Source organism: Microvirga lotononidis, assembly GCF_034627025.1.
Classification (GTDB): Bacteria; Pseudomonadota; Alphaproteobacteria; order Rhizobiales; family Beijerinckiaceae; genus Microvirga; species Microvirga lotononidis.
The window spans coordinates 4,401,854-4,457,242 of record NZ_CP141048.1 but is presented as its reverse complement, the minus strand read 5'-3'; the positions used below and the strand labels follow the sequence as shown (position 1 = coordinate 4,457,242).

At 65.1% G+C, this 55,389-nt stretch carries 54 protein-coding genes (2 of these 54 only partly in view); 26 read left to right on the top strand and 28 right to left on the bottom strand.

The features are described 5' to 3' along the window. Positions 1-92 carry the 3' portion of a hypothetical protein gene (locus U0023_RS21010; RefSeq protein WP_009491054.1) on the top strand. 49 nt of this gene lie to the left of the window's left edge, so only the last 92 of its 141 coding nucleotides appear in the window; its start codon lies off the left edge, out of view; the stop codon is at positions 90-92. Positions 93-118: 26 nt separating this feature from the next. Here U0023_RS21010 and U0023_RS21005 read toward each other — a convergent pair whose 3' ends face one another. Next, positions 119-1,009, bottom strand: coding sequence for a YihY/virulence factor BrkB family protein (locus tag U0023_RS21005; protein WP_009491055.1), 891 nt, complete (start codon positions 1,007-1,009; stop codon positions 119-121). 264 nt (positions 1,010-1,273) lie between these two features. Here U0023_RS21005 and U0023_RS21000 point away from each other — a divergent pair, with 264 nt between their 5' ends. After that, entirely contained in the window at positions 1,274-2,140 is an 867-nt protein-coding gene (locus U0023_RS21000; protein ID WP_009491056.1) for a DMT family transporter, read from the top strand. Positions 2,141-2,190: 50 nt separating this feature from the next. Here the strand turns inward: U0023_RS21000 and U0023_RS20995 are convergent, their stop codons facing one another. From U0023_RS20995 to U0023_RS20980, 4 genes are all read right to left on the bottom strand, one after another. After that, on the bottom strand, positions 2,191-2,355 hold the full coding sequence (locus tag U0023_RS20995) for a hypothetical protein (RefSeq protein ID WP_009491057.1): 165 nt from the start codon (positions 2,353-2,355) through the stop codon (positions 2,191-2,193). 119 nt (positions 2,356-2,474) lie between these two features. Further along, positions 2,475-3,566, bottom strand: coding sequence for a TRAP transporter substrate-binding protein (locus U0023_RS20990; protein ID WP_009491058.1), 1,092 nt, complete (start codon positions 3,564-3,566; stop codon positions 2,475-2,477). Positions 3,567-4,358: 792 nt separating this feature from the next. Then, the gene (locus tag U0023_RS20985; RefSeq protein WP_009491059.1) at positions 4,359-4,973 is read right to left on the bottom strand and encodes a hypothetical protein; all 615 of its coding nucleotides are present in this window, start codon (positions 4,971-4,973) and stop codon (positions 4,359-4,361) included. Positions 4,974-5,094: 121 nt separating this feature from the next. Next, the gene (locus U0023_RS20980) at positions 5,095-5,817 is read right to left on the bottom strand and encodes a DUF4142 domain-containing protein (RefSeq protein ID WP_009491060.1); all 723 of its coding nucleotides are present in this window, start codon (positions 5,815-5,817) and stop codon (positions 5,095-5,097) included. 145 nt (positions 5,818-5,962) lie between these two features. On the opposite strand from U0023_RS20980, the gene U0023_RS20975 reads away from it, so the two are divergent. Then, positions 5,963-7,066, top strand: coding sequence for a S1C family serine protease (locus U0023_RS20975; protein ID WP_009491061.1), 1,104 nt, complete (start codon positions 5,963-5,965; stop codon positions 7,064-7,066). A gap of 100 nt (positions 7,067-7,166) precedes the next feature. Then, on the top strand, positions 7,167-7,607 hold the full coding sequence (gene hpf, locus U0023_RS20970) for a ribosome hibernation-promoting factor, HPF/YfiA family (protein WP_009491062.1): 441 nt from the start codon (positions 7,167-7,169) through the stop codon (positions 7,605-7,607). A 116-nt stretch (positions 7,608-7,723) separates the two neighbouring features. On the opposite strand, the gene U0023_RS20965 is transcribed toward hpf, so the two are convergent. The 14 genes from U0023_RS20965 to U0023_RS20900 all read right to left on the bottom strand — a co-directional run bounded on the left by U0023_RS20965 (position 7,724) and on the right by U0023_RS20900 (position 23,287). Then, complete coding sequence (locus U0023_RS20965; RefSeq protein WP_040638381.1) at positions 7,724-10,123, bottom strand: bifunctional diguanylate cyclase/phosphodiesterase; 2,400 nt, start codon at positions 10,121-10,123, stop codon at positions 7,724-7,726. Between the two features lie 373 nt (positions 10,124-10,496). After that, positions 10,497-11,240, bottom strand: a complete 744-nt coding sequence (locus U0023_RS20960) for an SDR family NAD(P)-dependent oxidoreductase (RefSeq protein ID WP_009491064.1) — start codon at positions 11,238-11,240, stop codon at positions 10,497-10,499. Positions 11,241-11,248: 8 nt separating this feature from the next. Next, the gene (gene purF, locus U0023_RS20955; RefSeq protein WP_009491065.1) at positions 11,249-12,736 is read right to left on the bottom strand and encodes an amidophosphoribosyltransferase; all 1,488 of its coding nucleotides are present in this window, start codon (positions 12,734-12,736) and stop codon (positions 11,249-11,251) included. Between the two features lie 215 nt (positions 12,737-12,951). Beyond that, entirely contained in the window at positions 12,952-13,554 is a 603-nt protein-coding gene (locus tag U0023_RS20950) for a CvpA family protein (RefSeq protein ID WP_009491066.1), read from the bottom strand. A 178-nt stretch (positions 13,555-13,732) separates the two neighbouring features. Further along, positions 13,733-13,987, bottom strand: a complete 255-nt coding sequence (locus U0023_RS20945) for a hypothetical protein (RefSeq protein WP_009491067.1) — start codon at positions 13,985-13,987, stop codon at positions 13,733-13,735. Between the two features lie 435 nt (positions 13,988-14,422). After that, positions 14,423-15,622, bottom strand: a complete 1,200-nt coding sequence (locus tag U0023_RS20940; RefSeq protein ID WP_009491068.1) for a cadherin domain-containing protein — start codon at positions 15,620-15,622, stop codon at positions 14,423-14,425. 157 nt (positions 15,623-15,779) lie between these two features. After that, positions 15,780-17,180, bottom strand: a complete 1,401-nt coding sequence (gene radA, locus U0023_RS20935; RefSeq protein WP_009491069.1) for a DNA repair protein RadA — start codon at positions 17,178-17,180, stop codon at positions 15,780-15,782. Next, complete coding sequence (gene alr, locus U0023_RS20930) at positions 17,180-18,346, bottom strand: alanine racemase (protein ID WP_009491070.1); 1,167 nt, start codon at positions 18,344-18,346, stop codon at positions 17,180-17,182. The genes radA and alr overlap by 1 nt, the downstream gene beginning before the upstream one ends. Beyond that, positions 18,343-19,836: a replicative DNA helicase gene (locus U0023_RS20925; protein WP_009491071.1), complete on the bottom strand. Its 1,494-nt coding sequence runs from the start codon at positions 19,834-19,836 to the stop codon at positions 18,343-18,345. Before U0023_RS20925 ends, alr begins: the two co-directional genes overlap by 4 nt. 348 nt (positions 19,837-20,184) lie before the next feature. Further along, complete coding sequence (rplI, locus tag U0023_RS20920; RefSeq protein ID WP_009491072.1) at positions 20,185-20,751, bottom strand: 50S ribosomal protein L9; 567 nt, start codon at positions 20,749-20,751, stop codon at positions 20,185-20,187. 23 nt (positions 20,752-20,774) lie between these two features. Next, complete coding sequence (locus tag U0023_RS20915; RefSeq protein ID WP_009491073.1) at positions 20,775-21,737, bottom strand: DUF2232 domain-containing protein; 963 nt, start codon at positions 21,735-21,737, stop codon at positions 20,775-20,777. A gap of 130 nt (positions 21,738-21,867) precedes the next feature. Beyond that, positions 21,868-22,125 carry a 30S ribosomal protein S18 gene (gene rpsR, locus U0023_RS20910; RefSeq protein ID WP_009491074.1) on the bottom strand — a complete coding sequence of 86 codons (258 nt, stop codon included), beginning with the start codon at positions 22,123-22,125 and terminating at the stop codon, positions 21,868-21,870. Positions 22,126-22,127: 2 nt separating this feature from the next. Next, positions 22,128-22,529 (bottom strand): 30S ribosomal protein S6, encoded by a 402-nt coding sequence (gene rpsF, locus U0023_RS20905; protein WP_009491075.1) that lies wholly within the window; start codon positions 22,527-22,529, stop codon positions 22,128-22,130. A gap of 614 nt (positions 22,530-23,143) precedes the next feature. Beyond that, positions 23,144-23,287: a hypothetical protein gene (locus U0023_RS20900; RefSeq protein WP_154661010.1), complete on the bottom strand. Its 144-nt coding sequence runs from the start codon at positions 23,285-23,287 to the stop codon at positions 23,144-23,146. A gap of 239 nt (positions 23,288-23,526) precedes the next feature. On the opposite strand from U0023_RS20900, the gene U0023_RS20895 reads away from it, so the two are divergent. The 5 genes from U0023_RS20895 to era are packed head-to-tail and all read left to right on the top strand — an operon-like array spanning position 23,527 to position 27,275. Continuing rightward, on the top strand, positions 23,527-24,285 hold the full coding sequence (locus U0023_RS20895) for a pyridoxine 5'-phosphate synthase (protein WP_009491078.1): 759 nt from the start codon (positions 23,527-23,529) through the stop codon (positions 24,283-24,285). Further along, entirely contained in the window at positions 24,282-24,680 is a 399-nt protein-coding gene (gene acpS / locus U0023_RS20890) for a holo-ACP synthase (RefSeq protein WP_009491079.1), read from the top strand. The genes U0023_RS20895 and acpS overlap by 4 nt, the downstream gene beginning before the upstream one ends. Positions 24,681-24,721: 41 nt before the next feature. Next, complete coding sequence (lepB, locus tag U0023_RS20885; RefSeq protein WP_009491080.1) at positions 24,722-25,660, top strand: signal peptidase I; 939 nt, start codon at positions 24,722-24,724, stop codon at positions 25,658-25,660. Positions 25,661-25,663: 3 nt separating this feature from the next. After that, a complete protein-coding gene (gene rnc, locus U0023_RS20880; protein WP_009491081.1) occupies positions 25,664-26,374 on the top strand; it encodes a ribonuclease III in 711 nt (236 codons plus the stop codon). Further along, on the top strand, positions 26,361-27,275 hold the full coding sequence (era, locus tag U0023_RS20875) for a GTPase Era (RefSeq protein ID WP_009491082.1): 915 nt from the start codon (positions 26,361-26,363) through the stop codon (positions 27,273-27,275). Before rnc ends, era begins: the two co-directional genes overlap by 14 nt. Here era and U0023_RS20870 read toward each other — a convergent pair. Both U0023_RS20870 and U0023_RS20865 read right to left on the bottom strand, forming a co-directional pair. Continuing rightward, positions 27,272-29,020 (bottom strand): methyl-accepting chemotaxis protein, encoded by a 1,749-nt coding sequence (locus U0023_RS20870; RefSeq protein ID WP_009491083.1) that lies wholly within the window; start codon positions 29,018-29,020, stop codon positions 27,272-27,274. The two genes, era and U0023_RS20870, sit on opposite strands and share 4 nt — an antisense overlap. 269 nt (positions 29,021-29,289) lie before the next feature. Next, positions 29,290-31,134: an OmpA family protein gene (locus U0023_RS20865; protein WP_245272906.1), complete on the bottom strand. Its 1,845-nt coding sequence runs from the start codon at positions 31,132-31,134 to the stop codon at positions 29,290-29,292. Positions 31,135-31,332: 198 nt separating this feature from the next. Between U0023_RS20865 and recO the strand changes: the two genes are divergently transcribed. Beyond that, on the top strand, positions 31,333-32,064 hold the full coding sequence (gene recO / locus U0023_RS20860) for a DNA repair protein RecO (protein ID WP_040638267.1): 732 nt from the start codon (positions 31,333-31,335) through the stop codon (positions 32,062-32,064). 67 nt (positions 32,065-32,131) lie between these two features. Then, on the top strand, positions 32,132-34,378 hold the full coding sequence (parC, locus tag U0023_RS20855) for a DNA topoisomerase IV subunit A (protein ID WP_009491087.1): 2,247 nt from the start codon (positions 32,132-32,134) through the stop codon (positions 34,376-34,378). Between the two features lie 110 nt (positions 34,379-34,488). Here parC and wrbA read toward each other — a convergent pair whose 3' ends face one another. Further along, a complete protein-coding gene (gene wrbA, locus U0023_RS20850; protein WP_009491088.1) occupies positions 34,489-35,169 on the bottom strand; it encodes an NAD(P)H:quinone oxidoreductase in 681 nt (226 codons plus the stop codon). 93 nt (positions 35,170-35,262) lie between these two features. Next, complete coding sequence (locus U0023_RS20845; RefSeq protein WP_009491089.1) at positions 35,263-36,009, bottom strand: arginyltransferase; 747 nt, start codon at positions 36,007-36,009, stop codon at positions 35,263-35,265. Positions 36,010-36,168: 159 nt separating this feature from the next. Between U0023_RS20845 and U0023_RS20840 the strand changes: the two genes are divergently transcribed. After that, positions 36,169-36,318, top strand: a complete 150-nt coding sequence (locus tag U0023_RS20840; protein WP_009491090.1) for a hypothetical protein — start codon at positions 36,169-36,171, stop codon at positions 36,316-36,318. Here U0023_RS20840 and U0023_RS20835 read toward each other — a convergent pair. The 3 genes from U0023_RS20835 to U0023_RS20825 are packed head-to-tail and all read right to left on the bottom strand — an operon-like array spanning position 36,315 to position 39,413. After that, entirely contained in the window at positions 36,315-36,797 is a 483-nt protein-coding gene (locus U0023_RS20835) for an RDD family protein (RefSeq protein ID WP_009491091.1), read from the bottom strand. The two genes, U0023_RS20840 and U0023_RS20835, sit on opposite strands and share 4 nt — an antisense overlap. Positions 36,798-36,807: 10 nt before the next feature. Further along, positions 36,808-38,079: a threonine ammonia-lyase gene (locus tag U0023_RS20830; protein WP_009491092.1), complete on the bottom strand. Its 1,272-nt coding sequence runs from the start codon at positions 38,077-38,079 to the stop codon at positions 36,808-36,810. Continuing rightward, complete coding sequence (locus tag U0023_RS20825; RefSeq protein ID WP_052600489.1) at positions 38,079-39,413, bottom strand: branched-chain amino acid ABC transporter permease; 1,335 nt, start codon at positions 39,411-39,413, stop codon at positions 38,079-38,081. The genes U0023_RS20830 and U0023_RS20825 overlap by 1 nt, the downstream gene beginning before the upstream one ends. Before the next feature lie 116 nt (positions 39,414-39,529). Here U0023_RS20825 and U0023_RS20820 point away from each other — a divergent pair, with 116 nt between their 5' ends. After that, a complete protein-coding gene (locus U0023_RS20820; RefSeq protein WP_009491094.1) occupies positions 39,530-40,246 on the top strand; it encodes a hypothetical protein in 717 nt (238 codons plus the stop codon). A 31-nt stretch (positions 40,247-40,277) separates the two neighbouring features. Here the strand turns inward: U0023_RS20820 and hemB are convergent, their stop codons facing one another. Beyond that, positions 40,278-41,321: a porphobilinogen synthase gene (hemB, locus tag U0023_RS20815; protein WP_009491095.1), complete on the bottom strand. Its 1,044-nt coding sequence runs from the start codon at positions 41,319-41,321 to the stop codon at positions 40,278-40,280. 287 nt (positions 41,322-41,608) lie between these two features. Here hemB and U0023_RS20810 point away from each other — a divergent pair, with 287 nt between their 5' ends. The 12 genes from U0023_RS20810 to U0023_RS20755 all read left to right on the top strand — a co-directional run bounded on the left by U0023_RS20810 (position 41,609) and on the right by U0023_RS20755 (position 54,377). Continuing rightward, complete coding sequence (locus U0023_RS20810; protein ID WP_009491096.1) at positions 41,609-42,661, top strand: enoyl-CoA hydratase/isomerase family protein; 1,053 nt, start codon at positions 41,609-41,611, stop codon at positions 42,659-42,661. Then, positions 42,661-43,122 (top strand): hypothetical protein, encoded by a 462-nt coding sequence (locus tag U0023_RS20805; RefSeq protein ID WP_009491097.1) that lies wholly within the window; start codon positions 42,661-42,663, stop codon positions 43,120-43,122. Before U0023_RS20810 ends, U0023_RS20805 begins: the two co-directional genes overlap by 1 nt. A gap of 259 nt (positions 43,123-43,381) precedes the next feature. Then, positions 43,382-44,650 carry a L,D-transpeptidase family protein gene (locus tag U0023_RS20800; protein WP_009491098.1) on the top strand — a complete coding sequence of 423 codons (1,269 nt, stop codon included), beginning with the start codon at positions 43,382-43,384 and terminating at the stop codon, positions 44,648-44,650. A 364-nt stretch (positions 44,651-45,014) separates the two neighbouring features. Continuing rightward, the gene (glyA, locus tag U0023_RS20795; protein ID WP_009491099.1) at positions 45,015-46,319 is read left to right on the top strand and encodes a serine hydroxymethyltransferase; all 1,305 of its coding nucleotides are present in this window, start codon (positions 45,015-45,017) and stop codon (positions 46,317-46,319) included. Positions 46,320-46,334: 15 nt separating this feature from the next. Continuing rightward, complete coding sequence (gene nrdR / locus U0023_RS20790; protein ID WP_009491100.1) at positions 46,335-46,838, top strand: transcriptional regulator NrdR; 504 nt, start codon at positions 46,335-46,337, stop codon at positions 46,836-46,838. After that, on the top strand, positions 46,835-47,983 hold the full coding sequence (ribD, locus tag U0023_RS20785) for a bifunctional diaminohydroxyphosphoribosylaminopyrimidine deaminase/5-amino-6-(5-phosphoribosylamino)uracil reductase RibD (RefSeq protein WP_009491101.1): 1,149 nt from the start codon (positions 46,835-46,837) through the stop codon (positions 47,981-47,983). The genes nrdR and ribD overlap by 4 nt, the downstream gene beginning before the upstream one ends. Then, positions 47,983-48,618, top strand: a complete 636-nt coding sequence (locus tag U0023_RS20780) for a riboflavin synthase (protein ID WP_009491102.1) — start codon at positions 47,983-47,985, stop codon at positions 48,616-48,618. The genes ribD and U0023_RS20780 overlap by 1 nt, the downstream gene beginning before the upstream one ends. A gap of 263 nt (positions 48,619-48,881) precedes the next feature. Next, positions 48,882-49,370: a 6,7-dimethyl-8-ribityllumazine synthase gene (gene ribH, locus U0023_RS20775; protein ID WP_009491103.1), complete on the top strand. Its 489-nt coding sequence runs from the start codon at positions 48,882-48,884 to the stop codon at positions 49,368-49,370. A gap of 2 nt (positions 49,371-49,372) precedes the next feature. Further along, positions 49,373-49,855: a transcription antitermination factor NusB gene (gene nusB / locus U0023_RS20770; protein WP_009491104.1), complete on the top strand. Its 483-nt coding sequence runs from the start codon at positions 49,373-49,375 to the stop codon at positions 49,853-49,855. Positions 49,856-49,883: 28 nt separating this feature from the next. Further along, complete coding sequence (thiL, locus tag U0023_RS20765) at positions 49,884-50,873, top strand: thiamine-phosphate kinase (RefSeq protein ID WP_009491105.1); 990 nt, start codon at positions 49,884-49,886, stop codon at positions 50,871-50,873. Then, positions 50,848-52,077 carry an MFS transporter gene (locus U0023_RS20760; protein ID WP_009491106.1) on the top strand — a complete coding sequence of 410 codons (1,230 nt, stop codon included), beginning with the start codon at positions 50,848-50,850 and terminating at the stop codon, positions 52,075-52,077. The genes thiL and U0023_RS20760 overlap by 26 nt, the downstream gene beginning before the upstream one ends. Positions 52,078-52,250: 173 nt before the next feature. Then, on the top strand, positions 52,251-54,377 hold the full coding sequence (locus U0023_RS20755) for a sodium-translocating pyrophosphatase (RefSeq protein ID WP_040638269.1): 2,127 nt from the start codon (positions 52,251-52,253) through the stop codon (positions 54,375-54,377). 125 nt (positions 54,378-54,502) lie between these two features. Here U0023_RS20755 and U0023_RS20750 read toward each other — a convergent pair whose 3' ends face one another. Then, entirely contained in the window at positions 54,503-54,955 is a 453-nt protein-coding gene (locus U0023_RS20750) for an outer membrane protein assembly factor BamE (protein WP_009491108.1), read from the bottom strand. Positions 54,956-55,057: 102 nt separating this feature from the next. Between U0023_RS20750 and U0023_RS20745 the strand changes: the two genes are divergently transcribed. Next, a protein-coding gene (locus U0023_RS20745) for a ubiquinol-cytochrome C chaperone family protein (protein WP_009491109.1) crosses the window boundary here: on the top strand, positions 55,058-55,389 show its 5' portion. It continues 199 nt past the right edge of the window; 332 of the gene's 531 nt are visible here — the first part of the coding sequence; it begins with the start codon at positions 55,058-55,060; the stop codon falls past the right edge of the window.

Sequence of the window (55,389 nt, the reverse complement as noted above, 5' to 3'; positions counted from 1 at the left end):
AGGATTGTTTCCTTCACTGCCCCGGCTGGTTCAATATATTCCTGGCCGGCATGGGGCTGTTCGGTTTGATCGGCTACGGAATCCTCGGTTAGCAAACACTCGATCCGGGTTTCGCGGCTCAGGGCAGCGGGATCAGGTCGTTCATGGTTTCCGGCTTCGGTTCCTTGCCCAGGCGTTTGCGCTTCGCGAGGATGAGGGTGCCGTTGAGCTCTCCACCGAAGAGGAAGATGGCGCCCAGCGTGTAGAGAAAGATCAGCGCCACCATGGCGGTGGCGAGGCCTCCATAGGTCGACGCGTAGGCTCCCGGGTAGAACTCCAGATACCAGCTGAACGTGAAGCCGCCGAGAAGCCAGAGGAGCAGCGTCACACCGACGCCCGGCAGCACGTTTCGGAAGGGGCGGCGGCCCGCCGGCACGAGCTTGTGGGCGAGCAGGAGACCCGTCACGATGACCAGGGTCGCGACGCTGATCCGCAGGAATCCGATCAGGACGGCGAGAGGTTCGAGAGCCGGCACCCAGGAGAGGACGACACGCCACATGAAGGGGCCGAGCACCACCAGGAAGGCCAGAGCCAGCAGCATCATGGCGCCGGCGATCACGAAGGCGATGGATTCGAGGCGCGTCAGCCACCAGGGGCGGGTTTCGCGGACGCCATAGGCACGATTCAGACCGACCCTGAGGCTCTCGACCCCGCTCGATGCGAAATAGAGCGCCAGCACGAGGCCCAGGGTGAGAACGTCGCTGCGCCGTCCCGTGAGGATGGTGTGCACCTCGCGGGCAATCGGCCCGGCGACCTCTTGCGGCCAAGCCTCGAGGATGATGTCCGCCACCTCGTCGGCCAGGGATCCCGTCCCGAACAGGCTGGCCAGGGCCGTGACCAGGATCAGGAATGGGAACAGGGACGTCAGGACCGAAAGGGCGATATGGCTCGCAATCGCCCAGGAATCGTGCAGCACGAAGCGGGTGGATGCGATGGCCAGGAGTTCGAGCGAGAGGCGAAGGCGATTCAACAGAAGGGTCTCCAGGCTGCTGGAGATGGAGCGCCGGAAGCCGAGGGCAAGGAAGACGCCGGCGCGTCAGGCATGAGGAACTCCGCTCCGTGTTGCGGCGACGGGCTGGAGCGGAGGGTTAGGCCTGGAATACACCCATCGGCCTTCCGCCTGATAGACGCCCATCTTGAGAATCGACGTTTGGATGAGATTGCCGCGCATCGACAAAGGCCGAGGTTCGGGCCTACAAGCTCAGCATCGATCTGCACGCATCCCATTCTTCCCATGACCCCGACCCTCTTCGCCCGCCTCGCGCCGCCGCTCTTCGTGCTCATCTGGGCGACGGGATTCATCGTGGCCCGGTTCGTGGCGCCCTATGCCGAACCGTTGACCTTCCTGTTCGTCCGCTATGTGCTGGCGATCGTCGTCCTCGGTGGCATCGTTGCCGTTGCACGGGTGCCCTGGCCCCGAAAGTGGCACGATTGGCGCAACAGCCTGATTGCCGGCGTTCTCCTGCACGGTCTCTATCTCGGCGGCGTCTTCTGGTCGGTGAAGCATGGACTACCCGCCGGAATTTCGGCGCTCGTCGCCGGTCTCCAGCCGCTGGCGACCGGGCTGCTCGCCGGACCTCTGTTGGGAGAGCAGGTCTCGGCGCGACGCTGGACCGGCATCGGCATCGGATTCATGGGCGCGGCCCTCGTGGTGGCGCCGAAGCTGGGGGCGGGCGGCGTGCCGCCTCTGGCGCTCGGCATCTGCATCCTCGGGATGCTTTCCATCACGTTCGGCACGATCTGGCAGAAGCGCACCGGCAGCAACCTCGATCTGCGGGTGAATGCGGCCATTCAATATATTGGCGCGGCTGCCGTCACCTTGCCCCTCGTGCTCCTGACGGAAGAAGGGCACATGGAGCTGACGTTGCCGCTCATCGGAGCCATGGCATGGGCCGTGCTGGGGTTGTCGATCGGGGCTATCGGCCTGCTGCTCTTCCTCATCCGCCAGGGAGCCGTGGTGGGCGTGGCGACGCTGCTCTACCTCGTGCCGCCGGTCGCGGCCCTGATGGCCTTCGCGCTCTTCGGCGAAACCCTGAGCCCAATCCAGCTCGCCGGCATGGCGCTGGCGGCCCTCGGCGTCGCGGTGGCGAGCCGGAACTGAAACGCGAAAGCCCCGGAACGGATGGTCCGGGGCTGCGCCTCACATCCACTTTACTTCGTGATTCTCACCGAAACCGGATCGCTGGCCGGAAAGGTCTCTTCCACGCCCTCGTCGAGCAGTTCGTCCTGATGCTTCTTCCCGTTCTCGGACGATTTGTCGTTCTTGCGCTCAGGCTTGTCCTTGGGCGTATCGTGCTTGCGGTTCTTGTCCGTCATGGCGTGTCTCCATTGTTCGAATGGCAGTTCTGCTGAGAGGACAACGCAACAGGCCAAGCTTCGATCCTTCTTAACGGCCTCAAACGAAAACGGCGCCTTCCGGCGCCGTTTCCAGGTCCTCAGCGAGGCTGGCCCTGCTGCTGGTTGACGAAATAGTCGAAGGGCAGCTCGGCGATGCGGAACCAGGTGAGTTCCTTGTCGCGGAAGGTGCTCCAGGAATCGTACATCTTCTTGAACTTGGGGTTGGAGGCGGCGATGTCGTTGTAGAGCTTGTAGGCTTCCTTGTAGCTCTGCTCCATCACGTCGCGCGGGAAGGGGCGCAGTTGCACGCCCTGGCCCACGAGGCGGCGGATCGCGTCGGCGTTCTGGGCGTCGTATTTGGCCACGCACATGGCATTGGCTTCCGCACAGGCCGCTTCGAGGATGGCCTTGTAGTTGGCGGGCAGCTCGTTCCACTTGTCCATGTTCACATAGAGCGAGGGCTGGGCGCCGCCTTCCCAGAAGCCCGGATAATAATAATATTGGGCGACCTTCACGAAGCCGAGCTTTTCGTCGTCGTGCGGCCCGGAGAACTCGACCGCATCGAGGGTGCCGCGTTCCAGGGCCGGGTAGATGTCGCCGGCGGCGAGCACCTGAGGCACCACGCCGAGCTTCTGCATGATCTGGCCGCCCATGCCGGCGATGCGCATCTTCAGACCTTTGAGGTCCTCGATTGACTTGATCTCCTTGCGGAACCAACCGCCCATCTGCGCTCCGGTCTGACCTGCCGGGATCGGGTAGATGTTGTAGTCCTTCATGAACGCGCGGACGAGGTCGAGGCCACCGCCGTAATACATCCAGGCATTGTGCTGGCGTACATTCATCCCCCACGGCACGGATGTCTCGAACATGAAGGTCGGATCCTTGCCGATGAAGAAGCTCGACAGAGTATAGGAGCACTCGACCGTGCCGTTCTGCGCCGCGTCGAGGCTCTGGAGGGCGCCGACGATCTCGCCGGCCGCGAAGACCTGGATCTGGAACTTGTTGTCGGTCGCCTGCGCGACGCGCTTGGAGATCATCTCGCCGGCGCCGAAGAGGGTGTCGAGGCTCTTCGGATAGGCGGAGGTCATGCGCCAGCGGATTTCCGGCTGAGCCTGTGCGAGCGCCGGGGAAGCGACGGCACCCGCTGCTGCTGCCAGGCCCGCACCCTTGAGAACTTTTCTTCTATCCATGAGCATTTCCTCGACCGATTTATGTCGTCTTTGCCGGTTTGGCTGAACATTCCATAAAGCGGGAGGAGGGCCGCTGTCACTCCGCATTCCGTTGGGGTAGGTATGCGCGGGCGAGAGCAAGCTATGCAGTGGCATCATCGATGGAACCGACCGGTGAACCCGATCCTCAATGCGCCGAGCCTCACGGACGCGGGATGGCAGGGGCGAGCCCGGCCATGACAGGGTGGCTGCAGGTGGAAATGGTTTCCTGTCAAAGAGCAGCACCTGCGGGCCCGCCGCTTGCGCTGCGAGCCTGCAGGTCAGTCGAGGGAGGGCGCGAGAAGGCGTCCGGCTCGGTGTAAGCTAAGGGAAGAACCCGACGGCTCCTCGCGCACGGTTCTTTTAGGCGTTGAGACTTGGACCAGCGCAGGGCTGCCAAGGGCCTCCTGCCGCCGGCTGCGTGACCGGCGGACAGGACCGTGCCGGATCCCACACCGTGCGACGCCTCGCGAAGCGCGCCCCTCGTCGGATCAGGCTGTGCAACGATATAGCCAAGGTTCATCCCCCTGTCAAGAACAAAGTGAGAACATAACGCTGGCCCAGCCGCACCCTCTCACGTCATCACCTCCCCGGACTTGATCCGGGGACCCGTGCCGGTGATCCCGATGCCTTGGAGCGTCGCGCTTCACACAATCGAGATGGCCGGGTCAAGCCCGGACATGGCGTGGAAGGGCGTCGTCCGGGATCAGGTCCGGGAACGGCCATCACGCGTGACGTTCCTGCGTCGTGTCGGCAGGACGGTTCAAGGACGGTTCACCGCTCTTCCGAGCCGCCCTTCGACAATCGGCGCTGCTGTTGACCGCTATGAGCCCGGGCCGAGCGCTTCGGGGGCTTCTCGTCGCCGGTGGAGGAGGTGGAATGTCCCCCGGATTGGCTGGCCGTGGGATGGCCGCGCACGAGGGTGCCCTTGGGCACATCCACCGCGTTGCCGGGCGCCGGAACCCGCGCGCGGGACGAAGCGCCGCCGCTCATGCCGCCGGGGCCCGTCGTTCCCTCCGTCTGAGCGCCACGGGGGGCCGGGCTCTTGGCGGCGGTCGTGTTCACGCCCTCGGCGATCTCCTCGTTCGACAGCTGGAAGCCGGCTCCGTCGTCTTCCTCCTCGGGAACGTCCTTGAAGGATCGAATGCCCGCCTTCGAACCGCTCGTCGGGCGGTTATCGTCCACATGATCGATGTCGAGATCGGGGTCGAGCTTCTTCGAGGCTCCCATGAGTCCGGTCGCTTTCGCGGCCGCACGTTTGGTGTTGCCGACGTCGTTGCGCTGGGTCGGGCCTGCAACGAAGCTGTCGCCGGTCTCTTCCTGGGCGACCTCGTTCAGCACCTCGTCGACGGGCGGCTCGGGAGGGCGGCCTCGCTTGTCTTGCGCCATGGGCTATTCCTCTTCTTGAGTTTCGGGCGGGCCTTTGGCGGCCCGCGTCTCCAGGAGGCAACGTCCCGTCGAGGACGGGTGTTCCGGCCTCGCCGTCATGAGCAGGCGAGACTGGATTTCGTTATCGACCGAGTTCCTTCTGCATGTCCTGCAGCAGCGCCAGATGCTCCTTGATCTGGCCGCGCGCGAGCTTGGCGAGATTGGTCATCTCGCGATTGCCCGACGCCTTCTGGAGCTGGCTCTCCTGAAGCTGCAGGAGCTCCTGATGTCCCTCGATCTGCAGCGCGACATAATCCTTGTCGAAAGCCGCGCCGGCCGGCGCCTTCGACAGACGCTCCATGGCCTGCGCGTCCTTCTGCGGCAGTTCGGGCGCCGTTGCGGCGGATTGCTGCGCGCCTTGCGTGGTGGAGGCGGTGGCATTCGGATCGGCGAAGGAATGCATGATATCGGTGAGCAGGTTCTGTTCCGCGATCTCGAAATCGGCAAACTGCTTCACACGGGGATTCTGAGCCTTGCTGTGCGCGAAGTTCGACTGCTGCAGGGAGACGGTGCTCAGCGTCAGCATCTGCTGGATGTACTGCGCGTCGGCCTGCGACTGCTGCTGGCCCATCGAAGCCGGGGCGCTCGCCTGACCCTGGCGCATGGGTGTCTGCGTATCCTGCGGCGCTCCGCCTTGCTGCGTGCGCTGCTGGCGCTGCTGTGCATTCTGGCCGAGGGCGGGATTGGCCTGCGTCTCGGCGGGTTGCGGGGTGGTGGGCTGAGTGATGGCTTGGTTCTGCTGCTGGGCGAGGGCGGGAAGGCTGATTGCGGCCATGAGGCCAGCGATCACGAGGCTGCGTGACATCAAGTTTCTCCTGCGAGCGGGTTGTGAGGGCGAACGCTCGCAGGAGGAATTTGTTCGACGGCATCGTTCCGTTCGAGCGCTCCGGCTGCGGTCGAACTTCGGACAAGCGTGTCCGTTGTGAGAGTGAGAGAGCAGGGGATGCAACATGCAGGATCGGGCAACACGAATCGTCATGCTGGTGATCGCGGCGCTGCTCGCGCTCTTCGTGCTGCAGCCCTACGTGACGGGCTATCTTTTCTCAGCCAGGGAGCCGCGTCCGGTCGCGGCGCGTGGGGATCTGTCGGATTACGAGCGATCGACGATCCGCGTTTTCGAGACTGTCGCTCCTTCGGTCGTCCAGGTGGTCGCCTTGTCCGGGCGAGGGCCGGCGGGCGGCGAGCCCGCCGCATCGGGTACGGGGTTCCTCTGGGACGCTGCGGGCCATGTGGTCACGAACCACCATGTGGTCGAGAACGGCTCGTCCTTCGTGGTCCGGCTCGCGTCCGGTGAAGTGCTTCAGGCCGATGTGGTCGGCCGGGCGCCGAACTACGATCTCGCCGTGCTGCGGGTTCAGCGTCAGGGAGGACTGCCGGCGCCGGTTTCGGTCGGAAGCTCGGCCGATCTGAAAGTCGGCCAGACCGCTTATGCCATCGGCAATCCGTTCGGGCTCGACCAGTCGCTCACCACCGGCATCATCAGTGCCCTCAAGCGACGCCTCCCGACCAGCGGCGGTCGCGAGGTCGCCGACGTGATCCAGACCGATGCGGCGATCAACCCGGGCAATTCGGGCGGTCCGCTGCTGGATTCCTCGGGCCGGCTCATCGGCGTCAACACGGCGATTTTCTCGCCCTCCGGCACCAATGCGGGCATCGGCTTCGCCATTCCCGTCGACGTGGTCAACCGCGTGGTGCCGGAGCTGATCCGCAACGGCCGCGTGCCGACTCCGGGTATCGGAATCCTGGCGGGTGATGAGACCCTCGCGGCCCAGCTCGGCGTGAACGGAGTGATCGTGGCGGATGTCGTCCCGGGCTCGCCGGCGGATCAGGCGGGCTTGCGTGGCGTCAACCTGCGCGCCGGCATCATCGGCGATGTGATCGTGGCTGTCGGCAGCAATCCCGTACGGCACCTGTCGGACCTCACGGACCAGTTGGAACGTACGGGGATCGGCAACACTGTGTCCCTGACGATCCTCCGGAACAATCAGCGGCAGACACTCAACGTGGCTGTCGTGGATGTGGGAGAACAGACGCCGCGTGCAAGAAGACCATAAAGGGAACACAACTTTGGTCGGGGCTGATTTGTTTCCTTCAGGTCGAAACTTTCATGGGTTGCCGCCGTTAGCCATCGAACCTTCACCAACGGAGGAGTGAATGAAACCTGATAGCACCGAATCCAACATCCTGGTGCAAAGCTCTGCAGTCGATCTGGGCGATGCGTTTCCCGAATATGCGAAGACCAATATCAACCAGGTCGCCGGAAAATATTTCGGCCACCTGAGCGCGGCCTCGGTCTACGTGACGCGCGAAGGCATTACCTACCGCTGCACCGTGAACATGCAGATGGGCGCGCTCAAGATGATGACTGGCGAGGCCAAGAACAAGGATCTCTACGCCGCCTTCCGGGCCGCGCTGCAGAAGACGGCCAAGCAGCTCCGGCGTTCCAAGCGCGAGCTGCGCGAGGACAAGGCGGAGCGCACGGACAAGGACATGCTCCTGCGTGAAGGAGCCGCGCCGCGCCGCACGCAAAGGCGCAGCGAAGAGGCCGCTCCGCCGGCCAACGATGAGGGTGACTACCGCGTCGCTGCTGAATAAACCGACAACCTTTCCGCGACAGCCCCGGGCGATCAGCGCCCGGAAGGTCCGGTGTAACTGTCCGCAACCCTCCTGGCCGGGAAGCATGCTTCCCGGCCGGGATGCGCCGGGATGGCTCAATCTCCGACCGCCCGCATGAGCGGCTTCGGCTGCACCATGAACTCGTCGGTAATCAACTGCATGAATTCCATGATGGGCGCCGGGCGGCCGAACAGGTAGCCCTGCGCTTCCGCGCAGCCCTCGAGGCCGAGGAAGCGCAGTTCCTCGGATGTCTCGACGCCCTCGGCGATGACGGGAAGCCCCAAGCCACGGCCGAGTCCGAGCACGGCCCGTACGATGGCGGCGGCCTGCGGGTTCGCGTGAACCGCCTGGATGAAGGAGCGATCGATCTTGATCTTGTCGAACGGGAAGGCGCGGAGATTCGAGAGTGAGGAATAGCCCGTGCCGAAATCGTCCATGGCGATGTTGACTCCGATTTCCTTCAGCCTTTGAAGGGAGAGCAGCGCACGGTTCGGATCGCGGATCAGGGCCGTCTCGGTGATCTCGATCTCGAGCCGCTTCGCGGGCAGATTCGTCTGCTCCAGGATGGCCTGGACGAATTCGACGAAGCCGTCACTGGTCAGCTGCAGCGCCGAGACATTCACCGCGACGCTCAGCGGCCGCTTCCAGCTCGCGGCCTCCCGGCAGGCTTCCCGCATCACCCACTCGCCGATCTTCAGGATCAGTCCGCTCTCTTCGGCGATCGGAATGAACAGCGCCGGCGAGACGCTGCCGCGCGTCGGGTGGTTCCAGCGCAGGAGGACCTCGAACCCGTTGACCTCGCCCGTATCGACCTGCGCCTGCGGCTGATAGGCGAGGCTCAGCTCGTTGTTGGCGATCGCACTGCGCAGGTCGTGCTCGATGCTGCGGCGTTCCCGGATCTGGGCCCCCATGGACGCTTCGAAGAACCGGTAGGTGCCCTTGCCCTCCGTCTTGGCACGATAGAGGGCCGCGTCGGCGCTGGAGAGGAGCTCCGTGCGGTCCTTCCCGTCGGAGGGATAAAGCGCGATGCCGATGCTGACCGACACGAGACCGATGGGAACGCCTTCCTCGTCCCATTTCAGGGCTTTGAGAAGCGCATCGGCCAGTTGCCCGGCCTGGGTCGGGTTGGTCACGTGAGGGGCGATGATGGCGAACTCGTCGCCGCCCAGCCGCGCCAGCATCTGCCCGTCCACGAGAGCCGAGGAGAGATGTTTCGCGATATCCTGAAGCACCCGGTCGCCGGTGGCATGGCCATAGAGATCGTTGACGTCCTTGAAGCCGTCGAGATCGAGGCACAGGAGTGCCATCTGCCGCTTGGTTCGCCGATGCAGACGGATCTCGCGGTCGAGGCGATAATCGAAGCTCGTGCGATTATCGAGTCCGGTGAGCGCATCGTGATGGGCCAGATAGCGGATCCGGGCCTCCGCGTCCCGGCGATCGCGAAGATCACGGAAGGCGACCACGTTGTGCGGGGTGCCGTTGTAGGTGATCTGCCGGGCGATCAGCTCGACGGGGAGGAGAGTGCCGTCCGCATTCCGCAGGTCGGTTTCGACCGCCTGTCCCGGCCAGCCGAACAGCGTGTCACGCTTGGCGCTGTCGGGAACCCACGCGGCGAGGGACTGGCCGGCGATCTGTTCGGACGTGAGACCGGTCAGACGTGCGAAGCTCTGGTTGACCGTCACGATGGAATCCCCGTCGCAGAGGACGAGGCCCTCGACCGCCGCGTCCGTGAGGTCGCGCATGCGCTGCATCTCCAGGGAGGCGCGGCGGCGTTCCCGGATGTCGAGGCTCAGGGCGAGGACGGCAAGCAGCAGAATCGAGAGGCTGACGAAAGCCACGCCGCTGGCGAGCCATTCGGTATGGATGGCCGAGGGCGAGAGCGCGATGCTGGGATCGGGCGTGATGCTGACGGCCCCCATGGCGGTGAAATGATGGCTGCAGATTGCGATCGTGAGCAGCAGCGCGCCGACGAGTTTGACTCCGCGTGATGAACCCTTGAGCGTGGTCGCGAGAGCCGCCGCCCCGAGGAGGCCTCCCAGCAGGATCGACGCTGCCACCAGCGCGGAATCCCATGCGATGATGCCGGCAACCTCGAAGGCCGCCATGCCGGTGTAGTGCATCACCGCGATGCCGCCGCCGACAACGGCGCCGCCGATCCAGGGGGCGAGAGCAAGACGCGACAGCAGGGCGGTGCCGACACCGATTCCCGTCAGCATCACGGCCGCGATCAGGGAGACGATCGTCAGCGTGACGTTGTAGGCGGTCGGCAGCGACGGGGAGAAGGCTAGCATCGCGATGAAATGCGTCGCCCAGATCCCGAAGCCGGTCGAGGCGGCGGCGATGGCCAGCCACGCGAATTGACCGCGGCCGTGCGTGCGGCGCGCATGATGGAGCAGATTGATCCCCGTCAGCGACGCCAGCGCACAGACCAGGGCCGCCAGGGCGACGAGCCGGAGATCGTGCTCGGAGACGATGCAGTCGTAGACGGTCAGCATGGTGAGCCTTTGCAGATCGCCCGCCGCGCCGATGTCGTCGCGCGGAAGGAGTTCTGGCCGGAAACGGAAATGGGGAAAGGTCATCCGGGCTCTTACCGGTATGGCGGGACGGCATCATGCCTTTGGATCGGCATCATCGACGTGAGCCCCAATCCGCCAAGGATTTCGGGACATTGTCCCGCCCCGTAAGATGAGGCTTCGCCCCCGCAAGTCAACGAACGAGGGACCGGACGGAAAGCCTATCGGGAAGCACAGTTAACGGCGCCCACGAGCGGCGTGGATGCGAAGATGTCGCGCTCGTGAAAAGCGAGATCACCGGCACGAGGCCGGTGATGACGTGGGGGTGTGAAGATCAGCCTTGCCCGGCCAAGTCTCAGGCCGGCATCTGCGGCTCGATGATCCGTCCGTCCTGCGTGAAGTCGTAGATCTTGCCGGTCTGGGTCCACGAAGGAAGAGCGAGCTTCACGATATGCGGCGCGAGGTCTTCGGGCGTTTTCAGGGTCAGCGGATCCTCGCCGGGCATCGCCGTACGGCGCATGGCCGTGCGGAGCGGACCGGGATTGAGCAGCATGGCCCGCACGGGAGTCGTCTCCGTCTCGGCCGCATAGGTGCGCACCAGGGCTTCGAGAGCAGCCTTCGACACGGAATAGACGCCCCAATAAGCCTTGTGCTTGTGGGCGGCTCCGGACGTGATGAAGATGGCGCGGCCGGCATCCGAGGCGCGCAGCAGCGGATCGAGTGAGCGGATGAGGCGATAATTGGCCGTCACGTTGACCGCCATCACCTCGTCCCACACGGGCTGGTCGATATGGGTGATCGGCGCAAGCTCGCCGAGCTGGCCCGCATTGCCGAGCAGGATGTCGAGCTTGCCCCAGCGCTCGTAGATCGCGGCGCCCAGGCGGTCGAGGGCGTCGAAATCCTTCAGGTTCACCGGCACGAGAGTGGCCGAGGCGCCCTTGGCGCGGATTTCGTCGTCGAGGGATTCGAGTGCGCCTTGCGTACGGGCGAGCGCGATCACGTGGGCGCCGGCTTCGGCAAGGGCGAGCGCCGCCGCGCGGCCGATGCCGCGCGAAGCGCCGGTGACGACCGCGACGCGGTTCTGGAGAGGCTTGTCCATGGGAATTCTCAGTCGGCTTCGGCCAGAACGGCGAGACGGCGCGGCGTCGCGACGGCGAGGTCCGTCAGCGGCGTCGGGTAATCTCCCGTGAAGCAATGATCAGTGAATTGCGGCTGCGCCGGGTTGCGGCCCTTCTCGCCCATCGCGCGATAGACGCCCTCGATCGACAGGAAGGCAAGGGAATCCGCCCCGATATACTGGCGCATCTGCTCCAGATCGTGGGTGGCGGCGAGGAGCTTCTCCTTCTCCGGCGTGTCGATGCCGTAGAAGTCGGGATGCGTGATCGGCGGGCTGGAGATGCGGAAATGGACTTCCTTCGCTCCGGCCTCGCGCATCATGCGCACGATCTTCACCGAGGTGGTTCCGCGCACGAGGCTGTCGTCCACGAGCACGATCCGCTTTCCGGCAATCGCCGAGCGGTTGGCCGAGTGTTTCATGCGCACGCCGAGTTCCCGCACCGACTGGGTCGGCTGGATGAAGGTGCGGCCCACGTAATGGTTGCGGATGATGCCGAGTTCGTAGGGCAGGCCGCAGGTCTGGGCGTAACCCAGGGCAGCCGGCACGCCGGAATCGGGCACCGGGATCACCACGTCGGCATTGGCCGGCGATTCCAGGGCGAGCTCGCGCCCCATGCCCTTGCGGACCTCGTAGACGCTGCGGCCATTCACGACGGAATCGGGGCGGGCGAAATAAATGTACTCGAAGATGTCCGGGCGGGCGGTCTGCTCCGGGACGAAGCGGAAGGACTCGATGCCCTCGTCCGAGATCACCACGCATTCGCCGTTCTCGATGTCGCGGACGAAACGGGCGCCGATGATGTCGAGCGCGCAGGTCTCGGAGGCGAGAATGTACCGGCCGTCGAGCTCGCCGAGCACCAGCGGGCGGATGCCCAGCGGGTCGCGGGCGCCGATCAGCTTCTTATTCGTGAGCGCCACCAGGGCATAGGCGCCCTCGAGCTTCTGGATGGCTTCCACGAAGCGGTCGATGACCCGGTCCTTGCGGCTGCGTGCCACGAGGTGGACGATCACCTCCGTGTCGGTGGTGGATTGGCAGATGGCACCGTCACGGATGAGGTTGCGGCGAAGGGTCAGGCCATTGGTCAGGTTGCCGTTATGGGCAACGGCGAAGCCGCCGCCGTCGAGTTCGGCGAAAAGGGGCTGCACGTTGCGAAGGACGGTCTCGCCGGTTGTCGAGTAGCGGGTGTGGCCGATGGCGGAGAGGCCTTCGAGGCGTTCGATGGTCGCCCGGTCGGAGAAGTTGTCGCCGACGAGGCCGAGCTTGCGCTCCGAGTGGAAGACCGATCCGTCATAGGAGACGATGCCTGCCGCCTCCTGGCCGCGATGCTGGAGGGCGTGGAGCCCAAGCGCCGTGATGGCGGCGGCATCCGGGTGTCCGTAGATGCCGAAGACACCGCATTCTTCGCGCAGGGTATCGCCGTCGAGGTCCAGGTTCACCTGCTTCGGGGTGACCTGCCACGTCTCAGACAAAGCAGACATGATCATACCTTTGGGATTCGCGCCCCCACCGGCGCCGCCCTTATGTAGTCGGCATTCGACTAAACGCCAATGGCTATTCTGCCGCTGTCGGAAACGTGAAGCGGGATCGGATGCAAATGCAGGTTTGCACATTCGTCTTCGATCCAGGTTCTCTTAAGTCCGCGCAGCGGCCTACGCCGGAAAGCGAACCTCTTCTCGTCCGTTCGTCGGGCGCCTCAGCTGCGACGCTGCGGCGGCTGCGGGGCGGGAGCCGCAGGGGCCGCCGGGCGCTGAGGATCGGGCTCCGCCGGTTCGGTCTCGGCCGGCGCTTCCTTGTTGCGCAGGCGCTGGAGCAGGGCCTCGGCATTTTCGGGCAGCATGGCGATGATGTTGTCGCGGGTGTTCTCCATAGCCGGACGAGTGCGCGAGGAGGCCGCCCATTCGGGCTCCTTGCCTTGGAGAAGCCAGCCGAGGAATGCCCAGCCGATCACGCAGATCAGGAAACCGCGCGCGGCGCCGAAGAAGAGCCCGAGCGTCCGGTCGAGGGCGCCGATGCGGGAATCGAGGATCAGATCGGAGACCTGCACCGTGATGATCGACACGATGATCAGCGTCACGACGAAGATGCCGCCGATGGCCGCCACGAGCGCCACCGTATTGCTGCTGATATACTGATGCGCGATCGGCAGGGCGGTCGGATGCAGGTACCAGGCCGCAGCGGCCGCGACGACCCAGGCCACGATGGCAAGCACCTCGCGGGTGAAGCCGCGCACTGCAGCAAGAAGAGCCGAGATCAGGACGATACCGATGACGACGAGGTCCAGAACGGAAACGGGCATGGGCCGGGCCTACGCAAAATGACAGGAATGAAGCCGCCTTCGCGGGTTTGGAGCCTGGCTCTATAGCGTTAACAAAGGCTTTCGTCACCCTTGCAGTGGGACCTGCGGCAGGAGGGCCAGGGCAAAACGGCCCGCCCAATCAAAAAACCCGGCGATTTGCCGGGCCGAAGCCACGTCGTTAGATGAGGATCAGATCACCGGCCTTGAAGTTGAAAAGGGTCTCCGTCGTCGAATCGAGAGCGGGAGACTTGAACTCCGTAATGTCGAAGCTGCCTTTCTTGGCGAGGCTCGGACTGCTGATCTCAGTGATGTCGAAGCTGCCCTTCTTGGCCAGGCTGGGAGTGCTGAACTCGGTAATGTCGAAGCTGCCCTTTTTGGTGAGACTCGGGCCGTCGAGCGCGGAAGCCGGAGCATTCGAGAGGTTCTTCGCCATCTTCATCCCCACAGGTTTGGAGCTCGCCCGACTTTATGACCGGTAGCTCGCCGACTGACACGATATACTGTTGTATCGTGACAATAATCCGTCAAGCGGTATTTCGTCCTGCCCGAACGGCATTCTGTTCTTTCATTTCGTGCCTCGTCCCATTCTCATTCCCGCAAGGATATCTGTCACATGGATGGTGGAAGAGATCGTCAGCCGGAGATGCCGCGTGGTTTTGTCCACATGAGTCGCTGAAGCCTCGGATGAGCCGTTCCTCCGGGTCCGCCCGATGTCTGGAGCGGCACCCGACCGACGACCCGAGGCACGGCGCGTCCTCCGCCAATGCAAGGAATGGACCAGCGAGGGCACCCGTCCGCCATGATCGTGCAGACATGAAAAAGCTCCGGCGAGTGCCGCCGGAGCCGCAAAAGCCGATGATGCTCGACCTCAGATGAAGAGGAAGTCGTTGAAGGAGAGGGCCGCCCCCGGCTTCAGCTTGAGGATCTCGACCGGCTTCGCGCCGCCTGATCCGTCGACATCGAGATAAACCGTGCCGTTCTTCTTGTTGTAGACGACGTAATCGTTCCCATCCTTGGAGGTGGTTCCGACCGTGAAGAACTTCTTCTCCAGCTTGCCTTCCTTGAAGACCTTGTCGAGCCCGACCGACGACTTCTTGTCCGGATGCCCCTTCTTGGAGAGGCCGAACAGATCGCTCTTCGAGGCTTTGACCTTGAACGATTTCAGAGCATCCAGATCGAAGAGGATCTTGTCCTCTCCGGATTTGAAATCTCTGATCTGGTCGAAATGACCCTTCTTGAAGGGGCTGTCGAACACGAAGGTGTCAGCGCCGTCGCCGCCGAAGAGGATGTCCTTCCCGCTTCCGCCGTTGATGGTGTCGTTGCCGCCGTTGCCCCAGATCCAGTCGTTGCCGGCGCCGCCATTGATGACGTCGGCCTCCGCGGTGCCGCGGATCTTGTCGTTGCGTGCCGAGCCGCCGACCTCGCTCACGTCCGTGACACTGATCGACAGGGTTTTCTCGAAGCTGAGGCCGCCCATATCGGTCACCTTGACCTTGACCTGAAGCGAGGAGGCCGTCTCGTAGTCGAACGTTGCGCCAGCCGCGACGACGAGCTTGTTGTCGACGATCTGGAAGCGACCGCCTGCGCTCTCGACCAGGGTAAAGGTCGGCATCACGGCAGCCGTAAGCCCAGCCAGATCGGGATCGAGCGCCGTCAGGAGGCCGACCTCCGTGCCGGCCCTTGCGGTCTCGGCAATGGTCGCGTTCGACAGGAGGATATCGGTCGGCGCTTCATTGACGTTGGTGACGTCGATGAGGAACGACTTGTTGGCAACGACCGTCCCGCCGGTGGAGTTGGTGCTGCTGGCGGAGATGGAGATCTCGAAGTGGTTCAGGTCGTCCGTCTCGAAATCGAACAGGCTTCCGCCTGTCTTGACGGCGAGCACGGAGTAGGTCTCGTTGTTTTCCGTCACCCGCTTGATCTCGAAGCGGTCGCTCAGGCTGCTCGCCAGCGTGAAGGTAAAGGTTTCATTCGGTGCGCCGCCCTGGACTCCCAGGCGGCCGATGACGGTGCCGTTTTCCGGGTTTTCGGCGACGTTCAGCGAAGAGAGGGTGGTCGTTGCAGGCATGTTGGGTCCTTCATCCAGCATTGGAAGCCCGGAGACTTCCGGACATGCCCACCAGGAACAGTTCACAATGGGCCAGAAGCAGGTCTCAAATACAGGTTAAATGCAACAAGATATCAACTAGGCCATATGGCCGAGGTGGAAAACGTCGCCGGTCCCGTCACGACGCTTTCCGGCGACGAGCCGCGATCCCGGCGACGAGGTCGGTGATGTGGCCAATGGAAGAGGACGCCAGCGGCAGCTTTTCCTTTTTGGATTTGTCCAAACGCGGTGCTGGTGCCACCGCGCCCGAGAACCCGAGCTTCGCCGCCTCCTTCAACCGCGCCTGCTCCTGGGCAACGGGCCGGATGGCGCCGGACAGGCCCATCTCGCCGAAATAGACCGTGTCCGGCGGCAGGGGATTGCCGGACAGGGACGACACCAGGGCCGCGGCGGCCGCCAGGTCGGCGGCGGGCTCCGTGATGCGCAAGCCACCGGCGACGTTGAGATAGACGTCGTGCATGCCGAGCTTCAGCCCGCCATGGGCCTCCAGCACGGCCAGCACCATGGACAGGCGGCTCTGGTCCCAGCCGACGACGGCCCGGCGCGGAGTGCCGAGGGACGTCGGAGCCACAAGGGCCTGGATCTCGACGAGAAGCGGACGCGTGCCTTCCATCCCGGCGAAGACCGCCGTTCCGGGCGTGGCCATGTCGCGTCCCGCGAGGAAAAGTTCGGACGGGTTGGAGACCTCCCGCAGCCCCTGGTCCGACATCTCGAACACGCCGATCTCGTCGGTAGGGCCGAAGCGGTTCTTGACCGCGCGCAGGATCCGGAAGTGGTGGCCCGTGTCGCCCTCGAAGGAGACCACCGCGTCGACCATGTGCTCGACCACGCGGGGGCCGGCGATCTGCCCGTCCTTCGTCACGTGGCCGACCAGGATCACGGCGGTGCCGGTCGTCTTGGCGAAGCGGATAAGAGCCTGGGCGGAGCCACGGACCTGGGTCACGGTGCCGGGCGCCGACTCCACTGTCTCGGTCCACATGGTCTGGATCGAGTCGATGATGGCCAGTGCGGGCGGGCGACCCTGGCTCAGGGTGGCGATGATGTCCTCGACATTCGTCTCGGAGGCGAGCTCGACGGGAGCCTGGCCGAGGCCGAGGCGTTCGGCCCGCAGGCGCACCTGGGCCACCGCTTCTTCGCCCGAAATGTAGGCGACGCGTTCGCCCCGGTTGGCCAGAGCCGCGGAGGCCTGCATGAGAAGGGTGGACTTGCCGATGCCCGGATCGCCGCCGAGCAGGATGATCGAGCCGTGCACGAAGCCGCCGCCGGTGACCCGGTCGAGCTCGGCGATGCCGGAGGGCGTGCGCGGGGCTTCCTTGGTCTCGCCGGAGAGCCCTTCGAGCGGAAAGATCCGGCCCTTGGCGCGGGACGGTCGCGTGGCGACGGGCCCCGCCATGGGGCTGGCGGAGCCTGCCTCCTCGGCGATTGTGTTCCAGCCGCCGCAGGCCTCGCACTTGCCCTTCCAGCGGTTATAGACCGCGCCGCATTCCTGGCATACGAAGGAGGGGTGACGCTTGGCCATCAGCCCTGGCCTCCGCGATAGACGCGGGCATAGCGCGAACCGAGATTGGTTAGGATCTCATACCCGATGGTGCCGGACCGGCGGCCGACCTCGTCGATGGTCAGGTCGCCGCCGATCAGAGTGACGGTATCACCGCGCCGGATCTGGTTCTCCGGCACTGCCGTGACGTCGATGGTGATCAGGTCCATGGAGACGTTGCCGGCGAAGGGGCAGGGATGGCCCGCCACCAGGGTCATGCCGGCGAGCAGGTTGTCGCCGCTCTTGCCGCGCGCGCTCGCGGACCGCGGATAGCCGTCCGCATAGCCGACGGAGAGGGTCGCGATGCGGCGCTTCTCCAGGGCCAGCCAGCGGCCGTTATAGCCGACCGTATGGTCCGCCTCGACCCAGCGCAGCTGCACGATGCGGGCCTCCAGGCCGATGACCGGTTTCAGGGGATTGTCCCGGTCCGGCGTCGGATTGCCGCCATAGAGCGCATAGCCTGGCCGCACCAGGTCGTAGGGAGGCTTGTCGCCGAGGAAGATGCCCGACGAATTCGGGAGCGAGGCTGGAAGGCCGGGAAGAGACGACCGCACGGCTTGGAAAGCCTCGATCTGCTGGCGGTTCAGCGGGTTGTCGCTCTCCTCGGCGCTCACGAAATGGCTCATCAGGAGCGCGGGCTCGAAATCCTTCAGCTCCGCCCGGTCCTTGAGCGTCAGCCCCTGCGGAACCGTGAGGCCAAGCCGGTTCATGCCGGTATCGACGTGGATCGCGGCGGGGCGCTTCAGGCTCTCAGTCCGGCAGAACCCGGCCCATTCCTCGATTTCTTCGAAGGAGCCGAGGACGGGGCGCAGATTGTGCTCCGCGCAAGTCGGCCCGGTGCCGGCGAAGAGGCCGTTCAGCACATAGATCGTCGCATCCGGCGCCACGGCGCGAGCGCGGATCGCCTCGCTTAAGTGCGCCACGAAGAACGTGCGGCAGCCGGCCTGGGCCAGGGCGGGAACGGCCTTCTCGATGCCGATGCCGTAGGCGTTCGCCTTGACGACGGCGGCCGTCTCCGCGCCGCCCGCGTTGTCGCGAAGGGTACGCCAGTTGGACGCCAGGGCATCGAGGTCGATGTGGAGGAGGCCTCCGGCGGCGTTCTCGGGGATGCCGCCCGGGTCTTCATTCTGGGAGTTATGCTTGGTCAATCGCCAATCCGATCGGGAAGTTTGTCTTCATCCGCAAGGTCGGTGAAGCGGGTGATGTCGGCCTGGAACGCGAGCTGCACGGTGCCCGTGGGACCGTGACGCTGCTTGCCGATGATGACCTCGGCCTTGCCGTGGACCTGATCCATCTCCGCCTGCCACTTGAAGTACTCTTCGGTGCCGGGTTTCGGCTCCTTGTTCTTCAGATAGTACTCCTCGCGGTAAACGAACATGACCACGTCGGCGTCCTGCTCGATCGAGCCCGATTCACGAAGGTCGGAGAGCTGCGGCCTCTTGTCGTCGCGGGATTCCACCTGACGGGAGAGCTGGGACAGGGCGATGAGCGGGACGGACAGTTCCTTGGCGAGAGCCTTGAGGCCGGTGGTGATCTCGGTCAGCTCCTGCACCCGGTTCTCGCCCTTCTTGGCCGAGCCGGACAGGAGCTGCAGATAGTCGACGATGAGGATGTCCAGGCCGCGCTGGCGCTTGAGGCGCCGGGCGCGGGCCGTGAGCTGCGCGATGGAGATGCCGCCGGTCTGGTCGATGTAGAAGGGAATCGACTGCATCTCGCGCGCGGCTTCCGTGATCTTGTAGAAGTCGTCCTCGCGCATGTCGCCGCGGCGGATCTTGTAGGACGGCACGCCCGATTGCTCGGCGATGATACGGGTCGCGAGCTGCTCGGCCGACATTTCGAGGGAGAAGAAGCCGACGATGCCGCCGTTGACGGTCTTCAGGTTGCCGTCCTGCTGCTTCTCGGCCCGATAGGCCTTGGCGATGTTGAAGGCGATGTTGGTCACCAGCGAGGTCTTACCCATGGCCGGTCGTCCGGCCAGGATGACAAGGTCGGACGGCTGCAGGCCGCCGAGAGACTTGTCGAGGTCGATGAGACCCGTCGAGATGCCCGAGAGGGCGCCTTCGCGCTTGTAGGCGGCGGCCGCCATGTCGATGGCGGCCGTGAGCGCGTCGGAGAAGCGCTGGAAGCCGCCATCGGACCGGCCGGTTTCCGCAAGGGAATACAGGCGGCGCTCGGCCTCTTCGATCTGGTCGCGCGGCGAGGAATCCACCGGCGCGTCGAAGGCGACGTTCACCATCTCCTCGCCGATATTGATCAGGTTCCGGCGCACCGCGAGGTCGTAGATCGTGCGGCCGTAATCCTCGGCGTTGATGACGGTCGTCGCCTCGGCGGCGAGGCGCGCGAGATATTGGGAGACCGTGATGCCGCCGAGATCCTGGTCGCCCAGGAAGGTCTTCATGGTGATCGGCGTCGCGACCTTGCCGGCCTTGATCAGGCTCGTGGCGACCTCGTAGATGCGCCTGTGCAGGTCTTCGATGAAATGAGCGGCCTCGAGGAAGTCCGAGACGCGGTAATAGGCGTCGTTGTTGACCAGAATCGCGCCCAGCAGAGCCTGTTCGGCTTCGATGTTGCTGGGGGGCGTCCGAAACTGCGGCTCGGCGGTTTCGAGGCGGGCGATCAGGGCATTGGCGGTGGCCATCTGGCGCTCCGGAAACAGATAAGGGTTTAGAGTCTCTTAGACCGCAATTGGTGTCCTAAAAGTTGCCGGGCGGACACGAAGCCGGGACTCCTCCCGATCTGTCCTCGCTGTCCTCGATTCTCACACCGTTCCTTGTCTCGCGGGCGTCGCACCTTGACTCTTCCACAAGCCTGAAAACGAAAGAAAAACGCTCCCCGTCGAATCGACGGAGAGCGCGATTTTAGAACAAATCAAGAACTAGAGCAATCGGTCCAGCTTGGACCCGCTGTTCCGTCATCACCGGCCGTGTGCCGGCCAGACGTGCAGGGGGCGTTCCCGGCCGCTTCGAGCCGGGAACGATCAACCGACTCAGAGTTCTTCGTCGCCGCCGGCTTCCGCCAGGGCAGCGCCGACCTCGAGACCGAGGTCGTCGAGGTTGGTCTCTTCGCGGGTCGTGACCGACTCGCCGCGAGCCTGACGCTCGGCTTCCTCGGGGCTGCGGGCAACGTTGATCGTCACCTGAACCTCGACCTCCGGATGGAGGGCGACCGGCACGTTGTGCAGGCCGATGGTCTTGATCGGCTGGTTGATCGCGATCTGGTTGCGGTCAACGGTGAAGCCGTTCTGCGTCATGATCTCGGCGAGGTCGCGGGTCGAGACCGAGCCGTAGAGCACGCCGGTTTCGCCGGACTGGCGCAGGATGATGAAGCTCTGGCCGTTCAGCTTCTCGCCGACGGCTTCGGCTTCCTTGCGGCGCTCGAGATTGCGGGCCTCGAGCTGGGCGCGCTGGGTCTCGAAGTGCTTCTTGTTGGCATCCGTGGCGCGCAGGGCCTTGCCGCGCGGCAGGAGGAAGTTGCGGGCGTAGCCGGAACGGACCTTCACGGTCTCGCCCATCTGGCCGAGCTTTGCGACGCGCTCGAGAAGGATCACTTCCATGGTTGTCTCCTTTAGGTTCGTGATCAGGTGGAAAGGGTTGGAGGCGGGTTCGGCCGCGTGCCGAAGCGGCGGCGCAGGCCGAAGACGGTATCGGCGATGCCGAACAGGGCCAGGGCGACCATCAGGATGCCCTGGGTGACGAAAATCAGCACGTACATGGCCGAGAGAATGAACGAGCGGCCCGACTTGCCCCGCGTGCGGTCGTGGATGGCCGCGAGCCCCTGGAGGGCGAAGGCCATCAGGAAGGCGCCCGACAGGGCCATGCCGAGGGCACCGATGAAGCCGTCGAAGCTGGCGATGACGAGCGCGCCGATCAGGACGAGCCCGGCCGAGCGCGGCATCACGAGGTCCGGCACCGGCGCCCAGGGGCGCGGCAGGCGCTTGGATGCCTGGACGATCCGGGCGGCCGCCCAAAGATAGAGCGCAAGGACGGTCGTGAAGCCCTGGGCCGACAGGAAGGGCGTCAGGCGCGCGAAGATGCGGACCAGTTCCTCACGCGTTTCCGCCTCGAGCGCATTGGGTCCGGACGTGGTGAACTGCGTGTCGACGAAGGCCCCGGCGACCGTGCGGGCATTCTGGTCGAAGGCGCCGTAATCGCCGCCCGTCGAGATGATTCCGGCGGCCATGATGGTGAGCGCGGCCGTCCCGGCGATCCAGGCCAGGAGCCGGCCGACCGGATACCATTCCATGGTGCCGTCCGGACCGGGGCGTCCGAGCAGGGCGAGGTAGGACAGCCACCAGGCGGGTAGGGCGGTGATGACCGCGAAGCCCAGGCCGCTGAGCGGAGACAGGATCAGGGCGATCGCGATGCCGCCGACGAGGGCCGCGATGAGGCCGGAGCGGTGATCCCAGCCGAGGGAAACGATCAGGACAGGAATGGGGGCGAGCAGATACAGCACGGCCGCCAGCGGGGTCGCCTTGACGATCACCGCGGTCAGAAGGGCCGATACGAGGCCCGCGCCTATGCCTGTTGCAACAAAATTCATCGTCTCGCTGTCCCGCTGCTCGTCGGCAGGGTTAGGGGCCTGGCCCCAACTGACCCCGCGGGTTCTCACCGCTGGGCGATCTTGGAAAAGGGGAAGGCGGGCCGCGCGAGTCGGCCCGCCAAAGTCTTGATTAGCGGATCACGTAGGGCAGGAGGCCCAGGAAGCGGGCACGCTTGATCGCCTGGGCGAGCTCACGCTGCTTCTTGGCCGACACGGCCGTGATGCGCGAAGGAACGATCTTGCCGCGCTCGGAGATGTAGCGGGACAGGAGCTTCGTGTCCTTGTAGTCGATCTTCGGAGCGTTCGGGCCCGAGAACGGGCAGGTCTTGCGACGGCGGAAGAACGGACGGCGGCCGCCAGCGGCCCCACCAGTAGCACCAAATGCCATGATTAAGCCTCCTCGCCTTCGTTGCCGCCCTCAGGGCCGCCATCGCGCTCACGGCGCTCGCGGTCCTTGCGCTCGTCGCGGTCGCGCTTCTGCATCATCACGGACGGCTCGGTCTCGAGCTCTTCGACCTTGATGGTCATGAAACGAAGGATGTCTTCGTTGATGCGCATCTGACGCTCCATCTCGGCCACGGCCGGGGCCGGAGCGTTGAGGTTGAACATCGTGAAATGCGCCTTGCGGTTCTTCTTGATCCGGTAGGCGAGGGACTTCACGCCCCACATCTCGGTCTTGTCGACGCTGCCGCCGTTCTGCTCGATGACGCCCTTGTACTGGTCGACCATTGCTTCGACCTGCTGCGGGGTGACATCCTGGCGAGCCAAAAAGATATGCTCGTAGAGAGGCATAGTGGGCCTTTCTCAGGTTTGAGGTTCATGCCGTGCACTGTTTTGAGGAGTGTTCCGGCCGTTTCGCGCGTCCGATCGGCGCCAAGCCCTTCGAGCCTGCAAGGCCCGAGCGGTTGTCGAAGGCGGAGACACGGGACGACGGAGCGTGAAACCCCTATGCGGCAAGCCGCACCGTCCGTTCAGCCCCCGGCCGGAGCGAACGCGAAGCGGCGGCTATAGTTGATTTGGGTCGGGAAGGCAAGGCATTATCGATGCCAGGGCGCCCGCCGCCGGACGAACCAGGAGATATACCACTCGGAGCTGGCAATCATCGGTCCGATGACCCCGATCAAAGGAACGAGGGGAATCAGCACAAGAATGAGGGCCAAGCTGGGGGATTTTCTTTTCGTCAAGAGCACAAGGGCCGGTAGAAGAAAGCAGAGAAAGACCAGGATTGCCAAGATGACATAGGCGGCGGATAGCGCCCGGGCCCATGCCGTCGGCATCCCACTGGGACACGATGCCGCCCGCCAAAAAATCCAGCGCGAGCCAGTGTTTCAAAGCCGATGAGAGCGATCAGTAAGGTACGATCCATCTGCTGGGACCTGCCAAGCCGGCGTTAATAGACCCGCATTCTAAAGCACCAGGAGGGCGAAGCCGGGTGCCGTCAGGGTAAGAGCCAACGCGAGCCACAGCATCCTTCGTTTCAGGGCGAGGATGAGGGCGGGCAGCGCGAGCGCAGCAAAGACGACGAGCGGCAAGGCGATGATGGCGCCCATCCATCCACTCCCCGCAAGATTCGGATTTGTGAGGAGCATGGCCAGAAACCGGAGCCAGACAACGGTTTGCAGGCCAAGCAGGATCAGTATGATTGCGCGCAGCATTGGTCACGGCAAAATGATATTAAGTATCATTCATATAGACCCAATGGTCCTGCCGCAATCTCTTTTTGATTGGTAGCCGCAAGTGCCCTGTCTGCCGGCTAGGAAATAAACGTCTCTCTGCTACATAGAGGCCCATGACAGCTCCTCCTCTACGCCTCGGCGTCAATATCGATCACGTCGCGACCGTGCGGAATGCGCGAGGCGGCATTCATCCCGATCCGGTCCGGGCCGCGAACTTGGCCGTGCTGGCCGGGGCGGACGGGATCACCGCTCATTTGAGGGAAGACCGGCGTCATATCCGGGATGCGGATATGTGGCGGCTCAAGCAGGAACTGTTCGTGCCGCTCAACTTCGAGATGGCAGCGACGTCCGAGATGGTAGCGCTCGCCACACGGATCCATCCCCATGCGGCCTGCCTTGTCCCTGAAAAGCGCGAGGAGCGGACCACGGAAGGGGGGCTCGACATCATCGGCGCCCATGCCCATCTGCGTCCGGTGATCCAGGAACTGAAGGGCGAGGGCATCCGGGTGTCGCTGTTCGTCGAGCCGGAAATCGCCGTCATGGATGCAGCCTGCGACCTGCGGGCGCCCGTGGTCGAGCTCCATACGGGGACGTATTGCGAGGCGGTCGCCGATGGGGACGAGGCCAGAATCGCCCATGAGCTGGAGCGCCTGAAGCGCGCGGCCGAGCACGGAGCCGGAATCGGCCTTGAAATCCACGCGGGCCACGGCCTTGCCCTCGACTCCGTGCGCCCGGTCGCGGCCATTCCCCAGATCGTGGAACTCAATATCGGCCATTCCCTGATCGGGGAGGCGATCTTCATCGGGCTCGACGAAGCCGTTCGAGCCATGCGCGTCGCCATGGACCAGGGCCGGGCACAGGTGACGGCGTGATCATCGGCATCGGCTCCGACCTCTGCGACATCCGGCGCATCGAAAAATCGATCGAACGCTTTGGCGATCGGTTCACGCACCGCATCTATACGGAAGGCGAGCGCGCGCGGAGCGACAGGCGGGCCGCCCGTGCTCCTTCCTACGCCCGGCGCTTCGCCGCCAAGGAGGCCTGCGCCAAGGCACTGGGAACGGGGTTGAGCCATGGCGTCTTCTGGCGCGACATGGAGGTGGTCAATCTTCCGACCGGCCGCCCGACCATGCGGCTGACCGGGGGAGCGTTGGAACGCCTGAAGGTGATGACGCCTGCAGGGCACAGGGCGGTGGTCCACGTGTCCCTGACGGACGATCCGCCCCTGGCTCAAGCCTTCGTGATCATCGAGGCGCTGCCTGCATGAGGGGTGACCGCGTTGCGGCAGGCCGCGCCTTAGGTTAGAGCATGCCGCAACAGGACGGATTCCGGCATCCCGACGAGCGGGCCGGAGCAAATACATCAATCGAGAGTGGTTTGCCCTTGGGGCTTAAGTGCAAACCCCTCTCGACTTGCCACCGGACGAAGACGGCCTCCGCCGGGATAGTCCAAGAGCATAGGTCGACGGACGTGAGCGATAAAAGCAGCAAATACGTAGGTAGCAGCGCGAAGAACGAGGAAGGCGGCCTTTGGGAGACCATCAAGGTCATCGTCCAGGCGCTTCTGATCGCGGTGGTCGTACGCACCGTTCTCTTCCAGCCCTTCAACATCCCATCGGGATCGCTGATCCCGACGCTGCTGATCGGCGACTATCTGTTCGTTTCCAAGTATTCCTACGGCTATTCCAAGCACTCGATCCCCTTCAGCCCCAACCTCTTCTCCGGCCGTATCTTCGGCTCCGAGCCGAAGCGCGGCGAGATCGCGGTGTTCAAACTGCCGAAGGACAATTCGACCGACTACATCAAGCGCGTGATCGGCCTGCCGGGCGACAAGATCCAGGTGATCGGCGGCGTGCTGCACATCAACGGTCAGCCGGTCCAGCGCGAGCGCGTCGAGGATTACAAGACCACGGATCTCTACGGCCGCACGATCTCCGTGCCGCAATACAAGGAGACTCTGCCCGGCGGCGTGTCCCATTTCGTCATCGAGCGCGACGGCGACCGCGGCTACTGGGACAACACCAACGTCTACACGGTGCAGCCGGGCCACTTCTTCATGATGGGCGACAACCGGGATAACTCCACCGACTCGCGTGACGAGGCGAGTGTCGGCCAAGTGCCGTTCGAGAACCTGGTCGGCCGCGCCGAGATCATCTTCTTCTCCATCGACGAGAGCGCGTCCCTGTGGCGTCCCTGGGAATGGCCGCAGAAGATCCGCTGGAATCGCCTCTTCGAGCGGATCCAGTAACCCGTGGCACGCCGCAGACCGAACCTCGACGAGCTTCTGAGCAAGCTCGGTTATCGCTTCGAGAAACCCGAACTCCTGGACGAGGCGCTGACCCATGTCAGCGCCCCGCAGGCGGCCGGGCAGAGCTATCAGAGGCTGGAGTTCCTGGGCGACCGGGTGCTCGGTCTCGCGATCGCCGGACTGCTCTACAGGAAGTTTCCCGGCGCGCCCGAGGGCGAGCTTTCGCGGCGCCTCGCAGAGCTTGTGCGGCGTGAAAGCTGCGCCGAGATCGCCATCGCGTGGGATGTCGGGCCTTATCTCAAGCTTGGCGCCGGCGAGGCCCATTCGGGCGAGCGGCGCAACCAGACCATCCTGGCCGACGTCTGCGAGGCGATCATCGGCGCCGTCTTCCTGGACGGCGGCTACGAGGCGGCCTGCGCTCTCGTCGAGCGCTCGTTCCAGTCCCTGCTCGAGGCGCCCCGACGCCCCTTGCGCGACCCGAAGAGCGCCCTCCAGGAATGGGCGCAGGGACAGGGGCTTCCGCCTCCGACCTATTCCGTGGCGGAGCAGACGGGCCCTGACCACGCGCCGAAATTCCGGGTTCTGGTCAAGGTGAAGGGTGCCGAGGGCGAGTTCGGCTCCGGCACGTCGAAGCGCGTCGCGGAACAGGCTGCGGCGCGAAGCCTTCTCATGAGAGAGGGCGTGTGGACGGAGGAAGAGCATGGAACAGCCTGAGCAGACCAACACGAAGGCCGGTTTCGTCGCTCTCATCGGTGCGCCGAACGCAGGCAAGTCGACCCTTCTGAACTCGCTCGTCGGGTCCAAGGTCTCCATCGTGTCGCGCAAGGTGCAGACGACCCGCGCCCTGGTGCGCGGCATCGCCATCGAGGGCGAGGCGCAGATCGTCTTCGTGGACACGCCCGGCATCTTCAAGCCCAAGCGCCGCCTCGATCGGGCCATGGTCACATCGGCCTGGGGCGGAGCCGGGGATGCGGACGTGATCGCGCTCCTGCTCGACGCCCGCAAGGGAATCGACGAGGAGGCCGAGGCGATCCTTGCCAAGCTGCCCGAGCTGAAGCGACCGAAGGTCCTGATCCTCAACAAGATCGACCTGATCGAACGGTCCAAGCTCCTCGAGATGGCCGCGAAGCTCAACGAGACGGTGCCCTTCGCGCACACGTTCATGATTTCGGCCCTCAAGGGCGACGGCATCCAGACCCTCAAGCGCCAACTCGCCGAGATGATGCCGGAAGGGCCCTGGCTCTATCCGGAGGATCAGATTTCCGACGCGCCCCTACGCATGCTGGCCGCCGAGATCACCCGCGAGAAGATCTACGAGCGCCTGCACGAGGAGCTGCCCTACCAGTCCACCGTCGAGACCGACCAGTGGCAGGTGCGCCCGGACGGCTCGGTGCGCATCGAGCAGACGGTGTTCGTCGAGCGCGACAGCCAGCGCAAGATCGTGCTCGGCAAGGGAGGCCAGACGATCAAGGCCATCGGCCAGGCGGCCCGCAAGGAGATCGCCGAAATCGCCGAGAGTCCCGTGCACCTCTTCATCTTCGTGAAGGTGCGCGAGAACTGGAGCGACGATCCCGAGCGCTACCGCGAGATGGGCCTGGAGTTCCCGCGGGGTTAAGCGCGATAGGCCGTTCGCAAGCCGCCCCAGTGCCGTCCGAAAATGCGGATCGGGGCGTCGACCTCCTGCATCATGACGATCTTGCCTCCGCCCATGTCGCGGGCGTAGGACTGGACGACGAAGGGACGGGTGGAACGGCCAGCCGTGATGCCGGCCCTATCGTCGAAGATGCGCCTGTTCCGGGCATTGGCCGCGTTCCATAGCGGATCGCCCGCGCGCTGGGGCTGCGAATAGAGCCTGTTGTGGACCGGGATGTAGCCGTTGCGGTCGATGGCGAGGCAGAAGGCCATGGCCGGGTCGGAGGCCAGAACTCTTTCCAGGAGAGACGGCAGAAGCCGCTCGAAGAGGGGAAGATAGGCCGTCCCGTACTGCGCGGGGTCGGTGTCCGGCAGCAACTTGTAGTCCGTGTCGAACACGGCCTCGCGCGAAACCGAGCCTTCGGACACGGCTTGTTCGATCAGTATCTCGACCTGACGGGCCGTTTCCTGCGCGAGCAGGATGCGCGGCTTATAGGTTGCTTCGGCCTGAGCGATGAAGCTGTCGATGCGGGTACGGGTCTCGGCATCGCTATGATCGAAAGCGCAATGAACGCCCATCGGACTGGTAGCCACGACGCGCAGCCTGACGCGGCCGATCGCCGGCGCCTCGATATCTGCCGACATGCCGACCTCGATGCGCAGATCGGCCGCCGAGGCGATCAGGAGGCCGCCCTGGCTGATGTCGATCAGTCGCGTGGGAGCGCTGCGCCCACCGATGCAGACGGTCGCCGGGCGATCGATGGGGAGCCGATCCGACTGGCGCCGGTCGCCGAGCTCGCTCTGGCGCATGACGGTGACGAACCGCTGTCCCAGAGCCTTGGCAAGCCCGTCCGCCGTCGTCGTGGCCTGATCGGCTTGATGGGCCCTTCGACCGGCATCGAGCGAGATGTTGTTCACGTCGCCGGCATGGCGGCTCACCGTCGCGACGCTGTCCGACGTGACGCTCGCGAGGCGGGATGCTTCGCCGATGGCCGCATTCTGATCGCCGACCGCGTTTCGCACCGTTTCGAAGACGGGGCCGACGCCTTGGATCACTTCAACCACTTCGGTTACGGCGCTCGTGGAGGCTTGGGCCGTCTCGCGCAGATGATCGATCCGCAGGCGGATGTCGTCGGCGGCTCGGGCGGTCTGCGTAGACAGGACCTTCACCTCGGACGCGACCACCGCGAAACCCTTTCCGGCTTCGCCGGCCCGCGCGGCCTCGATGGTTGCGTTGAGCGCGAGCAGGTTCGTCTGCCGTGCCACTGAAGAGATGGTATCCACGATGCCGACGATCTCCGCCGTCGCGGCGGAGAGTTGCGTGATGAGGTGGCTCGCCTTCTGCGCTGCACGGACGGCGTTGTCGACCCGTTCGCTTGCATGATCCATGGCGCGGCCGATCTCGGCCGATGTGGCAGCCAGTTCTTCGGTCGACGAGGCCAGGGCAAGGGTTTCGCCCGAAGCAGTCCTGCACGACGAGGCAAGCTCCCCGGCATGGGCGCGGATCTCCGCCAGATCATTCTCGAGAGCCGCGACATCGGCGGCGGCGACCGCAATGGCCTGAGTGACGCCGTGGATGGCCTTCAGAACGTCGGCCTCCAGTGAATTCATGATCTCGGTGTCCAGACCGCTCTCGCGCTGGACGATCGGCGTCGGCTCCTCCGGGATGATCGGGACGGTATTGTCCAAAGCATCGGCATGTTGAGCACGGCGTAATATGCCGAACATGGTTTGCTCCCCCAATTTGTTTTCTTGACTAAACGTCACCGCGAAAAGGTTAACGAATAAGAAATACTTGAGGGATGTTCTCCTAAGGGCTTAGGCGTTCGGGCAATTTTCGGTGCGTGGGTTCGGTCGGCGCAGGAAAAATGCACCTCGGCTTTCAGCGCCGGGTGCTCCGGCGCGGAAGGCTCATCGATCCGCTCCGAAGTCGCGATCCAAGTCCGGGTGCTTCCAGGGAGAAACCGGGAGGATCCGTCTCCTCCCGGCTCTTTTTATTACTGCTGGTTCTGTCCCTGCAGCAGCGGTGTGATCCGGCGCATCGTCACGCGGCGGTTCTCGCGTTCCGGGCCTTGCGTGTTCACCTTCAGATACTGCTCGCCGTAACCCTGCGTGGTGAGGTTCTCGGCGGGAATCTGGAAGCGCTGCGTCAGGATGGTCGCGACGGTTTCGGCACGCCGGTCGGACAGGGTCAGGTTGTCCTCGTCCGAACCGACCGCGTCCGTGTGACCCTCGACCAGGAAGATCTCGTTCGGGTTGCGGGAGATCGCCTGACGCAACCCGTCAGCGATGCCCCTGAGAGAATCGATCTGATCCGGCGGGAGGTCCCAGGAGCCGAACTCGAAGTTGATGGTATCGACGTCCACGCGGCGCATACGCTCGCGGAGCGGCTGGCTGCGACGGACCTCGTCGAGGGTGTAGGCACGGTCGATGCGCTCCACCGGCGGCGCCGTGAAGGCCCGGACGATATCGGCCTCCGAGGCGCGCTCCGTCTCGACGATGTACTCCTCGCGCGGGATCCGGACGATCGGAGGCGGCATGCGGATGACCTCCTCGTCCACGTATCCGTAGCCCGGGCGGCGATCGATGCCGCTGCGGCGGTTCTCGATGAGCACGACCTCGCGTCCCGCCGGTTCGCGGCGGATGCGGCGGATCAGGTTACCGTCCTGGTCACGCACGGTCTCGATCTGGGAGCCGTCTGGGCGCCGCACGATCGTGACCTCCTCGTCGGCACCGCGCCGCTCGGTGCGGATGTCCGCATCGCGATAGGTCTGGCGGAACCGCTCGGTCTCATCGTGGCGAATGATGACCTGATTGCCCTCGCGGATGATCGTGCGGTTGCCGGGCTCTTCGATGATGACCCGGTCGCCCTCCCGCCGCTCACGGCGCTGGCTGCGCAGATCATCGATACGGACCCGCGACGGATCGAGGGGCTCGGCACGGCTTGGCGCGCCCTGCTGGAATCCAGACCGTCCAGGCACCTGCTGGAACTGCCCGCCGGGAGCCGGAGGCGTCGGCTGCTGCGCGCGGGGTGCAGGAGCTGGCGCCGCAGGAGCAGGGGCGGGAGCCGGCGGGACCGGGGCACGCGGAGGCGCAGACGGAGCCGGCTGAGGGGCCGGAGGCGCAGGAGGCGCAGAAGGCGCGCTGGGCTGTTCCGGGCGCTGGCCGCGGGTGCGGTCGGGGTTCTCCGTGTTGTCGGAGCGGCCCGGGCGCTGGCGCTCCGCCGGCGTGGCGTTGGGAGCCTGCTGGGGAGCCGGAGGTGCTGCCTGTTGCGGGGCCGGCGGAGGCGTAGCCGGCCGGGTCTGGCCTGCGGGAGGCTGCGGCCGGGGACGCTCGGCAGGGGCCTGTTCACGCTCCTGCGGGGCAGGACGCTGCGGTCGGGTTGGTGCTTCTACCGGGGCTTGAGGCCTTTCGGCCGGGGGCTGGGGCCTCTCGGCGGGAGCCTGAGCCGGGCGGGGCGGAGCTGCTTCCGCAGGCGGAGCCGGCCGCTCGGCCGGCGGGCCGGGCTCGCGACGGGGGCGCTGGGCGCCCGGTTCTTCGCCTGGGCGCGGTCCGCCCGGGCCTGCGCCGCGAGGCGGTCGCTGGCCGCGTTCCTCCGGGGCGCCGGGGGCTCCCTGGTCCGGACCACCCTGCCGGCGTTCTTGGCCGGGGCGTCCGCCGCGCTCTCCGTCCGGTCCCTGCCGCCTCTGGCGTGCGCCGGGCGGCAGCTCTTCATCGGTGTCCGGCCCGGCCTGCGCCAGGACAAGGGGTTTTACGGGTTCCGATGGGAGCGCCGAGACATGCATCGGCAGCAGCAGGAGAGGAAGGGCGGTACTCGCAAGAAACAGACGGGAAAGCTTCATGATCCTCAATTCATCATTTGGCAGACTGAAGTCATCGACAATGACGCGCTGCAGGTTTGGTTCCGCAAAAAGGCCGTATTTCAGTTCCGAAACAGAATTTTAGAAGTTCACCGATATCGTTGAAAAACATGGATGAATGCCGCCTGAATGCTTACATCGGGAGTTCAGGAAGCACTCTCGCCGAAGGCAGCCGAGCGGATGCAATGGACTGATGAAGGCGTCGTTCTCGGCGTCCGCAAACATGGGGAAACGAGCGTCATCCTCGAGCTGATGACCCGCGCGCACGGCCGGCATCTCGGGCTCGTCCATGGCGGCCGGTCGAAGAGCCTCCAGGCGGTTCTCCAGCCGGGAAACACCGTGCAGGCGACGTGGCGGGCGAGGCTCGACGACAATCTGGGCGCCTATCAGGTCGAGGGGCTGAACCTGCGCGCCGCGCGACTCATGGGCTCGTCCATGGCCCTCTACGGCCTTGCCACCCTGGCCCACCTGATGCGCTATTTCCCCGAGCGGGATCCGCATTTCGCCCTCTACGAGACCATGACTGTCCTGGTGGACCACCTGGACGATCCCGATCTCGCGCCGCCGCTCTTCGTGCGCTTCGAACTCGCCATGCTGACCGAGCTCGGCTTCGGGCTGGACCTGTCCTCCTGCGCGGCGACAGGCTCGGAACGGGACTTGGTCTACGTGTCCCCGAGGAGCGGGAGGGCCGTCAGTGCCCAGGCCGGCGAGCCTTACAAGGACAGGCTCCTGAAGCTGCCGGGGTTCCTGATCGGCCAATCCAGATCCAACCGGCCGGACGAGGAGGAGATCCGGTCGGGGTTTGCCCTGACGGATTTCTTCCTGCATCAGAACGTCTTCGAACCCCATGGGCGGAGGGCCCCGGAGGAACGGGCGCGTTTCGTCGCACTGGCCACGGCTGGGGACGATTGATGTTTGTTTCTGTTATGTTCTCTTTCGAAGTGATAAAGAAGCGATTCGCAATTGAGGATTTCGAGTAATGGGTAAGCCGGTCAATCCGCCGTCAGGGGGCGAGATCGAGAACATCAATCTCAAGGACGCCCTGGAGGAGCGCTATCTCGCCTATGCGCTTTCCACCATCATGCACCGGGCGCTGCCCGACGCGCGCGACGGCCTGAAGCCTGTCCACCGCCGCATCCTGCACGCCATGCGCCTCCTGCGCCTCGATCCGAAGTCGGCGCCGAAGAAGTGCGCCCGCATCGTCGGCGACGTGATGGGTCAGTTCCACCCGCACGGCGACCAGTCGATCTACGATGCGCTGGTGCGCATGGCGCAGGATTTCGCCCAGCGCTATCCGCTGGCGGACGGGCAGGGCAATTTCGGCAATATCGACGGCGATAACGCGGCCGCCATGCGCTACACCGAGGCGCGCATGACGGAAGTCGCGCGCCTGCTGCTGGAAGGCATCGACGAGGACGCGGTCGATTTCCGCGAGACCTACGACCAGACCAATGAGGAGCCGGTCGTGCTTCCGGCCGCCTTCCCGAACCTGCTCGCCAACGGGTCGCAGGGCATCGCGGTCGGTATGGCGACGTCGATCCCGCCGCATAACGCCGCCGAGCTCTGCGACGCGGCGCTCCACCTGATTTCGAAGCCGAACGCCACCTCCGAACAGCTGATGCAGTTCGTGCCGGGCCCCGACCTGCCGACCGGCGGCATCATCGTCGACACGCCGACCGCCATGGCCGAGACCTACCGGACCGGTCGCGGCTCGTTTCGGGTTCGCGCCCGCTGGGCCAAGGAGGATCTCGGTCGCGGCAACTGGCAGATCGTCGTCACCGAGATCCCCTATTCGGTGCCGAAATCCCGCCTGATCGAGAAGATCGCCGAACTGCTGCAGGAAAAGAAGCTGCCGCTGCTCGCCGACGTGCGCGACGAATCGGCCGAGGACATCCGCGTCGTCCTGGAGCCCCGCGCCAAGACGGTCGATCCGATCATCCTGATGGAATCGCTCTTCAAGCTCACCGAGCTGGAGAGCCGCATCCCGATGAACGTGAATGTGCTCGCCGGCGGCAAGGTGCCGAAGGTGCTCGGGCTCGTGGAATGCCTGCGCGAATGGCTCGACCATCGCCGCGAGGTGCTGATCCGCCGCTCGGGCTTCCGTCTGGCGGCCATCGACCGCCGCTTGGAGATCCTCGGCGGCCTGCTCATCGTCTATCTCGATCTCGACCGGGTGATCAAAATCATCCGCGAGGAGGACGAGCCGAAGGCCGAGCTGATGCGCGTCTTCAAGCTCACCGAGGTCCAGGCGAACGCCATCCTCGACACGCGCCTGCGCAGCCTGCGCAAGCTCGAGGAGATGGAGCTGAAGCGCGAGCAGAAAAACCTGCAGGACGAGAAGGCCAAGATCGAGGAGCTGCTCGGCTCCGAGAAGGTGCAGTGGAAGACCATTTCCGCCGAGATCAAGGAGGTCCGCAAGACCTTCGGGCCCGATACCCCGCTCGGAAAGCGCCGCACCTCCTTCGCAGAGGCTCCGGACACCTCCGACATCGACTTCGCGGAAGCCATGATCGAGCGCGAGCCGATCACGGTCATCGTGTCCGAGAAGGGCTGGATCCGCGCCATGAAGGGCCATCAGGCCGATCTCTCCGGCGTGCAGTTCAAGGGCGACGACGCGTTGAAGACTGCGTTCTTCGCCGAGACCACGTCCAAGATCGTCGTGGTGGCGGATAACGGGCGCTTCTTCACCCTCGACGCCTCGAAGCTCCCGGGCGGGCGCGGCTTCGGCGATCCGATCCGCCTCATGGTCGACCTGGAGGAAGGCGCCGACTTCATCTCGGCCTTCCCGTACCGGGCGGGTTCGAAGCTGCTCGTGGTCGCCACCGACGGGCGCGGCTTCGTGGTGCCCACCGACGAGATCACGGCGAATACCCGCAAGGGCAAGCAGATCCTCAACCTCGATGCGCCGGCCAAGATGGTCGTCTGCGCGGAGGCCGAGGGCGATCACGTGGCGATCATCGGCGAGAACCGCAAGCTCCTCATCTTCCCGATGAAGCAGGTGCCGGAGATGACCCGCGGCAAGGGCGTGCGCCTCCAGCGCTACAAGGACGGCGGCGTCTCCGACGCCAAGGTCTTCAAGCTGAAGGAGGGTCTGACCTGGAAGGACACCTCGGGCCGGACCTGGACGGTGGCCAAGGAGGACCTGCGCGACTGGATGGGCGACCGCACCGAAGCCGGCCGCCTGCCGCCAAAAGGTTTCCCGAAGTCGAACCGGTTCGGGGAGTAGGCCGGGTACTCCTCACGTCATGGCCGGCCTCGTGCCGGCCATCCCGATACGGTGAGGCTCGACGCTTCAATCGATCGAGATCACCGGCACAAGGCCGGTGATGACGGAGCCTAAGATTGCCCGGCCGTGCCGCCCGTCGTCTCGGTCGGGTTGTCCATGTCCGGCGGAACGGGCCCGCGCTCTCCCGCGCCCCGTTCGAGGCGGGTTGCGATTTCCGCCACGTGCCGGCCCTGGAAGCGGGCGCCGCCGAGTTCGTTTTCGCTCGGCTGGCGCGAGCCGTCGCCGCCGGCGAGCGTCGTCGCCCCATAGGGCGTGCCGCCCGAGACCTCGTCCATCTTGGTCTGTCCCGGATAAGAGTAGGGCAGGCCGACGATGATCATGCCATGGTGCAGGAGCGTGGTGTGGAACGACGTGATGGTGGTCTCCTGCCCGCCGTGCTGCGTGGCCGTGGAGGCGAACACGCTGCCGACCTTGCCGACCAGGGCTCCCTTCACCCACAGGCCGCCGGTCTGGTCGAGGAAGTTGCGCATCTGCGCGGCCATGTTGCCGTAGCGGGTCGGCGTCCCGAAGATGACGGCGTCGTAATCGGCGAGCTCGTTCGGGTTCGCGACGGGCGCATCCTGGTCGATCTTCATGCCCGATTTGCGGGCGATCTCCTCCGGCACCAGTTCAGGCACGCGCTTGACGACGACCTCGGCACCTGGGACCGAGCGCGCGCCCTCCGCGATGGCCCGAGCCATCGTCTCGATATGGCCGTAGGACGAGTAGTAGAGGACGAGGATCTTGGCCATGGCGCACCTTCGTTGGCGTGAGAGTTACCAACGAACAAGGAGCACGGCTGGTTGTTCCTGAGACGACCGTTCACGACCCGTTGCGGATGCGGGTCAATCCACCCGCACCCAACCATGAGCGAGCAGCCGCTCCTGGGGCTTGAAGCGGGCCTTGTAGCCCATCTTCTTCGAGCCCTCGACCCAATAGCCGAGATAGAGATAGGGCAGGCCCATCGCCTTCGCGCGGCGGATATGGTCGAGGATCATGAAGGTGCCGAGGCTGCGATCCTGCATCTCCGGTTCGTAGAACGAGTAGACCATCGAGAGCCCGTCGCTCATCTCGTCGGTCAGGCAGACGGCGATCAGGTCGCCCGCGCCCTTTCCCGTGATGCCGCTGTCGATCCCGCGCCGGCGATACTCGATGACCTTCGTGTCGACGTGGCTGTCCTCGACCATCATCGAATAGTCGAGCACGGTCATGTCGGCCATGCCGCCATCGGCGTGGCGCGCATCCACGTAGCGGCGGAAGAGTGAATATTGCTCGGACGTGGGACGGTTGGGCAGCGGGTTGCCAATCAGGTCGGCATTGTCCTTCAGGACGCGCCGCAGATTGCCGGAGGGCTCGAACTCGTTCACGAGCACGCGGACGGACACGCAGGCGCGGCACGCGTCGCAGGCGGGCCGATAGGCAATCGTCTGGGACCGTCGGAAGCCGCCTTGCGTGAGGATCTCATTCAGCTCCCTGCCGCGTCGTCCCACGATATGCGTGAAGACCTTTCGCTCCTCCTTGCCCGGCAGATAGGGGCATGCGGACGGGGAGGTGAGGTAGAATTGCGGGGCGTCGCGGGGCTGGCTCGTCAATCGGGAAAGCCTTGTGGAGAAACCTTGAGCGCTACGTCAACGCTCAAGGATAACATTGGTGTCCGGGACGTCCAGGAAAAGTGGGCGAATGTCACAGGGAGTTGTTGTCGTGTGCCAAGCCGATGTCCGCCCGGCACACGCGGTACGGGAAGGGGATCCATGGCGGAGAGCGTGTGGGTGGATTCCCTTCCCCATCGCTCCGCTCCGGCCGGTGATCCCGATCCGAAGAGCGTCGCGCTTCACATGATCGAGATGGCCGGCACGAGGCCGGCCATGACGTCGGTGGATCTGTGGCGTCCGCTGGCCTAAGCCCTTACCACCATCATGCCGGTGAGAAGATCGCGGATGAAACGGCGGTCGTCGCGGACGAAGCCGACGAGCACGTCGCAGGCCCAGAGCAGGAAAGTCGAGATCGCCACGTAGAAGAACAGCGCGTGCACGGCCGCGGCGAGCGGCGACGGGCCCCGACCCGTGTTCGGATCGATGACGCGCAGGCCCATGTAGCGCATGCCCACCGTCGCCTGGGAAGCGCCGCCGATGGTGACGGCGTTGTAGACGATGAAGATCAGGGCCGTGAGCGGCAGGGCGAAGAACAGGCCCCAGCCGAGTCCAAGCGTGATGATGCCGAGGAAGAAGATCCCGATGGAGACCAGGATGACCCAGAGGGCGATCACGACCAGATCGATCAGATAGGCCCAGAAGCGCCGGGAGATGACGCCCTCCGTCAACCGGGTGTCCGGTGCGTAGGACGGGTAGTTCAGGGTCGGCGGATAGGGTTGATTGACCATCGGTCACTCCTCAGAAGGCGGTCTCGGGCAGGCTGCGGGATTCGATCCGCTGCGGTGCGAGCCCCTCCGCCGCCAGGGCCTCGAACACCTCTAATGTATGTGCTCGATCCCGCGTTTCGATAGTGATGTCGATGGAAACCCCTTTCGCCGGCACGTCCAGGAACAGGCGACCGTGCGAGACTTCGAGGATGTTGGCTCCGAGATTGCCGAGAAGGCTGGCGACGCGGCCGAGCAGGCCCGGCCTGTCGTTCGACGTGATGCGGAACGACGTGATCCGGTCGTCCCGTTCCAGCTCGCGCACCATCACGGAGGCGAGGATCCGCGCGTCGATGTTGCCGCCGCAGAGCACGAGGCCGACCCGCTTGCCCTGAAAACGCTCGGGCTGCGCCAGCATGGCCGCGAGGCCCGCCGCGCCGGCACCTTCCGCCATGGTCCTTTGCAGGGTGGCATAGGCATTGACGGCCCGTTCGATCAGGGGCTCCTCCACGGCGATGATGTTGGGCACGAGATCCCGGACGATGGGCAGGGGCAGCTGGCCCACGGTCTTGACCGCGATGCCCTCCGCAAGAGTAGCACCCCCGATGGGACGATTCTCGCCCAGAATGGCGTTACGGAAGGACGGATAGAGAGCGGCTTCCACGCCGATGATCTCGGTGGACGGCTTCAAGGCCTTCGCCGCGATGGCTATGCCTGAGATCAGCCCGCCTCCGCCGATGGGCACGACGATCTGGTCGAGGTCCGGCGCATCGGCCAGCATTTCGAGCGCGATGGTGCCCTGTCCGGCCATCACCTTCGGATCGTCGTAGGGATGGACGAAGACGAGCCCCTCCGCGTCGGCGATCTCACGGGCGCGGGCGGCGGATTCGTAAAGGGTCTCGCCCTCGAGGATGACCCGCGCGCCGTAGGAACGGGTATTCTCCGCCTTCACCAGAGGGGTGCCGACGGGCATCACGATGGTCGCCGGGATGCCGAGGCGGCGAGCGTGATAGGCGACGGCCTGGGCGTGGTTGCCGGCCGACATGGCGATGACGCCGTGCTTGCGCTCGGCCTCCGTGAGGCTCTCCAGCTTGGTGGTGGCGCCGCGCTCCTTGAAGGAACCGGTCGGCTGCATGTTCTCGTGCTTGACGAACACGGTCGAGCCCGTGAGCTGCGACAGGCGGGGGGCCGGCACGAGAGGGGTCCGCAGGACCTGGCCTTGGATCGTCTCCGCCGCGCGCTTCACGTCCTCGATGGTAATGGCATAGTCGGCCACATCGTCCTCCAGTGCTTCATTATACGCCATTAAACGGCTCTTGGTGTCGGATCCCTGAATCCCAGCAGGCCGCCGGGTCGGAAAATCAGAAAGACGACAAGGGCCACGTAAAGCGCCATGTCGCGCACCTCGATGGGGAGATACGCCGACCAGAGCGTCTCGAACAGCCCCACGGCGAAACCTCCTAACATTGCTCCGGGGATCGAGCCAATGCCCCCGATGACGGCGGCGATCAGCGCCTTGAGGCCGTACTGGAACCCGCCGGCGAATCCCAGGCCGCCGTATTGCGCCACGATGAGCATGCCCGAGAGCCCGGCCATGGCGCCCGCCAGTGCGAGCGTCTGGATCAGCAGGCGCATCCCGTCGACCCCCATGAGCGCCGCCGCCTGCGCATCGTCCGCATAGGCCCGCCAAGCGCGCCCGTATCCCGTGGCCTGGACGAGCCACAGGAGGCCCAGCGCCGCCGAAAGACCGATTCCCGCCGTGATGACCGTGATCGGCGTCAGGCTGACGAGAAAGTCCTGCGCACGGGCCAGGGGCCAGGCCTCGGACCAGATCGGCGGCAGCCAGACGGTCACGGGGCTCTGCACGAGGCGCAGATATTCCATCAGGAAGAGGCTCATGCCGACGGTGGCGATCAGGCTCGGCTGGGTGCTGGGTCCGGCGATGCGTCCGATGGTGAAATAGCCGCCCGCCGCGCTGTGCATCGCCCCGGCGAACAGAGCAGCCGCCAGACCGGCCGCGAGGCCGAGGATGGGCGAACTCGCGCCGTAGACGAGCAGGAGCGACGTCCCGGCGACGGTCGCCGCCGAGCCGACCGCCGCCAGTTCTCCGAAAGCCAGGTTGATCCGCCCCGTGAGGCCGAAGACCAACGCGTATGCGACGGATAACAAGGCGTAGATCGCCGTTCGCGGCAGGCTTACCAGGATCTGCTGGAGCCAGTAGGCGACGCTTTTGGGGATATCGAGCGCATCGGCGGAGGGCCGGCTTCCCGGGTCCCCGGCCATGCCTTCCGGGGTTTCGAGATAATAGCGCTTGAGCAGGTAGAGGCTGGCACCGGAGAGCGGGCCTTCCTCGGTGGCGAGACCCTCCAGTTCGGCCTTGTTGGGAGAAAGCCCCTCGGCCATGAACTGGCAGATCGCGAAGCGCTGGAGGATCGGGCGGTCCGGGTACTCCGCCAGATACTCGACCCGCAGGCTCCTCGGCACGGGACCTGCCTGGACCCGCTCGACGGTGATCCCGGCCTCGGGATTGAGAGCGGGAAGGGTGGAGCGGCAGACCCGCGCCTGATCGGCGTCGATGGCCAGCCCGCAGGCGGCGATAGAAGCAGTACACGTGAAAGCAAGTACGATGGCACGGAACAAGCCCCTTAGGCCGTGCCAATCTAAATTGCGGTTTAATAGCAATGACTTCAGTTTCTTGCTTCTCGTATTGCGACAAAATTATATATCATGTCGCCAAAGCCATGAGGCGGGTTACGATGAAGCTAAATTGTGTAGCTTTTGCAGGCGCTATTGCAATCTCTTTTGCCTTTTGGGTGTTCACTGTCGACGCCCAAGCCTCTGAGAGGCGGGAAGAGCTTTGGCTTGAGGCCTCCCGAGTTCCAGCTGTCGCTGCCGAAGCTCCCGGCCATGGCAATGGGATGCATCTCTGCTCGATACATGCCTATCTGCGCAAGTCCGCTACCGGAGGAGCAAAACTAAGAGCCGGTCCAGGGACTCATACTCGCATCGTCGCGCGAATACCTGTGGCCAATCCGGAAGATGATATGCAGCCGGAATTTCAAATCATCGGCTCAAAGAATGGTTGGCTTCTCATTCACAACCCTCATTGGGCAGATTATGGCAGTGGGGAGAAGTTGCTCTTCAAAGGATCCGCCTGGATTGCTCCTGGTCTTATCGATTTCGAGATGGAAGGATACACGCTCTTTTCGGCACCGCGGATCAAGGCGTCTGTCCTCCTCAGGCTCAAAAGTCCAGGAAAGGACTGGGATTCGCGCAAGGTCACCGTCGAGCAGGTGCGAGGCTGCAGCGGGAGCTTTCTCGACATGACAATTAGATTGCCACACGGAAAAAGGGCCCGTGGTTGGTTCGCCGCGATCTGCGGCAATCAAGCAACGACATGCACTTTTGGTGATGATCCAGCCAAGGTTGAGGAACGTCGTGGCAAGCTCGTCGGTTCGGCTGACCTGAACTAAGGAATATACCGGCGAACTCACGAGACGTCCGTTATCGATCTCCCTTGAGCTTCTGCGCGACCCGGGGAGCGAAATAGGTGAGGATGCCGTCTGCGCCTGCGCGCTTGAAGGCCAGGAGGCTTTCCATCATTGCCCGTTCCCCGTCGATCCAGCCGTTCCCGGCCGCGGCCTGGATCATGGCATACTCGCCGGAGACTTGGTAGGCGAAGGTCGGGACCGCGAAGGTCTCCTTCACCCGGCGTACGATGTCGAGATAGGGCATGCCGGGCTTGACCATGATCATGTCGGCGCCTTCCTCCAGGTCGAGGGCGACCTCGCGCAGGGCCTCGTCCGAGTTGGCCGGGTCCATCTGGTACGTGCGCTTGTCGCCGATCAGGGTGGCGCTGGTGCCGATGGCGTCGCGGAACGGGCCATAGAAGGCGGAGGCGTATTTGGCCGCGTAGGCCATGATCTGCACGTCCAGGAACCCGGCCGCGTCGAGGCCCTCGCGGATGGCGGCCACGCGCCCGTCCATCATGTCCGACGGGGCGATGATGTCGGCTCCGGCTTCCGCCTGGAGCACCGCCTGGCGCACCAGCAGGGCGACGGTCTCGTCGTTGAGGATGCGCTCGCCGTCCATCACGCCGTCGTGGCCGTGGCTGGTATAGGGGTCGAGGGCCACGTCGCAGATGATGCCGATATTCGGCACGGCCTTCTTGATCTCGCGCGCCGCGCGGCAGACGAGATTGCGGCTGTTCAGGGACTCGGATCCGGTGGGATCGCGCAGGGCGGGATCGGTATAGGGGAAGAGCGCAATGGCCGGGATGTCGAGAGAGGCTGCCCGCTCGGCCTCGCGCACGGCCTCGGTGATGGTCAGGCGATCGACGCCCGGCATGGAAGCGACCGGCGTCCGGCCGCTGGCGCCCTCGACGACGAAGATCGGCCAGATCAGGTCGTTCACCGTCAGCACGTTCTCCTGCACCAGCCGCCGCGACCACTCGGCCTTGCGGTTGCGTCGCAGGCGGTGGGAGAGGTTCAGGGACAAGGCGGGAGCTTCGTCCGAGGAGCGGCGGGGGAGTGGCGACAGTTTCGACATGATCCTCACACGGCGCCAGCTTCGATGCGCCGGCGAAGGTCCAGAGGGTTAGCACATTTAAATTGCTCTAAAAAAGGGTTCGAGGTCGCAGTTCGGCCCCATCCGTGTGAAATTGCCCTCAACCCAGCCATGCATTGGGGGCTTGTCGGCTTATTGGCCGCTTCCACGTCATGACCGGCCCGCGCTGGTAGTGGCGTAGGAGGGCACGCCCTATCGGCAATGACACCGTGTCCATTGACGGCCGGACGGCGCCTTGTTTAAGCCGGACTGAAACGAAGGAGTGTTCCATGGACGAGAGCGTTGAAGTCCTCTGCGAGAAGCAGGGCGAGGCGGGCCTCATCACGCTCAACCGTCCCAAGGCGCTCAACGCCCTGACCCTCGCCATGGTGCGCGAGATGCGCCGGGCCCTCGATTCCTGGGCGCATGATCCCGCCGTGACGCGGATCGTCGTCCAGGGCGCGGGCGAGAAGGCGTTCTGCGCCGGGGGCGACATCCGCCAGCTTACGCAGGACCTGAAGGCAGGGCGGCGCGAGGAGGCGCTCGCGTTCTGGCGCGAGGAATACCAGCTCAACATCGCCATCAAGCGCTATCCCAAGCCGTACATTGCCCTCATCGACGGGATCGTCATGGGCGGCGGCGTCGGCGTGTCCCTGCACGGCACCCACCGGGTGGCGGGCGACCGCTATCTCTTCGCCATGCCGGAGGTCGGGATCGGCTTCTTCCCCGATGTCGGCGCGACCTACGCGCTCCCGCGCCTTCCGGGGCAGACCGGCATGTATCTCGCGCTCACGGGGGAGCGTGTGAAGCGTGCCGACGCGATGATGCTGGGGCTCGCAACCGATGCGGTGCCGAGCGGGAACATCCCGGGGCTCCGGGACGCGCTGATCGGCGGCGATGCCGTCGAGGCGGCTTTCGCCCGGGTCGCGGTCGATCCGGAGGAGGCGCCCCTGGAGGACCAGCGGGAGCTCATCGATTCCTGCTTCTCCGCCGGGAGCGTGATCGAGATTCTGGCGCGCCTCGACGCGGCCGCCGCGAAGGGTTCCGAGTTCGCCGCGAAGACTGCCGCAGGCATGCGGACGAAGTCGCCTACGAGCATGTGCCTGGCGTTCGAGCAAGTCCGCCGGGGCGCGTCGATGGATTTCGAGGACGCCATGAAGACCGAGTTCCGCATCGTCTCCCGCATCGGCGACGGCCACGATTTCCACGAGGGCGTTCGCGCGGTCCTGATCGACAAGGACAACCGGCCCGCCTGGCAACCCGCCGACCTGGAGGGAGTGGAGAAGGCGGTCGTCGAACGTCACTTCGCCGATCTGGGCGACCGGGAACTGGAGGTCGCCTGATGTTCCGCAACGGCAATCAAAACTCGTCCACCCAGGCGGCCCGGGAATACCTCTCCGACCGGATCGAGGAGCGTCCCGTCGCCACCTCCATCATGCGCTGGAGCTTCGTCCTGACCTGGTTCATGCGGGTCCTGGCGATCCTCTGGATCATGAAGGGCCTGAGCGCCTGGGCGGTGATCCTCGGGGTCTGGACGCCGGTGGGTCATTTCGAGGGGCGCTCGACGGGCTACCAGGCCACCATCATCTATTTCGCCCTGATCGATCTGATCGCGGCGGTCGGCCTCTGGATGGCCAGCACCTGGGGCGGGATCATGTGGCTGCTCGCCATCATGAGCCACCTGATTCTCGCGGCCTTCTTCCCGGGCATCGTCTCCGGCGGCGTCATGACGGTGGCGTTCTTCCTGACCCTGATCGCCGTCTATCTCGGGATCTCCTGGCTGGCCGCGCAGGAGAATCGCTGAAGCCTGGGAGCTCCGGGGCTCCTCACGCAGAAGTGTATCCTCAAGAGCACAGTTCAAAGTTACATGTGCCCTGAAGGCGGTTCGGGGGCGCCGGGAGCAGCGGGCAGGCCGGTTTGCCATAAAACGGCCCCGATGTTCCTCGTTTTCGATACCGTTCTTTAATCCTATCCCGGCACTTATGCTGGGAACGGGGGCAGAGGCGGGCGCTCGTCCGCCATCCCCATTGTCGATCACTTCTAACCGGGAAGAGCTTGCGCTCATGTTGTCTCGCCGTACCCTCCTGACCGGATCGCTCGCCCTGATCTTCACGCCGGCTACCGGAGCCCTGGCCCAGCAATTCGCTCAGAGCCAGGCCGAGTGGTCGCAGAACTACGAGGCGGTGTCACGCACGCGCGTGCAGCGCACCTCGACCCCCATGCTGTCGCAGGAATCCCTCGCCGCGACCGAGCAGATGATCGAGTATTACCGCAACATCGCGGCCCGCGGCGGCTGGATGCCCGTCCAGGGCGTTCAGGGCCTGCGCGTCGGCTCCAAGAGCCCGGCGGTCGTCGCATTGCGCCAGCGGCTCATCATCACCGGCGATCTCGATCAGGCCGCCGGCGAATCGCCGATCTATGATTCCTACGTCGAGGCCGGCGTGCGCCGCTTCCAGGCCCGCCACGGCATCAGCTCCACCGGCACCATGACGGCCCCGACGGTCGCGGCCATGAACGTGCCCGTGGACGTCCGCATCCGTCAGCTCGAGATCAACGTGTCCCGCCTGCGCACCCTGGTGGCCGGCGGTCTCCCCAACCGGTACGTGGTCGCCAACATCCCGGCCGCCCTGGTCGAGACGGTGGAGGGCGGCGTCGTCCACACCCGCCATGCGGCCGGCGTCGGCAAGAGCGACCGTCAGTCGCCGCTCCTGAACACCAAGGTGGTCGAGGTCAACTTCAACCCGTTCTGGACCGTGCCCGCTTCGATCATCAAGAAGGATCTGATCCCGAAGATGCAGAAGGAGCCGAACTACCTGACGGACAACAAGATCCGCATCTTCAACGGCAACACGGAGATCGCGCCGTCGCAGGTGAACTGGTTCTCGGACGAGGCGACCCGCTACCGCTTCCGCCAGGATCCGGGCGGCGAGCTCAATTCCATGGGCTTCGTGCGCATCAACATCCCGAACAAGGATGGCGTCTACATGCACGATACGCCCTCCAAGGGCATCTTCGGCGACGATTTCCGGTTCGTGTCCTCGGGCTGCATCCGCGTGCAGAACGTGCGCGATTATATCGAGTGGCTCCTGAAGGACACCCCTGGCTGGAGCCGCGAGCAGATCGACGCCACCTTCAAGTCCGGCGAGCGCATCGACGCGCGCCTCGCGCAGCCGGTTCCGATCCACTGGATCTACATGACCGCCTGGGCGACGCCGGACGGCCTCGTCCAGTTCCGCGACGACATCTACAACAAGGACGGCCTCGGCAACGCCATCCCGGTCGCCAGCCGCACCCCGACCGAGCCGGACGAAGAGATGTTCCTGCAGAACTGAGGTTCTGAGACAGCTTTAGACCGATACGTCATCACCGGCCCCGCGCCGGTGATTTCGTTTTGGGCGCTTGTTCTCAGGTGGATGCTCGGAGGCCATGACGCGGCGGGTGTCGTCCCCGGCGGCCGAAGGCCGGGAAGGGGATCCACGATTACACTTGGCGCCACGGATTCCCTTCCCCTCCGATGGCTCCGGCATCTCCGGCCGGGAATGACACCGACCTCTCCCGCCCATTGCATTTCCGCGCCCGCACAGACATCTCTCCGGAACATGTTGGCTCTCCGGAGCCTGCCATGATAAAGGCCCAGGGCAATTTCGGATCGAGCGGCCGGTTCGGCTAAGGCTCACAGGAAGGCGAGGGTATCCCATGAGCGCGAGTGAAGCGGCACACACCCATCTGTCCAACAGCTTTTTCTCGGCAGGCCTCGCCGACAGCGATCCTGAGATCGCCCGCGCCATCGGGCTTGAGCTCGGTCGCCAGCGCGACGAGATCGAGCTGATCGCCTCCGAGAACATCGTCTCCCGCGCCGTCCTGGAAGCCCAGGGCTCGGTGATGACGAACAAGTACGCCGAAGGCTATCCGGGCCGTCGCTATTACGGCGGCTGCCAGTTCGTCGACATGGCCGAGGAACTCGCCATCGAGCGCGCCAAGCGGCTGTTCGACTGCAAGTTCGCCAACGTCCAGGCCAATTCCGGCTCCCAGGCCAACCAGGCCGTGTTCATGGCCCTGATGAAGCCCGGCGACACCTTCATGGGTCTCGACCTCGCCTGCGGCGGTCACCTGACCCATGGCTCGCCGGTCAACATGTCCGGCAAGTGGTTCAACGTGGTGAGCTACAAGGTGCGCGAGAGCGACCAGATCATCGACATGGACGAGGTCGCGGAACTCGCCCGGACCCACAAGCCGAAGGTCATCGTCGCCGGCGGCTCGGCCTATTCCCGCTTCTGGGATTTCGCCCGCTTCCGCGAGATCGCCGACGAGGTCGGGGCCTTCTTCATGGTCGACATCGCCCACTTCGCCGGTCTCGTGGCCGGTGGCGCGCATCCGTCGCCGTTCCCGCACGCCCATGTGGTCACCACCACGACCCACAAGACCCTACGCGGCCCGCGCGGCGGCATGATCCTCACCAACGACGAGGACATCGCCAAGAAGGTCAACTCCGCGATCTTCCCCGGTCTCCAGGGCGGACCGCTCATGCACGTGATCGCGGCGAAGGCCGTCGCCTTCGGCGAAGCCCTGCGCCCCGAGTTCAAGCTCTATGCCCGTTCGGTGGTCGAGAACGCCAAGGTTCTGGCCGACACGATGCTGGCCAACGGCTATGCCATCGTGGCCGGCGGCACGGACAACCACCTGATGCTGGTAGACCTGCGCCCGAAGAAGCTCACCGGCAAGGCTGCCGAGGCGGCTTTGGGCCGCGCCCACATCACCTGCAACAAGAACGGCGTGCCGTTCGATCCCGAGAAGCCGATGGTCACCTCCGGCATCCGGCTGGGCACCCCCGCGGCCACCTCGCGCGGCTTCGGCGTGGCCGAGTTCAAGAGAGTGGGCGAGTTGATCGTGGAGACCCTCGACGGGCTCGCGAAGCACGGTGACGAGGCCAATGCCTCGGTCGAGGAATTGGTCAAGCACCGCGTCCACGAGCTGACTCGCCGCTTCCCGATCTATGCCTGAGGTTTAGGCTGATCCATGCGTTGCCCCTATTGCGGGAGCCTGGACACCCAGGTGAAGGATTCCCGCCCCACGGACGATTCCTCGTCCATCCGTCGTCGCCGCATCTGTCCGGATTGCGGCGGCCGCTTCACGACCTTCGAACGCGTGCAGCTGCGCGAACTGACGGTCCTGAAGCGCTCGGGCCGGCGGGTACCGTTCGACCGCGACAAGCTCCAGCAATCGGTGGAGGTCGCGCTCCGCAAGCGTCCGGTGGACCCTGAGCGGGTCGAGCGCATGATCAACGGAATCGTGCGCCAGCTCGAGAGCATGGGCGATGGCGAGGTTCCGAGTGAAACCGTGGGTGAGCTGGTCATGGAAGGTCTGAAGGGCCTCGACGACGTGGCCTATGTGCGCTTCGCTTCCGTTTACAAGAACTTCCGCGAGGCCAAGGACTTCGAGGAAATTCTTGGCAAACTGGCTGAAGGCGAGGACGATCTTCCGCCGCCGCCGAAGAAGAAGCGCGCTCCGAGCGAGCCATGAGCACGTCGGGAACGGCAGGGCAGCCATTCGACCGCGCCGGTCGCGATGAGCGCTTCATGCGCCTCGCCATCGCCCTCGGCGAGCGCAATCTCGGCCTGACATGGCCCAACCCGTCCGTAGGCTCCGTCGTCGTGGACGAGAGCGGCGATGCTCCGGTCATCATGGCCCAGGGCGCCACCCAGCCGGGCGGGCGTCCCCATGCGGAGCGCGTGGCCCTGGCCGCCGCAGGCGAGCGTGCGAGAGGCGCCACGCTCTACGTTTCTCTCGAACCGTGCGCTACCCGCAGCAGCCGGGATGACGGTCCGTCCTGCACGGACCTGATCGTGGCCGCCGGAATCGGCCGCCTCGTGGTCAGCGTCGCCGATCCGAGCCCGCATGCTGCCGGTCAGGGGCTGGAGCGTTTCGAGCGGTCGGGCATTCCCATGACCGCCGGCTGTCTCGCCGATGAGGGCGCACGGCTTCATCGCGGGCATATCACCCGGGTCTCAAAGGGGCGGCCTGCCGTCACGGTAAAACTTGCGCGCAGCACCGAGGGCCTCGCCGGTTCCCGCCACGGTCCGCGCCTGATGCTCACGGGCGAGATCGCCAACGCGAAGGTCCACGTGATGCGCGCCCATGCGGACGCCATCATGGTCGGCGTCGGGACGGTTCTCGCGGACGATCCGCTGCTGAACGTGCGCCTTCCGGGGCTCGAATCCCGCTCGCCTGTCCGCATCGTGGTCGATTCGAACCTGCGCACGCCGCCCACGTCCAGGGTGGTCACGGGGGCAAGGGAGATCCCGACCTGGATCGTTGCCAGCGTCACGGCTCCCGTCGACGCGGAAAAGGCCCTCACGGCCCACGGCGTCGAGGTCATGCGCGTGTCGGCGGATGAAACCGGCCGCGCCTCGCTGCCCGAAGCCCTTCAGCTTCTCGGCGCGCGCGGAATCACGCAGGTCTTCTGCGAGGGTGGGCCGGATCTGGCCGATGCGCTCGCCAAGGCCGACCTCGTCGACGAGCTGGTTCTCGTCACCGGCCGCTCCGTCCGGGGACAGGGCGACGTGCCGGCTTTGGGCTTGTCGCTGCAGGACCGCATGGACCACCTCGATTTATGGGCCGAGGAGCAGATCGGCCCCGATCTTTTCATGTTTTGGGAGAGACCCTGATGTTCACGGGTATCGTCACCGATGTCGGTGAGATCGCAACCGCCGAGGGCGCTCAGGGGACCCTGAAGCGCCTGCGTATTCATTCGTCATACGACCCCGCCACGATCGCGCTGGGCGCCTCCATCGCCTGCGGCGGGCCCTGCCTGACCGTTGTAGCGGTCGGAGCCCGCGAGGGCGGATGCTGGTTCGACGTCGATGCAGCAGCCGAAACCCTCGACCGCACTACCGTGGACAACTGGCACGCAGGCACCAGAATCAACCTGGAGCGGTCCCTGAGGATCGGCGACGAGCTCGGCGGCCATATCGTGACCGGACACGTGGACGGCATCGCCACCATCGTGGCCAAGGAATCGATCACCGCCGGCGACGACCCGTGGGGACCGACCGCCCGTTTCACCATCAAGGCGCCACATGCGCTGGCACCGTTCATCGCCGAGAAGGGCTCGGTCTGCCTGGACGGAACGTCGCTGACGGTGAATTCGGTCAACGACGACATGTTCTCCGTCCTCATCATCCCGCACACCCTCACGGTGACCACCTGGGGCGACCGGCAGGTGGGCGACAAGCTCAACCTCGAAGTCGATCTCATGGCCCGCTACGCCGCGCGGCTTGCGGATGCGCGCCGGGCGGAGTAGGGGAACGCCTTACGTTTTCCTCTTTGTCAGGGCTTTGCCCTCATCATGGTCTGCTGGAAATAAGATCCAAGGGTTCGCAAGTCTCGCACTTTGAACCTCTGGACGTCATGGCCGGGCTTGTCCCGGCCATCCCGATGCTGTGAAGCGCCGCGCTTTTCGGATCGGGATCACCGGCACAGGGCCGGTGATGACGTGAGGGTTGAAGGTCCGGCCGTCCGCAGGATGAAGGCGATTGCTCGCGATAGATCTTTGAAGAGTTTGCCATGGTCGCGCCTTCCGATAAGCCGAAAAGCCCCCGTCCGCCGGTCCCCGGCGCCCGCATCCTGGTCGTCGAGGCCCGGTTCTACGACGACATCGCCGATGAACTTCTGCGCGGCGCCAGGGGCGCCGTCGACGCCGCGCAGGCCTCCATGGACGTGCTGACCCTCGATGGCGCGCTCGAAATCCCCGCCACCATCGCCATCGCGCTCGATGCCGCCGAGAAGGCCGGCAGGCCCTACGACGCCGTTGTGGCCCTGGGCTGCGTCATCCGCGGCGAGACCGGGCACTACGACATCGTCGCCGGCGAGAGCGCCCGCGCCCTCATGGACCTGTCCGTCGCCCGCAAGATCCCGCTCGCCAACGGAATCCTCACGGTGGAGAATGATCAGCAGGCCTGGACCCGCGCGAGCGTGAGCGAATTGAATAAGGGTGGCGGAGCGGTCGATGCGGCTCTGGCCGTGCTGCGCATCAAACAGAAACTGGAGGCCTGATCATGACGAAGCCAGCAGAGCGCTCGGCCGCTCGCCTCGCTGCCGTCCAGGCCCTCTACCAGATGGACGTGTCCGGCAAGACGGTCCTCGACGCGCTCGCCGAGTTCGAGACCTTCTGGATCGGCCGCGAGGTCGAGGGAATCGAGTTCCAGCCCTCGGACAACGTCTTCTTCCGCGACATCCTCTCGGGCGTGGTCAAGAACCAGCGCGAGATCGACGTGAAGATCGACAGCGCGCTCGCCACCGATTGGCCGCTGACGCGCATCGAGGCCGTCCTGCGCGCCATCCTGCGGGCGGGCGGCTACGAGCTCATGTACCGCAAGGACGTGCCGGCCCGCGTCGTCATCACGGAATATGTCGACGTGACCCACGGCTTCTACGGTGACGACGAGCCCGGTCTCGTGAACGCCGTTCTCGACAAGCTCGCCCGCGACGTCCGTCCAGGCGAACTCGAAAAGAAGGCAGCCGGGCAGGGCAAGCGGTAGGCCTCATGCGGGCGAGGGCGGTTGACCGATGAGTTCGACGGAACGCCCGGGCGAGGACAGCCTCATCGCCCGTTTCTTCGCCCCCATCGCCGGTACGGGCGGCCTCGGCCTCACGGATGATGCGGCCTGTCTGACGCCCAAACCGGGACACGATCTCGTCCTCACCGCGGATGCCTTGGTCGAGCGTGTCCATTTCCTGCCTGAGGATGCTCCCGGCTCCATCGCCCGCAAGGCTCTGGGCGTGAACGTCTCGGATCTCGCCGCCAAGGGTGCCGACCCGGCCGGGTTCCTGCTGAGCCTCGCGTTGCCGGGAACCTGGACCGAGGAATGGCTCACCGCCTTTGCCGCAGGCCTTGGGGAGGCATCGCGCGATTTCGCCTGCCCGCTCCTCGGAGGCGACACCGTGAAGACCACGGGGCCCCTGACCCTGTCGGTCACGGCCGTCGGCGAAGTTCCGGCCGGCCGCATGGTCCGGCGCACGAGCGCCCGGGTCGGCGACCTGATCTGCGTCACGGGCACCATCGGCGACGCCGCCCTGGGCTTGAAGCTCCGCTCCGACCCGGCCTGGGCCGGGAGTCTTTCTCCGGATGAGAAGGCCCATCTCGCCGATCGCTATCTCCACCCCCGGCCCCGCCATCGTCTGGCTGCCGCCCTGCGCGACCATGCCAGCGCCGCCATGGACGTCTCCGATGGCCTCGCAGGCGACCTCGCCAAGATGATGCGGGTCAGCGGAGCCAGCGCTCTCATCGAGGCTGACCGGGTGCCGCTCTCCGGGGCGGCCGCAAGGGCAATCCAGGCTTCGCCGGATCTGCTCGACCTCGCCCTGACCGGGGGAGACGATTACGAAATTCTCTGTACCGTGTCGGAAATGAATCTCGACACTTTCCGGAAAGAGGCCGATAGGGTCGGGATCGCCCTCTCCGTGATCGGCCGAGTCGTCCCCGGACGTGACTTGCCCGTCTTTCGGATGAACGGTCTCGAAAGACGCTACGATGTCGGCTCCTACCAGCATTTCTGATACCTCCTTCCACCCGGCTTCCAGCGACTCCATTGCCAAGCGCAACGCCGTCGTCCTCGCCGTCGCGATGGCCCTCGGCGGATCGAGCCCGGCCATCGTCGTGTCCCTCGGCGGCCTCGTGGGGCAGTCGCTCGCCTCGAACAAGGAGCTGGCGACGCTTCCCATCAGCCTGCTGAACCTGGGCCTCGCCCTCGGTACCGTCCCGGCCGCCATGCTGATGCGCAAGGCTGGACGGCGCATCGGCTACATGGTCGGCGCCGGCATCGGGCTTGCCGGCGGCTGCCTGGCCGCCTTCGGCATCGCGGCCTTCAGCTTCCCCCTGTTCTGCCTCGGCACCCTGATCATCGGCAGCTACGGCTCCTTCAACCAGAGCTATCGCTTTGCCGCGACGGATACGGCCTCCGAGGCTTTCAAGCCGAAGGCGATTTCCTGGGTCATGACGGGAGGTCTCGTGGCCGGCGTCGTCGGGCCGCAAACCGTGATCTGGACGAGGGATGCGGTCGACGCGGCGCCCTTCGCGGGCGCGTTCCTGGGGCAGGCCACCCTGGCGATGCTCTCGATGATCGCCGTATCGTTCCTGCGCCCGGCCCCGCTCGGGATCGCTTCTTCGAAAGCGGGCGGAAGGCCGCTGATCCAGATCGTGCGCCAGCCCCGCTTCATCGTCGCCGCCGTGACCGGTCTCGTCTCCTATAGCCTCATGACCTTCATGATGACCGCGGCTCCCCTGGCGATGATCGGCTGCGGTCACCCGGTCAGCGCGGCGGCACTCGGCATCCAATGGCATATCCTGGCGATGTTCGGGCCGAGCTTCTTCACCGGCCGGCTGATCGCCCGGTTCGGCAAGGGGGCAGTGACGGCCGCGGGCCTCGTGCTGATCGCCCTTGCCGCCCTCGTGGGCCTGTCCGGCATCGGGATCGCCCATTTCTGGACGGCTCTGGTTCTGCTCGGGCTCGGCTGGAATCTGGGCTTCATCGGCGCGACCGCCCTGGTGACCGAGTGCTACCGCCCCGAGGAGCGTGCCAAGGTCCAGGCAGCCAACGATTTCCTGATCTTCGGCTCGGTCGCCGTGGCGTCCTTCTCGTCAGGCAAGCTCCTGAGCGCAGGCGGCTGGGAAAGCGTGACCTGGCTGGTCTTCCCACCGGTCGTCGTCGCGCTACTTCTTCTAGCTTGGCAGCAGAAGACGAAGATGATCGCACCCGCTTAAAGATCGCACCCGCTTAAAGTATGAAGGCCTTTCTGTGAGTTGCGCCGGTAGGATTGTTGCGTACGGCCTAGTTTTTTGCCACCAAATATAAAGTTCGCTGGGGGTAGGGGCCGATCGAGGCCGAGAAACGGGCCTTGAGGAGCGGCTTTCTGCTTTCCCATAACAAGGATGGCATGATGGCACTCACCCTAATTATCGTGGGCGGCGTTCTCTCGATCGTCTATGGCTTCTGGGCCATTGGCGACGTGATGAAGCGGGACGCCGGTTCTCAGCGCATGCAGGAAATCGCCGGTGCGATCGCCGAGGGCGCGAAAGCGTATCTCCGCAGGCAATATGCCACGATCGCCATCGTGGGCGTCGTCTTGTTCGCCGTCATCGCCTACTTCCTCGGCATCCGGGTCGCGATCGGCTTCGCCATCGGCGCCATCCTCTCCGGCGCCGCCGGCTTTATCGGCATGAACGTGTCGGTCCGGGCCAATGTCCGCACCGCCCAGGCCGCCACACAGTCGCTCGGCGGCGGTCTCGACGTCGCCTTCAAGGCGGGCGCCGTCACCGGAATGCTGGTTGCGGGTCTCGCGCTTCTCGGCGTTGCGCTCTACTACGGCTATCTCACCCGGGTTTCCGGCCTGAACCCGTCCGACCGCGTGGTCATCGACAGCCTCGTGGCCCTGGGCTTCGGAGCCTCCCTGATCTCGATCTTCGCCCGTCTCGGCGGCGGTATCTTCACCAAGGGTGCCGACGTGGGCGGCGACCTCGTCGGCAAGGTCGAGGCCGGCATTCCCGAAGACGACCCGCGCAATCCGGCCACCATCGCCGACAACGTGGGCGACAATGTCGGCGACTGCGCCGGCATGGCGGCGGACCTGTTCGAGACCTATGCGGTGACCGTGGTCGCCACCATGGTGCTCGCGGCGATCTTCTTCGCCGGTCAGGCAACCCTCGACACCATGCTGATGTACCCGCTCGCCATCGGGGCGGCCTGTATCGTGACCTCGATCATCGGCACCTTCTTCGTAAAGCTCGGTCAGAACGAGTCCATCATGGGCGCGCTCTACAAGGGCCTCATCGCAACCGGCATCCTCTCGGCGGCGGCGATCGCTCTCGTCACGTGGCAGATGATTGGTTTCGGGCCGATTGCCGGCTCCGAGTTCACCGGTCAGGCGCTCTTCTGGTGCGCCGTCATCGGTCTGGCCGTCACGGCGCTGATCGTGGTCATCACTGAGTACTATACCGGCGTTGGCTTCCGTCCCGTCCGGTCGATCGCGCAATCCTCCGTAACGGGTCACGGCACCAACGTGATCCAGGGCCTTGCGGTCTCGCTGGAAGCCACGGCGCTGCCGACGATCGTGATCATCGCTGGCATCATCGTGGCCTTCAAGCTCGCGGGCCTGTTCGGGATCGCGATTGCCGTGACGGCCATGCTGGCTCTCGCCGGCATGATCGTGGCGCTCGACGCCTTCGGCCCGGTGACCGACAATGCCGGCGGCATCGCCGAGATGGCCGGTCTGCCGAAAGAGGTCCGCAAGTCGACGGATGCCCTTGACGCGGTCGGCAATACCACCAAGGCGGTGACGAAGGGTTATGCCATCGGCTCCGCGGGCCTCGGTGCGCTGGTGCTGTTCGCCGCCTACACGTCCGACTTGAACTACTTCACGCAGAACGCTGCGCAATATCCCTACTTCCAGGGGGTGGCGCCGAACTTCTCGCTGACCAATCCCTATGTGGTGGTCGGCCTTTTGTTCGGTGGTCTCATCCCGTTCCTGTTCGGCGGCATCGCCATGACGGCGGTTGGCCGAGCAGCGGGATCCGTCGTGGAGGAAGTGCGCCGGCAGTTCCGCGAGAGGCCCGGCATCATGGCCGGAACGGACCGTCCCGATTACGGCCGCGCCGTCGATATGCTCACTCGCGCGGCGATCAAGGAAATGATCGTGCCCTCGCTCCTGCCGGTGCTGGCGCCCATCGTCACGTACTTCGTCGTCTACTGGGTGGCGGGCAAATCCGAGGCTTTCTCGGCCGTGGGCGCCATGCTGCTCGGCGTGATCGTGACCGGACTTTTCGTGGCCATCTCCATGACCTCAGGCGGCGGCGCATGGGACAATGCCAAGAAATCCTTCGAGGACGGGTTCACGGATGCATCCGGCGCGACCCATCACAAGGGCTCGGAAGCCCACAAGGCCTCCGTCACCGGCGATACCGTCGGCGACCCTTACAAGGACACGGCCGGCCCTGCCGTGAACCCGGCGATCAAGATCACGAACATCATCGCCCTGCTGCTCCTTGCAATCCTCGCGCATTCGTAGAGGCGCCTGCAGCAACGATCCTCAAGCCCGCGGCGAGCGCCGCGGGCTATTTGCTTCTCTGTCAGACTCAAAGAAAATGGCCGGGACGAAGCCCGGCCATGCCGAATTCTTTGGCTGACAGAGGATCAGCTGAACGGGTTGAAGGTGGTCATGCCCTTGAAGATCTGGCCGAGGAAGCTCGCCTCTTCGCCGCCGGCCGGGGTGGTGCGGCTGATGAAGTCGAAGACCTTGCCGTCCTGGAGGCCGTAGAGGGCGACGCGCTCGACCCTCAGGCCCTTGTCGAAATAGACAGCGGTCACCTGCTGGTCCACGACCTGCTCGCCCATGAACTGAAGCGTCCTGCGGGACTTTTGGCTGATATAATACCAGTTGCGGTTGCCGACGGTGGAGACCGTGGAGGGAGTTCCGAGGGTCTGAAGAACCTGATCGGCGCTCATTCCCTTCTTCACCTGTGCAAGCGCACGCTCATCCACGACATAGCCGCGCTGGAATTCCTCGCCCATCGTGCAGGCGGCCAAGGAAGAGGCGAGAACGGTTGCAGTAGCCAAACGCACCAAAAGGGTATGATATCGACGCATCGTACGGTTCTTCCAGAATTGCGGCGCGGATGAGCTTGCGCCTACGGATGGTGATGGCGTAACCCGAGGCTAGGAATTTGACAAGCTTGGAAGGGCAGAGCCGTGATCTTCAGTCTCTTCCGCAAAGACCCCCGACGCACCACCATCGCGACCCTCTACAAGAGAATCGCGACGGCGTCCCGTGCTCCCGGGCTCTATGCGGCACTTGGCATTCCCGACACCTTGGAAGGGCGGTTCGAGGCGCTGTCGCTGCATATGGTGCTGGTCCTGCGCGCCCTGCGCCAGCTCCCGCAGCCCGCGGATGAGGTGGCCAAGGACCTGACGGATGCCTTCTTCCGGGACATGGATGCGTCCTTGAGGGAAATGGGCGTCGGCGACACGGTCGTGCCGAAACGCATGAAGAAGGTCGCGGAATCCTTCTACGGACGGGCTCA

What these genes read in the sequence shown, in the direction of transcription:
- U0023_RS21000 (WP_009491056.1), top strand. Translation starts at nt 1,274, where the DNA reads ATGACCCCGACCCTCTTCGCCCGCCTCGCGCCGCCGCTCTTCGTGCTC.
- U0023_RS20995 (WP_009491057.1), bottom strand. Translation starts at nt 2,355, where the DNA reads ATGACGGACAAGAACCGCAAGCACGATACGCCCAAGGACAAGCCTGAG.
- U0023_RS20990 (WP_009491058.1), bottom strand. Translation starts at nt 3,566, where the DNA reads ATGGATAGAAGAAAAGTTCTCAAGGGTGCGGGCCTGGCAGCAGCAGCG.
- U0023_RS20985 (WP_009491059.1), bottom strand. Translation starts at nt 4,973, where the DNA reads ATGGCGCAAGACAAGCGAGGCCGCCCTCCCGAGCCGCCCGTCGACGAG.
- U0023_RS20980 (WP_009491060.1), bottom strand. Translation starts at nt 5,817, where the DNA reads ATGTCACGCAGCCTCGTGATCGCTGGCCTCATGGCCGCAATCAGCCTT.
- U0023_RS20975 (WP_009491061.1), top strand. Translation starts at nt 5,963, where the DNA reads ATGCAGGATCGGGCAACACGAATCGTCATGCTGGTGATCGCGGCGCTG.
- hpf (WP_009491062.1), top strand. Translation starts at nt 7,167, where the DNA reads ATGAAACCTGATAGCACCGAATCCAACATCCTGGTGCAAAGCTCTGCA.
- U0023_RS20965 (WP_040638381.1), bottom strand. Translation starts at nt 10,123, where the DNA reads ATGCTGACCGTCTACGACTGCATCGTCTCCGAGCACGATCTCCGGCTC.
- U0023_RS20960 (WP_009491064.1), bottom strand. Translation starts at nt 11,240, where the DNA reads ATGGACAAGCCTCTCCAGAACCGCGTCGCGGTCGTCACCGGCGCTTCG.
- purF (WP_009491065.1), bottom strand. Translation starts at nt 12,736, where the DNA reads ATGTCTGCTTTGTCTGAGACGTGGCAGGTCACCCCGAAGCAGGTGAAC.
- U0023_RS20950 (WP_009491066.1), bottom strand. Translation starts at nt 13,554, where the DNA reads ATGCCCGTTTCCGTTCTGGACCTCGTCGTCATCGGTATCGTCCTGATC.
- U0023_RS20945 (WP_009491067.1), bottom strand. Translation starts at nt 13,987, where the DNA reads ATGGCGAAGAACCTCTCGAATGCTCCGGCTTCCGCGCTCGACGGCCCG.
- U0023_RS20940 (WP_009491068.1), bottom strand. Translation starts at nt 15,622, where the DNA reads ATGCCTGCAACGACCACCCTCTCTTCGCTGAACGTCGCCGAAAACCCG.
- radA (WP_009491069.1), bottom strand. Translation starts at nt 17,180, where the DNA reads ATGGCCAAGCGTCACCCCTCCTTCGTATGCCAGGAATGCGGCGCGGTC.
- U0023_RS20925 (WP_009491071.1), bottom strand. Translation starts at nt 19,836, where the DNA reads ATGGCCACCGCCAATGCCCTGATCGCCCGCCTCGAAACCGCCGAGCCG.
- rplI (WP_009491072.1), bottom strand. Translation starts at nt 20,751, where the DNA reads ATGGAAGTGATCCTTCTCGAGCGCGTCGCAAAGCTCGGCCAGATGGGC.
- U0023_RS20915 (WP_009491073.1), bottom strand. Translation starts at nt 21,737, where the DNA reads ATGAATTTTGTTGCAACAGGCATAGGCGCGGGCCTCGTATCGGCCCTT.
- rpsR (WP_009491074.1), bottom strand. Translation starts at nt 22,125, where the DNA reads ATGGCATTTGGTGCTACTGGTGGGGCCGCTGGCGGCCGCCGTCCGTTC.
- rpsF (WP_009491075.1), bottom strand. Translation starts at nt 22,529, where the DNA reads ATGCCTCTCTACGAGCATATCTTTTTGGCTCGCCAGGATGTCACCCCG.
- U0023_RS20900 (WP_154661010.1), bottom strand. Translation starts at nt 23,287, where the DNA reads ATGGGCGCCATCATCGCCTTGCCGCTCGTCGTCTTTGCTGCGCTCGCG.
- U0023_RS20895 (WP_009491078.1), top strand. Translation starts at nt 23,527, where the DNA reads ATGACAGCTCCTCCTCTACGCCTCGGCGTCAATATCGATCACGTCGCG.
- lepB (WP_009491080.1), top strand. Translation starts at nt 24,722, where the DNA reads ATGCCGCAACAGGACGGATTCCGGCATCCCGACGAGCGGGCCGGAGCA.
- era (WP_009491082.1), top strand. Translation starts at nt 26,361, where the DNA reads ATGGAACAGCCTGAGCAGACCAACACGAAGGCCGGTTTCGTCGCTCTC.
- U0023_RS20870 (WP_009491083.1), bottom strand. Translation starts at nt 29,020, where the DNA reads ATGTTCGGCATATTACGCCGTGCTCAACATGCCGATGCTTTGGACAAT.
- U0023_RS20865 (WP_245272906.1), bottom strand. Translation starts at nt 31,134, where the DNA reads ATGAAGCTTTCCCGTCTGTTTCTTGCGAGTACCGCCCTTCCTCTCCTG.
- recO (WP_040638267.1), top strand. Translation starts at nt 31,333, where the DNA reads ATGCAATGGACTGATGAAGGCGTCGTTCTCGGCGTCCGCAAACATGGG.
- parC (WP_009491087.1), top strand. Translation starts at nt 32,132, where the DNA reads ATGGGTAAGCCGGTCAATCCGCCGTCAGGGGGCGAGATCGAGAACATC.
- wrbA (WP_009491088.1), bottom strand. Translation starts at nt 35,169, where the DNA reads ATGGCCAAGATCCTCGTCCTCTACTACTCGTCCTACGGCCATATCGAG.
- U0023_RS20840 (WP_009491090.1), top strand. Translation starts at nt 36,169, where the DNA reads ATGGCGGAGAGCGTGTGGGTGGATTCCCTTCCCCATCGCTCCGCTCCG.
- U0023_RS20835 (WP_009491091.1), bottom strand. Translation starts at nt 36,797, where the DNA reads ATGGTCAATCAACCCTATCCGCCGACCCTGAACTACCCGTCCTACGCA.
- U0023_RS20830 (WP_009491092.1), bottom strand. Translation starts at nt 38,079, where the DNA reads ATGGCGTATAATGAAGCACTGGAGGACGATGTGGCCGACTATGCCATT.
- U0023_RS20820 (WP_009491094.1), top strand. Translation starts at nt 39,530, where the DNA reads ATGAAGCTAAATTGTGTAGCTTTTGCAGGCGCTATTGCAATCTCTTTT.
- hemB (WP_009491095.1), bottom strand. Translation starts at nt 41,321, where the DNA reads ATGTCGAAACTGTCGCCACTCCCCCGCCGCTCCTCGGACGAAGCTCCC.
- U0023_RS20810 (WP_009491096.1), top strand. Translation starts at nt 41,609, where the DNA reads ATGGACGAGAGCGTTGAAGTCCTCTGCGAGAAGCAGGGCGAGGCGGGC.
- U0023_RS20805 (WP_009491097.1), top strand. Translation starts at nt 42,661, where the DNA reads ATGTTCCGCAACGGCAATCAAAACTCGTCCACCCAGGCGGCCCGGGAA.
- U0023_RS20800 (WP_009491098.1), top strand. Translation starts at nt 43,382, where the DNA reads ATGTTGTCTCGCCGTACCCTCCTGACCGGATCGCTCGCCCTGATCTTC.
- glyA (WP_009491099.1), top strand. Translation starts at nt 45,015, where the DNA reads ATGAGCGCGAGTGAAGCGGCACACACCCATCTGTCCAACAGCTTTTTC.
- nrdR (WP_009491100.1), top strand. Translation starts at nt 46,335, where the DNA reads ATGCGTTGCCCCTATTGCGGGAGCCTGGACACCCAGGTGAAGGATTCC.
- ribD (WP_009491101.1), top strand. Translation starts at nt 46,835, where the DNA reads ATGAGCACGTCGGGAACGGCAGGGCAGCCATTCGACCGCGCCGGTCGC.
- U0023_RS20780 (WP_009491102.1), top strand. Translation starts at nt 47,983, where the DNA reads ATGTTCACGGGTATCGTCACCGATGTCGGTGAGATCGCAACCGCCGAG.
- ribH (WP_009491103.1), top strand. Translation starts at nt 48,882, where the DNA reads ATGGTCGCGCCTTCCGATAAGCCGAAAAGCCCCCGTCCGCCGGTCCCC.
- nusB (WP_009491104.1), top strand. Translation starts at nt 49,373, where the DNA reads ATGACGAAGCCAGCAGAGCGCTCGGCCGCTCGCCTCGCTGCCGTCCAG.
- thiL (WP_009491105.1), top strand. Translation starts at nt 49,884, where the DNA reads ATGAGTTCGACGGAACGCCCGGGCGAGGACAGCCTCATCGCCCGTTTC.
- U0023_RS20760 (WP_009491106.1), top strand. Translation starts at nt 50,848, where the DNA reads ATGTCGGCTCCTACCAGCATTTCTGATACCTCCTTCCACCCGGCTTCC.
- U0023_RS20755 (WP_040638269.1), top strand. Translation starts at nt 52,251, where the DNA reads ATGATGGCACTCACCCTAATTATCGTGGGCGGCGTTCTCTCGATCGTC.
- U0023_RS20750 (WP_009491108.1), bottom strand. Translation starts at nt 54,955, where the DNA reads ATGCGTCGATATCATACCCTTTTGGTGCGTTTGGCTACTGCAACCGTT.